The following is a 54,132-nucleotide window of genomic DNA, read 5'->3' on the forward strand; positions in this document are numbered from 1 at the left end:
ACTTCGTGTACTTTGTCATCGGCGTATCCTTTCGTGGGTCGTGCTTCTACACGACCGCTTCGGTTTTGAGTTCACCGAAAGGCTACGCTACTTTTTTGCCTATTTCCACACCTTTTGAAATTAACTCCCAAGAAACTTATTACCGTTGCCAACCTCATAGGATGCATTAGAGATCTTGTGCCATATGATTGGATTGAGATTGTCAAAGCCAATGTGGCGGCATTGAACACAGATATCTGCATGAAGTGGAACGACTACATGGCGACCGTTTTGTCTTCGTGACAGACAGACATCGCCCACAACACAGACCAACCGACCCCCGGGTACAAGAACGCGAAATACACCATGCCAGACCTTTTCGATCTCAGAAAGAAATATCTCGTAATCGTCAATGTGTCCGAGTTGGTCTGGGTGTTCGTTGTAACGCTTGAGGTTCCAATATGGGGGCGACGTAATGGCCAAATGGATAGATTCGTCAGGTATAGTTGACAAGTCTCTTGCATCCCCGAGAATCAGTCGGTGGTAAGTCTCAGCAGTGGCTGGAGGTAACTTACTGGGGCTAACGGAAGTCATAGCTGCTTGATCTTTCCTGTGTGCGCCGCAACATGGGCAAAAAGTGATTGAGCAAACGACTCAAACCGCAGGTCGGATGCCGGTTCCGAATATCTGCCTCTTCGACCCCCGCAGCATCTGCCATTAAAAAGGAAGCTACCGTATAGTGGCCTTCAAGAACTATGCGCCTGCAAAAGTGCTCGTACCTTTGTGCATACGAAGCGTCTTTGAACTCAGGGAAAACCGCGAAATGGGGTTCTGTAACTCGAACAGGTGTCCTGGACTTGGGACAGTCCTCTAATAAGAAAAAATACCCGAGCCAAGGCCGAGTGGCTGATCTGAAGGTACCCTCGCGGAATGCAGTCCATAGGTCAAGCGCAGAGCCCATTGCCTCTTCTGTTCTGTTATTGAAATTATTTCCGAAAGAAGGTCCTACCTGCGACTTCAACTCAACGGCCAGAACCAATTGGCCATTGTCAACGGCTAAGATGTCCCACTCCTTTGTCGGACGAAAATAACCTGGTAACTCGAGAGCCTTCTTCCGAAAAACGCTCTCTTTACTAAGGCCAGCTTCCAAAATTAAGTCTTCTACGAATTCAGAGAAGCCATCCATCTGGGCTCCTCCCGTGACCGCCGATCGAAACCCTTGGTCCTTTTGGCCCGACGCACCTTGCTTTTCCGCTTGGGCAGTCCTTGTTTGCCAGTAATGCGAAACCGCACCTGACAAGCGTTTGTCAACATCCTTCAGAATGGCCATTAAACAATAATAGTCATTGCACTAGGCCGTGTCATTAACTGTTTGCCTATACTGAATCACATATCTAAGTTCTCGTTCTTCGCTGGTCGGATTGTGATTATATTGCATTTCAAAAGACTAAGGCGTTGGTAGGCCGCTTGGAACACATCATGCAGCACTTCCTCTCCCGTTCTCAACTTTTTTCCCAGCTCGATCCCAAGGCGCTGGCCGAGGTGGCGGATGCGGCTGCCGTGCGCGAGACGTCACGCCAGGAGATGATCTTCTTTGAGGGGGAAATCGCCCATGCCTTCTACGTGGTTGGAAAGGGAAAGGTCAAGATCTTCAAGATGTCCCCCGATGGCAAAGAGCAAATTCTGATGATCGCCGGGCCAGGGGATTCGTTCGCCGAGGCGGCCTTGTTCGCGGGTGGGAAATACCCGGCCTCGGCGCAGGCGCTCGAGGATTCCACTCTGGCGGTAATCGCACGGGATAAGTTTGTGGCTCTCTTGGGGAGAAATCCGGACATTGCAGTCAATCTGATCGCCCGTCTCTCGGGGCTGCTTCGCAAGATGACCGCGCTGGTGGAGGAGTTGTCGCTCACCGATGTTACCACCCGGCTGGCGCATTATTTGATCGGTCTCGTGAGTCAGACCCCACCGCAAGCGGTGGGGTACCCTTCGGGAGCCAGACTGCCGGAAGGGCGTCGCGCTGAGCGGAGTCGAAGCGTGCCCGATGCGGGAACAGTGACAATCACGCTCTCGGAGAAAAAGGCAGTGATGGCGAGCCAGTTAGGGACAATCCCGGAGACGTTGTCACGGTCGTTCGCCAGGCTTACGCGCGAAAAAGTGATCGCGATCGACGGCCCGAAAATTGAGATACTGGACTTGGTCAGGCTAAAGGAGCTGGCGGGGGGAGAGTGAGATTACACTGACTGTTCGCCGATTCGCTTGCGGTATGTCAACAGGTCCGCATCGGTCAGTTCTGTTTCTTCGACCAACCTATAATGGCGTTCGTTTGAAACGCGTACCCCGTCTGGAGTCTCCTCAAACATGAACAAGGCAATGACGTCGCTTTTCATGAACTGAGCTGCGATCGGTTTGCAGATGAGTGAAGGGAACTTGGCACGACACATCGCGAGGTCCTGCTCAATCTGGACTACTCCAATTTTGTCTTTGCCACCTTTTCCCTGCACTGGGAAGGCATAGTGAACGCCCTGCTTGTCAACACCGACATAGAACTCATCCGTTTCCACCTGCCCCATTCCCGGAATAGCCGTACGCAGATGACTTTGGAGTGAGTAACAGACAACACCAGTGAAGACGTCAATCAAACGATTGTACCGGACCTTCGCGAGAAGACCTTGTTCATCGTTTAGTGCATACCTGGCTATAATGCCGGGGGTAGCGTCTGGTATTTTTGTCTCGGCGAGAAGTTCATTGGGTGCAATGTTAACAAGTTTGGTCAGAAAGAACTCATAGTGAGATCGACCGACTGATCGAATGGCCCAAGACATGTCCTCCGGCGCCCTTTTCCTGATGCTGTCCGGCAAACCGGCCCGATACCGGAAAGTGTATAGAATATCACCAAGGTTCTTGGGCAATTCGATCTTTAGGCTCTTGGCGATCTGAGCGATTTCGTCTCTTGAAAAGCGAACAACCGACAAGTCCTTTTCGAAGTGGTTGAAGAACAACCGCTCAATGATCTTTGTGTAACGATTCTTCTTTTCTGACATTTGGTGCTATCCCGGCCACGTAAGTATAAGTATCTCTTCACGCAACTCTGATTTGGACGCCGTAGCAGCCCTCATCCTAAAGAGTTCAATTGCTTCGACCTTATAGCCCAATCCTGTAGCTATCTCAGCCAAGAACTCACCGGTCCTTATCATCACTTGAAGGTACGATGCCTGATCGCCGACAACATATGCCAGTTTTGCACCCGGGCGCAACACCGTTCTTAGGTCGGCCAGGTGCCTCTTCATGCCGCCAAAATAGAGCTTAGTAACCCTGGGATAAAGTCTCTCGAAGCCCGATGTCTTACCCAACGAAATCCTTCGCCGCTCAATCTCGGTAGTGATTTGCTCGATTCTCTCATTACCGTTGATCAGAAGGTCATCATCGTCACCCTTATAAACTCCGCGCGTATTTGATCTGATCAGGTCCTTTTTCATCCCACGTAATTCATCGTTGCTTGATATCAACCCAAGAACAACAGACTCCAAGCGGGTCGTACGGGTATAGTCCTTCTCGTTGGGATAGGGCGGTGACGTTATGACTGCGTCAATGGTAGTGGGCGGAATCACAGAAGAGAGATTACGGGAATCACAACAAAGGACTTTTGTACGCGCGTGTCTACTGCCACTGAGACTAGCCAAATCTCTCGCCATCGTGCGGACCTCGGCCAACCACGTGGAGACGACGGGTACATCCGCTTTCACCTTGCCAAGTCCGACCTCCGGCCCAAAACGCAGATTACCAATTCCGCAAACCAGCGCCTTGGCCAGGGCAATTCTATAATGGTCCAGGAGATACGACTCTGAATGTCGCTCCATTGCCTCGCGGAGAATTAAGACTTTGTGCAATGGTACCGGGCTAATCGAGTTTTTGATAAGCAGCTTCATCTGCTCTTCGGGGAGGGTGCGCAATCTGCAGTGAGCAGGCGGTTTGGAATGAAGAACGCTGTCATCGATACCGGACGCGCGAATTGATCTCAGAGCTGCGCCGGCAACCCTCTCTGAATTCTCCTTCATTTCGTCAGCATTCACACGCCAATCGAGCTTTACCTTGGTCGCAAGACAGGCTATCGGGTTCACCTCAACCCCAATACTCATCACTCGATTCAGCCGGGCCTCAACGAGAGTAGTTCCGGTGCCACAAAAAGGATCCAAGACGGTGCTCTTGTGATCCAGATTGAACCGTCTGAGATAATCGCGGACGAGATGTGGCGGGAAAGACAGGACGAATCTGTACCAGTTATGAACCCTGCCGTCCGAGCAATCCACTTTGTTTGTCTCGCGTCCAGTGCGGACTGGGGTTGCACCAAACATATGCTCCTGAACAAGTCTTGCCATAATTGGATATACTCCCGCCAATGCGATTCTGTCAATAACATTTGCCGGGGCTGAGCCCGGCTGCACAAAGCGCTATCCTTGCAGCACCTTCCTCAAATGCTCGCCCGTGTACGACCCCTTGGTCTTCGCGACCTGCTCCGGCGTTCCCGTTGCGATAATGCGGCCGCCGTCATCTCCCCCTTCCGGACCGATATCAATAACCCAGTCAGCCGTCTTGATGACATCGAGATTGTGCTCGATCACCAGCACCGTGTTGCCGCGGCTGACCAGTTCGTTCAGCACGCCAAGAAGCATGCGGATATCTTCAAAATGGAGGCCGGTGGTCGGTTCATCGAGAATGTACAGTGTTTTGCCTGTGGCCAGCTTGGAAAGCTCCGCGGCCAGTTTGACACGCTGCGCTTCACCGCCCGAAAGCGTAGTAGCCTGTTGGCCGAGGTGGATGTATCCAAGGCCAACATTGGCGAGGGTGAAGAGTTTCTTCTTAAGGCGCGGGATATGCTCGAAGAAACTGAGCGATTCGTCGACCGTCATATCGAGCACATCGGCTATCGATTTCCCCTTGTAGGTAACTTCAAGCGTCTCGCGATTGTACCGTTTTCCCTTGCAGACCTCGCACGGGATATAGACGTCCGGGAGGAAATGCATCTCGATCTTGATGATACCGTCCCCCTCGCATGCTTCACAGCGCCCACCCCGGACATTAAACGAGAACCGACCCGGCTGATACCCGCGCGCTTTGGCCTCCGGCAGCGTGGCGAATAAATCCCGTATCAGCGTGAACAGGCCGGTGTAGGTGGCCGGATTAGACCGCGGCGTACGGCCGATTGGCGATTGATCGATATCAATCACCTTGTCAATCAGTTCCAGTCCCTCGATCCGCTCATACGGCAGTGCCGGTTCGCGGCTGTTGTAGAAATGGCGCGCGCAGATACGATAAAGTGTCTCATTGACCAAAGTCGATTTCCCGGAACCGGAGACGCCGGTCACGGCGATGAACACGCCCAGCGGAAACTCTACCTCGACGTTCTTCAGGTTATTGCCGGAGGCACCCAGCAACTGGATCTTGTCGCCGTTCCCGTCACGTCGTCGTTTTGGCGTGTCGATCTGTCGGGCTCCGGCCAAGTACTGACCGGTAATGGAGCGCCTGGTTTTTCGGATCTCCTCGGGCGTTCCGGAAGCGACTACTTCACCGCCGTGGATACCAGCGCCGGGGCCGAGATCTATAACATAGTCGGCGCTTTCAATCGTCTCGCGGTCATGTTCTACCACAAGCACGGTGTTGCCGATATCGCGCAACTCGATCAGGGTGTTCAGCAGCTTCTGGTTGTCGCGTTGATGCAGGCCGATAGAGGGTTCATCGAGAATGTACAGCACGCCGACCAATCGGGAGCCAATTTGAGTGGCCAGGCGGATTCTCTGGGCCTCGCCACCCGAAAGAGTGGCGGCCGCTCGGCTGAGCGTGAGATAGTCTAGGCCGACATCACAAAGGAATCCAAGCCGTTCCCGAATTTCCTTGAGAATCTGCCGTGCGATCAACTGCTGGCGTTTGGTAAGACTGACTTCGTCAAAGAACTTCCGCGCCCGCTTGATTGGCATGTCGCAGATGCTGTCGATTGTCTCGCGGTCGATTATCACCGCCAGCGCTTCGGGTCGGAGTCGCGCCCCTTTGCACGAGGGGCAGTTGGTGACCGTCATGTAGTTTTCGATCCACTGGCGGATATCATTGGAATCGGTCTGGCGGTACCGTCGCGCCAGATGCGGGATCACCCCTTCAAAGCGGGAGCGATACACGCCCGAGCCACGCCCTTTGCCGGAGAGATGCTCGTATTCAAACTGTACTTCCTCACGGCCGGAACCGTACAGAATTATCTGGCGGGTTTTCTCCGGCAACTGATTGAACGGCGTCGAAAACTTGAACTTGTAGTGGCTGGCCAACCCCTTCAGCATGTAGCGGTACCAATTGGACATGTCGGCACCGCCCCAGGGTTGGATGGCGCCGTCGTTGATGGAGAGATTCGGATTCGGAATCACCAGTTTGGGATCGATCTCCATCTTCTGACCCAGACCGTCGCACACTTTGCACGCGCCAAACGGCGAGTTGAATGAAAAGAGGCGCGGTGTGGGTTCCTCGTAGCTGATGTTGCAGTTGAGACAGGCAAACTGCTGCGAATAGAGCAGGTCCTGGTTCTTGATGTTAATCAGCACGGTTCCCTGAGCCATCTTCACGGCAGTTTCCACGGAATCGGCTAGGCGGCGTTTGGAGCTCGCTTTCACCACCAGCCGGTCGATCACCGCCTCAATCGTGTGCTTCTTGTTCTTTTCGAGCTTGATATCGGAGTCCGACTCCACCACCTCGCCATTGATGCGGAGTCGCACGAATCCCTCGCGGCGGGCTTCTTCGATAATCTCCCGATGTTCCCCCTTCTTGCCGCGCACGAGCGGCGCAAGCACCATGAGGCGAGCCCCTTCTTCGAACGACAGCACCGAATCGACAATCTGCTCGACCGTCTGCTGGGTGATCGGCTGGCCGCATTTGACACAGTGCGGCACACCGGCACGGGCAAAGAGCAGCCGGAGGTAATCGTAAATTTCGGTGACCGTGCCGACAGTCGATCTCGGGTTTTTGGCAGTCGAGCGCTGTTCGATTGAGATGGCCGGCGACAGCCCCTCGATAAAATCGACATCGGGCTTCTCCATCAACCCCAGGAACTGGCGGGCGTAGGCGGAGAGGGATTCCACGTAGCGGCGCTGACCCTCGGCATAAATGGTGTCGAACGCCAGGGAACTCTTGCCGGAGCCGGACAGGCCGGTGATGACCGTCAGGGTCTCGCGGGGGATTTTGACATCGATATTCTTCAGGTTATGTTCGCGGGCCCCTTTGACCCACAGGAACTCTTTGTTTTCTCTATAGCGATCGTGGTTGTTGGCCATCTTTTTTTCTCCGTTCGGGCAACCGGGTAATATACGCCAATCCGGTGCCGGAGCCAAGGCGGATTCTGCGATGGGAAATCACATTGTCGCCCACTCCGTCGGGTCACACTTGTCCGTCTTCGGCGTCCAAGCAGGACCCGACGGAACGGCGCAGAGAACGTCTGAGTCACTTTTCTGCATGGGCTGTCGGGTCACACTTGTCTGCCTTCGGGGTCCAAGGGGGACCTGACAGAACAGACAGCGGAAAGTCGGGGCCGCCTGTAACAACCACTCATTATCGAAGCAGGATGTAACGGCTCTAACATACGTAGCATAGAGCGCAATCACTTAGATCATGAATCGATGAACCTTGACAATATCGCTCCGCAAATACTTATTGACGGCCACGATGCACGATATGCACCAGGAGTTTTTCGATCGTCTGGCCGCTGAGTGGGATCTTACCTTCACGGCCGAGGACCTGGAGCGCCTTCAGCATGTGGTGAACAACATGCCGGTCCATAGGGGTATGCAGATCCTGGACCTGGGGTGCGGCACCGGTATCCTTTTCGATATGCTGCGGCGACTCGTTGGCACCAGGGGGAGTGTCACGGGGGTAGATTTTTCTATGGAAATGGCGCAAAAGGCGCACAGGAACTTCCCGTTCGCCAACGTGCATGTAGTGGATGCCGATGCCTCCGAACTCCCGTTCGGGGCAAACTTGTTCGACATGGCGGTAGCGTTCGCGGCTTTTCCCCATTTCGTGCACCAGCAACGGGCGCTCGATGAACTGCACCGGGTGTTGAAGCCAGGCGCACGCTTCTATATTCTCCATCTGCAATCGTCAAAGGAACTGGCGGCGATACATCATCGGGTAGGGGGCGCGGTGGCGAAGGACACACTGCCGTCCGCTGAGAACCTGCGCCAGATGTTTGCCTCGGGGCAGTTCTACGACATCCGTATCGAAGACCATCCCGGTCTGTTTCTGGCTTCGGCCACGAACGCCGAGTAGGGCACGGCAACTCTCGTGTCTGGTGCGGGCCGTCAATATCGCTTTATCGCCCACAGCGCCTTATATCTGGCGCTGGCCATCCTGTTACCGTTGGCATTTCACGCGCTCGGGATCGGCGGCAGGGTATTTCTGCCGATGCACCTGCCGGTACTTCTGGCCGGCTTTCTGGTTGGCCCCGGCAGCGGTGTTGTTGTGGGCCTGATTGCCCCCGGACTTTCCTTTTTGCTCACTGGAATGCCGCCAACCTATGCCGTGCCTCTTATGTCGCTCGAACTCCCCATGTACGGTCTGGTCGCCGGCATTACCTACCGCCGCCTGCATCTGAATATCTACATCGCACTCGTTCTGGCCATGATCGTGGGCCGCATCATGTTCGGATTAGGGTTGTTCGTGCTCGGGATGTTTATGGAACTTCCGTACAGCGCAGCGACCTTTTTTTCAACCGGTGGGGCGATTGTCACCGGCCTTCCGGGGATAGCCGTGCAACTGGTTCTGATACCAATTATCGTTGCGGGCTTAAATAGGCACCGGACTGTCGATTCGGTCCGGTGACGGCCATTCGTATTGGCGGGTTACTTGGTTTGGCAGTGGTTATCGGGTGGAAGGAGGACGAAGCTTCGCTCTTCCTCTACTGTCACCTGTTTGAAGACCGGGCATTTGAGGCAATTGCCGAACTTGACCGCGAAACTTCCCTGTACCTTGCCGCCGCAGAGAGTTCCGGTGACTGCCCAGCAGACGCGACCGGCGTTAGTGCCATGGTTGATACCGTCGTGAATCTTGCTGGTTGAGACCGGACAAATCCCCAGCTGGTCGGCATTTTCGCCGCCCGGCTCGCGGCCACAGTTCATCAACTGCCAACAGTTCTTGCTGAATTCCATGCAGGCTGCCCCTTTATATCAGTTCGACATCTCATCGGCTGTAGCTCCTCTATCGGCACAGAAGTCATCGACCATTAGCCTTGGGGGCAACAAGGAGGTGAATTGCACCAACCATCCAAACATCGTATGACGAGTGGTAGATTGACAGGGTAGCTCCAATCGTTAGATTAGCGATATGACAGACAGCTCCGTTTATACGCAGACCACGCAGATGCTGGCTTTGTGCAAGTTCGGCGGCGTCGGGCCGCGGCTTTTCGATGCCCTGTTCGGCCACTATGGGAGTCTGCCGGCAATTCTGGACGCGGACCGGCAGTCGCTTCTGTCAATACCGGGCATGACGGAGGCGTTGGCGGACAAGATCAAGCGGGCGAACGGTTCACTCGAACAGGCAGACCAATACGCCGGATTTCTCAAGGAGCGAGACATTGCGATCACCACGCGTCTCGACGATGCTTACTCTCATCACTTGTTCGAGCTCAACGACCCGCCCACCCTCCTCTATGTTCGCGGTCGCATGCCGGACACTGACCGGAAAAGTGTCACGCTGATGGGAGCCGAAGATGCCACCAATACCGGGCTGGAGATCACTTCCAGTCTGGCCAAGGCATTTGCCGTGGCAGGTGTCCAAGTAGTGTCATCGTTGACCGGCGGTGTCGACCTTTCGGCGCACCTGGGATGCAGGGCTGCCGCCGGCAATTCGTTCGCCGTACTGGCCACCGGATTCGACCATCTGGACCAATCCGCCCAGATGCCGCTGGCTGTCGATATCGCGCACGGCGGCGGCGTACTGAGCGAGTACTCGCCCGATTTCGTCACCAGTGAAACGGCGTTACAGGAGTCCAACCGGCTGCTGGTGGGACTTTCCCAGGCGGTGGTGGTGACAGAGTTGTACGGTGATTCTGCACGGGCGCTCGACCTGCTGGAATTCTGTCTGCAAATCGGTAAGCTGACTTTCATCCTCTCGGACAGTACCCGCGGCGTCGTGACCGACAATGCCGGATATGATCGCGCCGTCGAGTGTGGCGCGATCCCGCTGGACGGGATCGGTCGTGTCGATGATATCATCAAGTCGCTGGTCTGAGTCCGGCCATGAATGACCGGTACCTGACAATCAGCGATGAGATGACGGTCGAGACAAAGGTCAAGGCGTCTCGGTTCATCGGCCAAAGCTTCCTGGCGAATTCGGTGGCTGAAGCCACGGAGAAACTGGGCACCGTGAGGAAGCGGGAGTTCGCCGCCGGCCACCATTGCTTTGCCTATCGTATCGGAACTGAGGGGACAATTCCCTTCAAGTACTCGGATGATGGCGAACCAACCGGCACGGCCGGGAAGCCGATCTACGATGTTATCCTCGGCCACGAATTGACCAATGTCCTGTTGGTAGTAACCCGATATTTCGGCGGCACCAAGCTTGGTACCGGCGGGCTGACCCACGCCTATAGTGATACGGCTCGTCAGACTATCGAGCGGTCGGGCGTGAAGGAGAACTTCATTACTAACCTTTTTCGCATCGACCTTGAGTTCTCGCTGTACGACCGGTGGCGCACGCTGGCTGGTCGCCTTGGGGCTCGAGAGCGCGAGGCCCGATTCGATGAAGCGGTTCATCTGATTGCCGAAATCCGTCGGAGCAAAGCTGAGGAACTGAAACGAGCGGTCACCGAATTGACGGCCGGAAAGGCCAGGATTGAGCCGCTTGCCGAATAAGAAGCTTGATTGTCTCGGTCTGGGGATCATGCCCCTTGATGTTCTGTTGTCTGTACCGCATTATCCGAACGCGGGCGGCAAGATCGATGCTACCGACATCATCGTGCAGGGAGGTGGGCCGGTGGCGAACGCGTTGGTGGGATTGAGCCGACTGGGGATGAAGACAGCTATGATTGCTGCTGTCGGAAACGACTTTGCCGGTGCGCTCGGCCTTCAGGAACTGAAGAGAGAACGGGTCGACACGCGCTATATCGTCGTCAAAAAGGCCCCGTCGGCAGTGGCGACCGGGTTTGTGGAAAACGGGTCCGGGCGACGGACTATCGCGTTGCATCGCAAGATAGCAGTGTCACCACGCGATCTCAGGCTCTCCGCATATCCCGCTCCACGGATCATCCATCTCGATGGCCGCGATCTTGAATCGTGTGTAGCGCTGGCGCGCTGGGGTCGATGGCACGGAAGCATTATCTCATTTGATATTGGGTCCATGCGCAACGACATTTCGCCCATCCTGCCGCTGGTGGATCATCTGGTTGTAGCCGACGCGTTTGCCCTCCCCTTCACTGGTGCTCGGCATGCGGAGTCGGCCATCAGGAAACTGTCAAAGCGATGCTACGGCACTATCGTCATCACGCAGGGGACACACGGCACGGTTGGCCGCGAGGATGGCGTTGTGGTTCATCAACGGGCGTTCAAAGTGAAAAATGTGGACACCACCGGCGCTGGGGACAGTTTTCACGCAGGCTACTTGTACGGCTTGTTGAAGGAATGGTCTCTTTCCCGAAGGCTCCTGATTGCCGCGGCAACGGCAGCGCTGAAATGCACCAGACCCGGAGCCCGTACCGGCGCGCCGACTCTTCGCGAGGTGCAGACCTTTCTGAGAAAGCGACCGTCGACCTATGCTTGAGACGCTCGGAAACCTCGACACGACGCTATTTCATTTCATCAATGGCACTCTGGCCAATCCGGTGACCGACCTGGTGATGCCGGTGGTCACCAACGATTGGTTTCTTCGCGTCCTTTACGCGGTCGCAATGGTTCTCATTCTCTGGAAAGGGGACCGACGGCTGCGGTGGCTGGTGCTCTTTTCCGCGATCACCATAGCGTTCACCGACCAAATCAGCAGTGTCTGGCTCAAGCATCTGTTTGCCCGCCCCCGACCGTGCCACACGATCCTCGATATGCATCTGCTGGTGAATTGTGGTGCGGGATACTCCATGCCGTCGTCGCACGCCGCCAATGCGTTCGGTCAGGCGGCGCTGTTCGGGCTCAGCTATGGTCGCTGGCGGTGGCATCTCTTCGGATTTGCGGCAATCGTCGCCATAAGTCGGACATTCGTAGGGGTGCATTATCCGTTCGATATTCTTGTCGGCATGGTCGTCGGTAGCCTGGTGGGTGTCGCCGTCCTGTTTGCATACGAGCAGGCAATGCGGATGCTGCCACCGCGGGAGGTTTAGCTGTCATGGCGTACAGCATTGAAGTAGTCCAGCGTGATATTACGATGACCGACACCGAAACGATAGTCAATGCGGCGAACAATCAGTTCTGGATGGGCTCCGGCGTGGCGGGGGCGATCAAGCGCGCCGGGGGGGACATCATCGAGAAGGATGCAATGGCCAAGGGGCCGGTGATGCCTGGCGAGGCGGTCTATACGACTGCCGGCCGCCTGCCATTCAAGTATGTGATCCACGCCGCCGTCATGGGGCAGGCCCTTCGCACCTCTGACAAGCTGATCCGCCAGGCGACCGTGGCCAGCTTGAATATCGCGGAAGAATTGAAATTGAAATCGATCGCATTTCCCGCATTCGGGACCGGCGTTGGGGGTTTTCCTATGAAGGCATGCGCATTCCTGATGACCAGCGTGGTACGTGGGTATCGGGGACGGGCCAAATCGCTCGAACGGGTGCAGTTCTGCCTGTTCGATGAGTACGGGCTCAAACTGTTCTCAGAAGCGATGGCGGAGGAGTGATCCTCGCGCCGAGACGTGCTACCTCGCTACTCTTACCTTGAATTTCCCATCAACTGTCAGCGGCTCGCCGCGAGAGTTTTTGAAACGCCCGTCGATAGTGCCGAACAGATGATGAGACGATATCGAATCGACCACCAGCGTACCATAATCAGGCAGGAACAACTTGGCCTCTACCGGCTGATCATAGCGCCCGATCAACTGCACGAACGCGTTCCCTGAAAGCGGAATTGTTGAGGGTTTCGGCTCGACCGGGAGCTGCAAATAGACGCGATACAGCAGATACTCATCGTAGCTGATTGCGCTGTACTGGGGAGTCTTGCCGCGCTCGCCACGCGCCCCGAGGATCAACACGATACAGTTTCCCGGTCCGGCTGCGGTTTTTTCGTCGGAGGTCGGATCGATCAGCGCGTTCGCAATATACTCCGTTCCCTCCACTTTTATTTTCCGCCGAGACTCTTCGGCGGTCAGGAATAGTTCAAGTCGGTACCGGCTGGCACAGCCCGCCGCCACAACAGCAATCATCGCGATAGATACGGAACGGACGAACTGAAAACGATACATGGCACGAACCTCGCGTTGAGTATAGCTATCAACGTGCGGTAAGTCAAACCGGAGGAACCTTCTCCCCGGAGCGCCGGTTCAGAGCGGTAGCGCATCACTCGTCATGTGAAGAGGAAACCATGGAATTAGGTAACATACGGATCAGAGTCAATCCCAACGGCTCGGCGCGCGTCGAGTGTGCCAGGGCAGAGATCACCCTGCCCGATGGCTCGGTGGTTATCAAAGAAGGGACATTCTCGCTGTGCCGGTGCGGTAATTCGAACAACAAGCCGTTTTGTGACGGCACACATAAGACGTGCGGGTTTCAGGGATAAACAGATGACGGAGTGGCAGGTCTCACGCTCGGAAGCCTCGCGAAGGACTTGCCGCAACTTATATCATGTGAGGCATCCCATCATCCTACAGCATAACACCGCCACACGCGAAGCGGTAGAGCAGGCGATGCCTGCGCGAAGCGGTAGAACAGGCGATGCCCGTTAAAAGACGTCGGCGCTGAATCGATAGATCTCGGCCTGCCTGTCTTTGTAGCTGTGCTTCGGGAGACCCGCTTTCAGGCAAGTCTGTTCGAGCAAATGGGTCACATTCCAACCGTGCTCGGTCGCCACTTGCGGCAACAGCAGACCGGAGTGCATATCCAGTTTAATCATCAGGCCATCCCGGCCTATCAGAATCTCGCGGAAATTCCGTACTCGCTCCAGCGGTGACAGCACGGAGATCTCGTATTCGAGCCGTTTGAACTCGTCGGCAGTGAGCGGGTCAAACCGGGGATCATCGAATGCCGCCGCCACCGCCATCTCGGCTACCGTGCTGTACAGCGGTTGCTTGGTCCGAATCTGGCCGATACAGCCGCGAAGGTTACCATCGAGTGTCAGCGTGACAAACGCGCCTTTCCTGGCGCTCAATCTCTCGTTCGAGGGGGGTTGGTATTCCCGCTCCTCGAGTTTGGCGGCGATCGCATCGCGGGCGATCTGATGCAACAGATGTTTGTCATCCTCGCTGAAGCCTTCCGGCTGTACTGCCTTTGCCGCCGGTGAACCCAGCACGGTTGTGTGTCGCTCGCGGTTCTCCTTTATGATAGCGGCCGACAGATATCCGACCACTTCGTCAAAATCACCGGTGGTGGCGCCGGAGGTGGTGTAATCGAGGAACCGCACCTCGCGCCCGCCGAGCTTTTTAGCGGCCATCATGACCGAGGTAACCGGTCCGCCTCCGCAGGCTTCTCCTTTGCCGGATTCGAGCGTCTCCATCAGGAGGTCCGGGTCATATTTTTCGATTGCCGACTGGATGGCGAAATCGAGCCGTCGTGCCTGCTTCTCGGAATGGAAATGGGAGAGGTCGGTCGAAGCTACCAGCAGCGCGTTTGAACCCTTGAGAGCCGCGGCCAACGCTTCCCCCAGAGAGCGAATGGAATCTGTCTCCTGGTCCCCCATAACGATCGCCACCAGCTTGAACTTGCTGCCCAAGACGATCTGCAGAAACGGCAACTGTACTTCCAGCGCATGTTCGCCGCGCACCGAGCCCGAGGCATGCCCCATGTTGGAGAAATAGACGGATGACGGATTGATACCGGCGATCTTCTTGGCCATGTCGTGGTCGGTCTCGACCACGCCGATCGGTGTCTCGTAACCGTGACCGCCATAGACGGACGAGCCTTTGAAGAAAACCGTGTGCGACGGTGAGATGACCACCACCGTATCAAACTCCTCCCCTTCGAGGATCTTGTACGCCTTGGCTGCTACTTTTCCGGAGTACGGATATCCCGCGTGCGGTGCGATCAGCCCAAGCGGCCGACCGCCGACCGGGGTTTTGTCCACCTCGGCAAAAAATGAGGCAATGGTCTTGGTCAGTTCGACCGGGTTGGCGGGGTAGAACTTCCCGGCAACCGCGGGTTTGCGTATGTCAAGTTTCCTGTCATCCATCGAAGATTTGGCTCCGTCCTTCATTCATCGGCCACAAACTATGAACGCCTTAGGTTGGGGTCAAGTGCCCCGATTACGTGGGGCCGCAGGACTATAATTCAATCATCGTGACAAGAAAGGCCGCCAAGCACAGTCACCTGGCGGCACTCTATTCCAAATTCTTAGCTTCTCTGAACTCAGCCTTATGTCGCCGCCTGTTTTGATGGCGGTGTCGGTGTCTTTATCCCTTCCACAAAGGCCGACAACGCGCTTAGTATGCCGCTCGCCTCGTATGGCAGGAAAATCTTGTTGGCGGTGCCATCAGCCAGCTTGGGAAGCATCTCCAGATACTTGAGCGTGATCAGCTTGTCATCCGGCTTGGATTCGTGAATCGCGGAGAAGACATTGGTGATAGCTCCGGCCTCACCCTCAGCGACGGCGATCTGACGATACTTCTCGGCATCCGCTTTAAGCTTCACCGCCTGCGCATACCCCTCGGCTTCAAGGATCTGCGAGAGCTTTTTGCCTTCTGACTTGGTGATCTCCGCCTGCCGGATCGCCTCGGCGTCCAGGATGGCGGCCCGCTTGTCTCGTTCGGCCTTCATCTGGCGGCTCATGGCCTGGGTGATGTCGGTGGGCGGGTCGATCCGTTGCAGCTCGATCCGGTTAACCTTCACGCCCCACTTGTCGGTGGCGGTGTCCATCACATCGCGCAACTGCGCGTTGATCTTGTCACGCGACGAAAGACAGGCGTCAAGGTCGATCTCGCCGATGACGTTACGAAGATTGGTCTGCGCCAGCTTGGTGGCCGCGATGATATAATTCGAGATCTCGTAGCGCGATCGGGCCGGGTCGGTCACCTGGGCGTAAATAATCGCATCCACCTCAACATTGACGTTATCCTTAGTGATTACCAACTGCGGCGGCACCTCGATAACCACCTCACGCATATCGACCTTGATGACCGTGTCGAAGAACGGCAATATCATGTTGAGGCCGGGACCGATCGTGCGCTGGAATTTACCGAGACGTTCCACCAGACCGCGCTCGTACGGGCGGATGATCCGGATCGAGAGCATGACGATGATGAACGCGAATACCACCGCCGCGATCAGGAATATGACTACGGGATTGACACTCTGTTCCATGGGCTACCCCTTTCTATTGTGCTCGTGCAGAAATCTCTATGCCGTCATTGCGAGGTGGATTCGCCGGAGGCGAACCCGACTAAGCAATCTCTCCCTCCGAGTTACCATCACCCCATCCGCTCCACGTGCACTTTCGTGCCGGAGACGGAGACTATCTTCACCTTGGCATTCACCTCAATCGGTTCGGAGGCTTGCGCCACCCAAACCTCCCCCTCATAACGAATCTTGCCGCCGTTGTCCGGGTCGATGGGGGATGTGACCAGCGCCGTCCTGCCGATCATGGCATCGACATTGGACTCCCGTGGCGATGGCTTGGTAATCCTCCGCGCCAGTCGTCGCGACAGCGGCAGTAGCACCACTGTTACAATGACAAAGATGCCGATCTGCCAGTAATACTCTTCCGGTTTGTAGTAGGCGTACAGACCGGAGGCCAGCGCTCCGGCGGTGAAGCAGATGAAAAAGAAGCTGGGGGACAGCAGTTCGATGATCAGGAAGATCACCGCTCCCGCCATCCAGATCCAGAACATGGTCGTCATGACAACTCCCTGTTTACACCATGAGCAGTGCTGTTCTCATACGCAGTCCGCATCCGGCAGGATCGGCCCGGTAGCGGTTGATACGGCGTATGGGTCGTGATGTTACGACAATCGGTATCGATGAAAGTCGAAAAGGGGCTGTAAAGTCAACCAAAAAGGGAATCGTAGAAAGGCTGTCACAAAAGTCGCCAAAATCAGTTGCGTCAGGTCACAACCCCGACTTCGTCGGGGTCAGGACCTAACGCAACTCCACTAACTTGTGGGGCAGCTTCTGGATGTCTGCCGTCTCAGATTGAGAACCGCCAGCCACAGTAGAACGCGTTTCCTGCTTCCGGGTCCGGCGGACAACAGATGATCTCGGTCCTGATCCGCCCGTCGATAGTCCGTGCAAATCCGGCGTACTCGACCAGCCCGACCGATTTGCATGGAAACAGCGCCAGTCCCTTGCGGTGGCGCGCCGACTGCACCCGGCAGTCCACCATGTAGAACTCGAACGAACTGGGTGTTTCGTTGCGTATCTCCTGTGTATTCAACACCGCATAGAGTCGATAGCCGAGCGCCTTCTTGAGGCCCTCCAGCCCTGAATTTGATGGTATGTTATGAAGCGCCATGATCCGTTTGGCTTCGATAACGGTGAACTGCTCCCATGCCTCGGTGTCCAGCTCAATGGCTTTTTGCAGACCATATTGTTTCTCGACTGCCTGAAACCACAAGCCATCATGCGCCAGCCAGTTCTTGGCGAAATCCTCAAGCATCGCCTCGAGCGTCTCCCGCGACAATGCTCCAATCTTCTCTATCATATACTTCTCCCTATGACCTTGGCCGAATACGCGTGGCATCAATGTATGCATGCGCCAGCATCTTTACAATATGCCGGGCAATGTGTATTCTTATAGTATATACCGATGAAAGGAACAGATCAGCAACCTAACCGTTTGACAATTGACCCCGCCGGTGCGTCGTTCTAAGGAGAAGATAATGAGACGATTCCTGTTTGCCGCCATCATACTGTCACTTCAGCTCGTGGTAACGGATAGCGCTCGTGCCGGTCAACTTGTTACTGAGTTATCGCAACTTGTTTCAAAGACCGATGCCGACAGCCTGGTTCGCGTCTGGATTCTGCTGCCCCGTGCAGAGTCAAAGACGGATCTTCAAGCGATCGCAAAAGCGGCCGGACCGGACCGAGCCACACAACATCGGGTGCTCTTTGAGAGCCTCAAGAGTGAAGGGCTTGCCCGCCAGCAAACCCTAGCCGGACATTTGGAGCAGCTACAGGGGATCGGCAAGGCGGATAAAATCAAGCGCCACTGGATAACCGACGTTGTCGAGGCAGAGGTAGCCGCCGGAGAATTGAACGCGTTGGCTGACCGCGATGATGTCGCGTCGATCATCCCTGAGCCGCAGGTATCGCTCATTCGACCGGTCGAAACCGGCTCCAGTGCGGCATTCTCGCCCGAAGGGAATTACATACCGAACCACATCACCCACATCCGTGCTGATGTAGCCTGGGGCATGGGGTACACCGGCGCCGGGCGGGTGATCTGTTCGTTTGACAACGGTGTTGACGGGAACCACATCGCACTTAGAAACACCTGGAAAGGGCTCGACGGTGACTCATCTGCCGCCTGGTTCGACCCGGTCGCCAAACAGAAAGCGCCGCATGCATTCGGTCTTTCAGCGTTGCTGCCTGGATCGCTTGTGCAGCATGGCACGCATACCATGGGGATTTTGGTCGGGCGAAGCGACAGTGTCTGGTGTGGTGTGGCACCGAATGCCAAGTGGATTTCTGCGGCGGTGATCGATGTTATCGGCGCATCGATCCTCGATGGTTTCGAATGGGCAGTTGACCCGGATGGAAATCCGAACACAGTGGAGGATGTCCCCGATGTTATCAGTCATAGCTGGGGGTTTTCGGATGCTGATCTGGCCTGTTTTGATGTTTTCTTCGATGCCATCGACAATATCGAGGCACTTGGCATAGTCAATATCTTTGCGGCGGGTAACGACGGCTTATCGGGGCCTGGCACTATTAACAACCCCGGGAACGGTGCGAATGCCGTGAATGATTCGCTGTATGCTTTCGCCGTCGGCGCGCTCGACAGCTCGACTGCCTCGCCTGTGCGGTACTCTATTTCGTCACAGGGGCCTTCGACGTGTCAGGGCGCCACAAAACCCAATGTCATGGCGCCGGGCCTCGGGGTCTATTCGACCTATCCGTCGGGCACCTACAATTATTTGTCAGGTACATCGATGGCCACTCCGCAGGTAGCCGGACTGGTGGCGCTGCTTCGCCAGAAGAATCCCAACGCCACAGTCACTGAGATCAAGCAGGCGATTCTCAAGAGCACTCGTCGGCTAGATACCTGGCAGCCGCTTCCAAACAACCAATATGGCTGGGGCGAGATTGACTGCGCCGCAGCCCTTGATTCGCTTTCCTCCACGTCAGCCCAGACGAAGGTGCGGCTGTACGATTTCACTCACGCAGTCATCGCACCCGGCGACACGGTTGAAGGGACTGTAGTTCTCCAGAATCTGGGCGTTCAAGCGTTGAACGTCTCTGCTGCAATCACGGGGTCAGATCCATCATTGACCGTGTTGAACGGAAGTGCGGCGTTTGGAACAATCCCTGCTGGTGACACGGTTCGCTCAGCAAATATCATCAGAGTCGTGGTATCGGATACAGTCACCACTGGATCGGTGCTATCACTGCCGCTCACAATCTCGGGCAGCAACTTCGCGGACGTTGCAAGTCAATTGAGTTTTCTGGTGGGGTCGCGGGGTTTCAAGTCATTCGTCACTCATTCGACCGGGCGAATTCAGTTTACGGTCTCAAACTATGGCGTGTACGGAATGGGTGCGGGTTCGATTTTTCCCGCCGGTGGACAGGGGTTTCAGTTCGATGGTGCTGACAACGACCTGTGGGAAGGTGGAATCCTTGCGGCGTACAACAATCCGACAAAGGGTTCCGCTGCGGTGCATGATATTCTGTTTGAACCGAAGATGGATTATGTCGTTGCCCCCGGCGGCAATCTGCAGTTCCAGCAGCCGGGTTCAAAAGCTCCCCAGCAGAGCTACGCCGCGTTTGTCGATGACAACGCGCCATCACCTCTCGGCCTGAATGTGGTTCAGGAGACGTACAGCTTTGATGCCCCGGACAACACGTTCATCATTGTCAGATATATCCTGAGGAACGTCTCCGTGACGACCCTCACCGATCTCGCATTTGGGCTCTTTCTGGACTGGGATATTACGAATTTCGTGAGGAACTCCGGCAAATACGAAGCGGCCGACTCGATTCTGTGGATGGCTTACAACGGGGGGACAGTTAGTTCTCCTCTGTACTCCAGTTTGCGTGGACTGGCTCATCTCGACGGGCCGCTCTACACGGCGGTCACTCGGAGATCGACGATTGTTTACTCTCCCTGGCTTTTGCCGCCGACTGCCGATGGTTTCACCAGCGCCGAGCGACGGTCTGCTTTGTATGCTGGCCTTACAGACTCCGTTAAATACCGTGATTCCTTGCTCGACCTTTTTCAACTCATGTCGGCCGGGCCGCTCAATCTTGCGCCCGGCGGTGTTGACACAGTAGCGTTTGCAGTCATCGCTGGCGACTCTCTTGTTCACATTCGCGATGCCGCCACGCGGGCGAGGGATAAATATCGGAATGTGATCACCGATGTGGAACCACCATCGGATGGCACAGTGCCGTCGTCATTCACGCTGTATCAAAACTACCCGAACCCGTTCAATCCGAGTACGAAAATCTCTTTCGTGCTTCCTCGCGAAAGCGATTACACGCTGCGCATTTACAATTTGCTTGGACAGGTGGTCGATCGGATCGATGGCCACGCCCGCGGCGGTCGGGTGGAGATAGTCTGGGATGCCAAGGATCGGGCGACGGGTCTGTATCTCTATCGTATAGAGGCGGGAAGCTACTCCGCCAGCCGGAAGATGCTGCTCTTGAAATGAACGCTACGCAACAAACGGAATGACCTTCAGGCCGAATGACTGGCGCAGTCGTTCGGCCTCTTTCGTTGTGCGGCAGAACAGGATCAGGTCATCAGGAGCAATTTGTTTTAGCGTGAAGTCGCCACGATGCCGGTACTCTTTTTCCCGACGCCAGTCGGTCTTTCGGCCGCGTGTCTGTTGTAGCCATAGTTTGGTGTCCGCACCGCTCTTTCTTTCAACTCGCTCGACATACTGCACCGGCTCGATACCGGCTCTGAGAGCAACGTCACGACGGATACCCACGCCATACGGCTCAAATGACATCTGGCGATACCGCGCACGCCATCGCATCAAAGGCAGCAGTTCTTCCGGTGGGGCGTTTGAGAACGAGACACAGGGCAGATTCGCAGGCATGTGACGTGTGGACCCGCGTATGAATCCGGTCACGACAATATGCTTGAGGGTCTCGATTGCGCTTCGTGGATACTCTTCCGAGTTGGCAATGTCACGGTAATAATCGAATGGTCGTTCGTCGGGCCAGTGGGTGTGGCAGCAGCGAGTCCAGTGCGTGACATACCTGTCAGCAATGGAGCGTACGGTTGGATTCAGTTCGTCGGGGGAGATTCGGTACGCTATGGGATTCTCTCGAAACGAATAGGGAACCTCGAAATCCCGACAAACCTCTTTCCCCAGAGCAGCAGCTTTCTCCAGCAGCTTCGCCATGTCGCCATCTGGAGAGATTGAGATGGGCACAATCAGGTCGGCTGCATCCACAACTGCTTTGTCGCGGTTGTTCATGCGAAGCGCCTTAGCGCGTGGTGTGTTGACGTCGCATAGTACGTCAAGCACTGTCAGATCGGATTGGAGGTCGAACCGACTGATGACAGAAGTGGACAGCGAATTGACGTCCGTGTTGTGCCCGTCGATGATCAGCCGCAGCGGTACTTGGTGGATCGATCCCAGTGTGGTCAGCAGTTCCCATGTCTGCATGTCCGCCGAGCTGACCAGCCGGTAGCTGTTCTCTTTAACCCATCGGACCGCCAGCGCCGATTGCCGCACCCACGGACTGTTCCCTGTCGGACAGAGCGGCTGGCGGGAAAGCAGGATGGCGACATTTCTCTCCACGTCGGCAATAGGTCGCCAATATCGCCGGATGTGTCAAGGGTAATTACCACGGCACCGTGGTCAGGCGCGGTCCCGTTTGCGAGCCGGGACCAGAAGGACGGGTATATCGGTCAGGTGCCGGACCTTGTTGGCCACGCTCCCCAGGACCAGATCGCCGAAGAATTTGTGACCATGAGTGGACATGGCGATCAGATCACAGCCGATTGAATTCGCCAGCTCAACGATCTTCTCGGCCGGTTCCCCTTGAAGCAGCACCGCCTCCACGTTGAATCCCTCGGAGGCAAGCTCCAGGCGAACCCGCTCAAGGCACTCCCGGTCATCGCACATTTCTTCGGAATCCTGCAGGTTGAGCTGCTCCTGGTTACGCGCCACGAAACCGTCGGCGACATGCGTGAGCGTCACCGCCGCGCCGGTCAGCTTGAGGAGCGGCCGGATATGCGTCAGGACGGCAACGTCGGTGGCCGAATTCTCGAGCGTGATGAGGATGCGTTTATACATGGCGGTCGTTACCCCGTGATCCATCCGTAAACTGTCTGTCCCAATAAATACGCATTGAGACCGACAATAATCAAGGCCGTAATCCAGGCCAGCGTGCGGATCGGCAGGCCGTTGACAAACCGCCCCATCTTGCGCCTGTCCGAGGTAAACAGGACCAGCGGGATCACGGCAAACGCCAGTTGCAGTGACAGAATCACCTGGCTCAGAATCAGCAGTTCGCCAACGCCACGCTCGCCGTATATCCCGGCGACTATTGCTGCCGGCACGATTGCCACCAGACGGGTTATCAGGCGGCGAAGCCATGGCCGAAGGCGGATATTGAGAAACCCTTCCATCACGATCTGCCCGGCCATGGTGCCGGTGAGGGTGGAGTTCTGGCCGGAACACAAGAGCGCCACCGCGAACAGAGTGCTGGCCAGCGAGGCTCCCAGCACCGGGGTCAGCAGCTTGTAGGCATCGGAGATATCCGCCACGCTTTCGTGCTCGGTGCCGTGAAACGCCGCCGAGCTTACTATCAGGATTGCAGCATTGATGAAGAAAGCCGTCAAGAGGGCTGCCGTGGAATCAATTGCCGCGAATTTGATCGCCATCTTGCGGCCGGTGTCATTGCGTTCATATGCCCGGGTCTGCACTATACTTGAATGAAGATACAGATTGTGCGGCATGACCGTGGCGCCGAGTATCCCGATAGCGATATAGAGCATCATTGGGTTCTTCAGAATCTGGCTGGTCGGAATAAAACCGCTCACCATGCCGGCCACCGACGGCTGCGAGACAATCAGTTCGTAGGCGAAACAGAGGCCAATCATCACAATCAGGCTGGTGACGACAATCTCGATCACGCGGAATCCTCGGTGCTGCAGGAGCAGCACAACCATGACATCGAATGCAGTTATCAATACCCCGACCACCAGCGGAATACCGAACAGAAGGTTAAGGGCGATGGCCGAGCCGATCACTTCGGCCAGGTCGCAGGCCGCGATTGCGATTTCGCACAATACCCACAACGCAAACGACACCGGGCGGCTGTAATGGTCGCGGCAGGCCTGCGCCAGATCCCGACCTGCCACGATCCCCAATTTAAGTGAGAGGTATTGCAGAAGGATCGCCATGAAGTTGGAAATCAGAATGACGTACAGAAGTGCATAGCCGAACCGTGCTCCGCCGGCCAGATCTGTCGCCCAGTTTCCCGGGTCCATGTATCCGACCGAGATCAACAGCCCCGGCCCGGCAAAGGCCAGGAATTTGCGCCAGAATCCAGCCGTGCTCGGCACCAACACTGACGCGTGGACTTCCGGCAGCGACGGGGTAACAACATCGCGCCGCCAGGCAGCCGCTTGCTGAGTTACTTTTCTTCCAAAGAGTCCCATAGATAACATTGCTCTCAGTTCGTTAGGAGCGCCATCCCTCCGTCCGATACTGCGAGAGTCGACGGAAACCGGCGTATGACCGGACCCCGGCTTTCCAAAACGCCGTCACCCGCGCTTGTTCCTCGCTCTCCATAGTCAGAAAGTGTTCCAAAAACTCATGCAGCCGTCGTGCCGCGACGGCCGAGACGCCATGCTCCACCTGGCACACATCGCGTTCCGCCTGCGAACGGTTCAGCCCCAGTATGACGGTAAAGAACTGCAGCAGGTCATCATGGCGATGAACGATGTCGCCGGCGATCCGGCGGCCACTCGGCGACAGGGACACAGCTTGCCGCTGCACATGTCGCAGCAGTCCCAGTGCGGTGAGACGGTTGATCGTCCTCGTGACCGTAGGCAGGCGGGTCCCCAGCTCGGCGGCGATATCGCTCACCCGGACCTGCCCGTGTCCCTTCCGTTCCTCCAGACGGTAGACCGTCTCGATATAATCCTGTTGTGCGGCCGTTAACGTGGTCAAATGCACTCCAAATTACCTTAGGGTAATTCGCCGCCGTGGTCGTGTCAATAGTTGTTTTTGAAGCTATCCAGGGGCCGGCAGACCCGCTGACCTCCGTGATCACTTTACCGGTTTTCGTCAGAATACTCGGCCCGGCAGCCTCAGACTTGACACCTGCCGCCTCCGGACCCATCATTGCGTCGCCGCGCGCGAGCCATGTGTACCGTATAATACTTGAACCAGGCTGTTGAGGAGTGTTGTGAGGTACAGCAAGTTGCACGGATGGCCGGCCGACCGGTCGCAGGCATATGCCATGCAGGCCGAACTGATGTCGCGGGTCGTGTTGACCAACAACACCGAACCGCCGAGACGGGTGGCGGCCTGCGACACCGCCTACGGTATCAACGGTGAACTGCTGTATGCGGCGGCCGTAGTAATGAGTTTCCCCGATCTTGAAGAGATCGAGCGGAGCTACTTCGTCGCCAAAGTCGAATTCCCATACATTCCCGGTCTGCGCTATTTCCGCGAGGGGCCTGCCGTCACCGGTGCGCTCCTGAAGCTCGAGAGTGATCCCGATGTCATCATGCTCAACGGTCACGGCATTGCGCATCCCAAACGTTGCGGTCTGGCCTCGCATATCGGCATCGCATTCGATCTCCCGTCGATCGGATGCGCGAGGCAGTTACTCGTTGGCAAACATTATCCGGTGGGCCAGAAAAGCGGCAATCTCCAGTCTATTCGGCTGTATGGTCAGGATGTCGGTTATGCATACCGGAGCAAGGACAATGTCAAACCGATATTCATTTCGCCCGGTTACAAGTGCGATCTTGACTATGCCCGAGAACTGGTGGTGAAATGCCTCCGGGGATTTCGATTGCCGGAACCGCTCCGGCTGGCTCACCGGCTGGCCAACAGATCCCGCCAGCACGCCGAACGAGAACAGAGTGGACCAGAGCCGCCTGAGAGTATATAATTGGGAAGATATGCGTAAGGCCGGCACACCAGGATTGTCGATTCCGGATGACCCACTCATTCTCTCACGGGCGAAAGCGCTCTATCGCACGCAGGTCGGTTGGCGGCGCCATCTGCACAAGTATCCCGAACTGTCAAACCAGGAATTTCAGACCACGCAATTCGTCAAACAGCAGCTCGCCAAAGCGGGCCTGCGCGTTCTGCCTCTCAAACTCCCGACCGGCGTGCTGGCCGAGATTAGCGGCTCGCGGCCGGGCCCTACGGTGGCGATCCGGAGCGATCTCGATGCCCTGCCCATAGTCGAACAAAGCGGCCTTCCGTTTCACTCAGTTCGTCCTGGTGTGATGCATGCCTGCGGCCACGACGTACATATGACTACTGTGCTGGGCGTGGCCACGATTCTCGCTTCGTTGAAAAAGCAGTTTCGCGGCAAAGTGCGTTTCATTTTCCAACCGGCCGAGGAAGTTCCGCCTGGCGGCGCCCGCCCCATGATTGCCAACGGCGCTCTCAAAGGGGTTGACATGATCCTCGGCCTCCACGTGGACCCGCATCTGCCGACCGGCAGGATCGGATTATTGGATGGAGCCATGATGGCCTCGGTGTTTGATTTCGATCTGATTATCAAAGGTAAGGGGGGGCACGCGGCGCGGCCGCACTTGGCGGTCGATGCTATCTCCGTCGCGGCGGAACTGCTTGAGTCGATCCAGAAGGTTGTTTCCCGTGAAACCGACCCGATGGACCCGGTGGTCGTGAGTTTTGGACAGATCAAGGGTGGGACAGCGCGCAACGTGGTGGCCGGGGAAGTACGTCTGGCGGGAACCGCGCGGGCGTTGTCGGAACGAGCCTACAAGAGAATCCCGTCGCTGCTGAAGCGGACAGTCGACGGTATCTGTCGTGCACGCGGGGCCGATTTCCAGCTGGTGCCGCTGGCGGCGTATCCGGTACTCCGCAACCACCCCGCGGTCAATCGTCTGCTTGCACGAACTTGCGACTCGCTGTTCGGTCCGGGAAGGATCGCCAAAGTTGAACCGGTATTGGGAGGCGAGGATTTCGCCTGCTACCTTGAGAAAGTCCCGGGCGCCATGCTCTGGCTGGGGGTGATGAACAAGCGCATAAAGGCAGATAAGCCGTGGCATTCGCCGCAGTTCATCGCCGATGAAGAGGCTATCCGCTACGGTACGGCAGTGTTGGCGGGCGCGTCGCTCCGTTTCCTCAGAGACGGTTTGTCGTGAAACGCGCCGGCCATATCACCGCGCTGGCGGCCCTCACTTTGTTTATTACGGCGTTGCCCCTGCGTGCCTTCCGCCCGGAAGGCCAGGCTTTGATCTACGCCAATTTCAGCTTCATCAACTACATCGCCACTTCGCAGAAACATGTCTATTTCGCCACTACCGGCGGGATAGTTGTCTATAACAAGATCGAACTTCGCTGGGAAACGCCGTTGACCGGTGCAGGTGGTATCGACAGTGACAACGCCGACCGAATCTGGGTGGACCGATTCGACCAGCATCTGTACGCCCAGACCCAGGGGGGGCTGTGGGAATATGACTTCGTATTCAAACGATGGTCCTCGCTGCCGGAGCTACCGTCGATCGACTCCGATGATAAGCACGTGGCTCCACCGCCGACTATGTTCGCACCGTTCGGTTACAACTATGTCGGTACCGGAAACCTGGTGGATCCGCACGGCCGGACATTTCGCATCACCGATATGGTCGACGATGGCGCCGGCAATCTCTGGATCGGTACCTGGGCGCTGGGGGCGGCGACCGCCGATGCCGCTGGTCTGGTGATCGCACTGCTGCCGTACGGCCTTTTGCAGAATCCGGCCTATGCGCTGCTCGATGAGGATTCGCTGCTCTGGGTGGCGGGCCCGATGCTGGGGAGTCCGCGTACCGGCGTGACCGGGTTCGACCGCGCCAATAATCGCTTTCTCTGGGTCGAGTCCGGTGCCGGAGTTGATTTCCCGGCGGTCGACGTTAACTGCCTGGCGGGTGATAAGGCCAATCTGTACCTTGGCACTGTCGGCGGTCTTTTGGTGATGGACCGTGCGACCCTTCGCGTGTCGTCACGAGTGGACAAACGGCGCGGCCTGACCGACCAGAATATCCTCAGCATGGCTACGGTGGGAGATTCGATCTTCCTGGGGACATCCAACGGCCTCTTGCTGTTGTATCACGGTCTCGATTCGGTCGTCTATATCGGGCAGCGGGAATTCTACAACCGCATCATCTATGACCTGTTGCCGGTGGACAATGCCCTCTGGATCGGCTCCGGCGTGGGCGCATATCGATTCTTCCTCGACGACAACCGGCTCCAGAAATTCCAGGACCCGGATCAGGTACTGTTCAATCGGGTGTTCGATATCGATCGCGCCGGACGTGACCTCTGGCTGGCTTCTGATGGCGGCATGGTCCGTATCGATCTGGACAGCGGCGGCACCGAGCCGTTTCGAACGCTCAGTCGCAAACTCGACAGCCGGGCGTTGGCCGCGAGCGACCAGATGGTGGCTGCGGCATCGGACTTCGGTGTGACTGTCACGTTTTTCAATGACGGCAAACCGTACCAGCGGGAGTTCGGAGTGGAAGATGGGTTGCCGTCCCGATATGTTTATGCGCTCCTCCTCGATGGCGACTACCTGTGGATCGGGACTGATCGTGGGCTCTGCCATTTCTGGTGGAACAACCCGCGCCGAATCGACTGATCGCCTGGCCCCGCTTACAATATTCGGTTGATTCCTCACATATCATTCTGTACCATGATTCTAAGCACGTGTCCGGCATAGGCATGCGGCGGAACTGGCAATGAAATGGCTGATCGACAATTTCTGGCTCAAACTCGTGGCGCTGGCTATGGGGCTTCTTATCTGGCTCCATGTCGCCACGGAAAAAATGTACAATTACGAGCTGCGGCTGCCGGTCACCAAGGTCGATCTCAAGGAGAATCACACCTTGGCTTCGCCGCCTCCCGATTCGGTGACTGTGACCGTCTCCGCCAAAGGAAAGCAACTGCTCCGTCTTAATTGGCGACAGCAGGGAGTACGTATCAGTGCCACCAAGTATGCCTCCGGTCATTACACCATCCCGCTTGGCACCGACAACACCTACCTGGTAAATCCCACCAAGAATGTTCTCCTTGATGAAATCATCGCGCCCGCGACAGTCGATCTCGACATTGACGTGGAATCGAAGATCGATGTTCTGGTGACCCCGGACCTGGCCGCCACTGCCGATGATGGGTTCGCGGTGAGCCGTCGGATCGATGCTATCCCGCCGCGCGTGAGTCTCTATGGCCCGAAATCGCAACTGCGCGGAATCGCCACCGTGTTCACGGAGCGGAAAGAGCTGAGCGGCCTTCGCAGCAGTGTGACGGTAAGAGTGCCGCTGGTCGCACCCAAGGGGATCGGCATGCGGCTGGTGCCGGATTCAACCACGCTCAATATCGATGTTGTCCCGGTCAAAACGCGCGTGTACGAGCGGCTGCCGATTGTGGTGTACAACGCTCCGCCCAATCAGCCGGTGACCACCTATCCCAGTTTCATCCGCGTGGAGCTTACCGGTCCGCCGGAAGATATCGACCTGCTCAACCGTAACGCGCTCACGGTCTCGGCCGATTACCGCATGATGAACCGCACGTCAGTCGCGCCTCTGAAAATCGATTGCCCGGCCAATTTCCGCGTCAAGAAGTCATCGGCGGATTCTGTCAAGATTCTTATCGGCAACCATGCTGACTCTGGGAATTGAAACCTCGTGCGATGAGACCTCGGCGGCCGTAGTCGAGGATGGTCGCAGGACGCTCTCGAATATCATCCTTTCACAGGCGATTCACACCAAATTCGGCGGGGTGGTGCCCGAAGTAGCCAGCCGCGAGCATATCAAGACGATTATTCCCATTTACGAGCAGGCGCTCTCTGAGGCCGGTGTTACCCTTGATGACATAGCGCTCATTGCCGCCACGCAGGGGCCCGGTCTGGTGGGACCACTGCTCGTGGGACTCACGTTTGCCAAGGGGTTGGCGTTTGCACGCTCGCTGCCGTTCGTACCAGTGAACCACATGGAAGGGCATTTGGCAGCCAACATTCTGGAGCATCATGAACTGGACACGCACCATCTCACCCTGGTTGTCTCCGGCGGCCACACCATGCTGGTCGAGGTGAAATCGTTCGGCGAGTATGAAATTCTCGGTCGCACGCGGGATGATGCCGCCGGTGAGGCGTTCGACAAAGTGGCCAAGGTAATGGGGCTGGGGTATCCAGGCGGAGCGGAACTCGACAAGCTGGCGCAGTCGGGAGACCGCAACTACTATCGCTTTCCGCGCTCAGTGCTCAAAGACAACTACCAGTTTTCGTATTCGGGCCTCAAGACGGCGGTGGCTTTGTATATCCAGAAGCTCGACAAGGATGAATTCGAACTGCACAAGGCGGATATTGCTGCGTCGTTCCAGGAAGCGGCGGTCGATGTGCTGGTGGACAAGACGGTGAAGGCGGCGCAGGACAAGAACATCCGGGATGTCACGATCTCCGGTGGCGTGGCGGCCAACAGCCGCTTGCGGTCGCTGATGAAAGAGCGGCTGGACCGAATCGGCCGCCGACTGTTCTTCCCGTCGCTCTCACTTTGCACTGACAATGCCGCGATGATTGCCGCGGCGGGATATTTTCGCTTCAAGAAATTCGGCCCGGGGGAGCTGATCGCTGACGCCGTGCCGTATTTGAGGTTGGAGTAGGGGGGCAGCAGACATCATGCTCCGAGTCGTGTAGAGACACACGTGACAGATTCCTCGTCGGTCCGCCAAGGGCGTGGCGACTATTTCCAAACCGGGGCGTCGTTGACATCACTTAGATGAGCCCCAAAATGCTTCACGAATACTCCTTTTACATCTATACGTCGTTTGCCAGTTTGAAATTGCAGTACTTTACTGCACCCTGAATATCTGGAAAGAGGGTCCCGGCGTTTATGTTCATGAGATCAAGGCAGTGCAAGCACTTAATGCGGTCATCTGACGGAATTAGATGTTTGATCATTACTAAGTCATTGCTTTTCCAATTCTCCTTTATGACTTGTTCGAGTGTGTGCCCCAAGTTCCACGTGAGTGAAACAGCACGTTGTGCCACTAACCTTGGATTGGCATGGGCGAGCGGCTGCACTACTCGTAATACGCGCTGAAGATTTCTGATGTCGTCCATTACAATCGGTGATATAGCCTCCGACAAGTCACTGACCAACTTCTTGAATTTGTCAGTGTGGACAGACATATTCTTCACGGCTCCAACATGGAATAGCTGGTAGACGCATCGGGGTCTATCAAGCGGTTCCTGGTCTGCTTCCTCCAAAGCGAAATACAACGCCACGAAGGGTGACAAGGTCCAATCGAGTAAGACCGTATCCAGTCCAAAGTGCTGACCGAGTGCCCATAGACCATCTTCATCCTGGTGTGCAAACTCCTCTATTCCTCCCCTACCCCTTATTGCATACCGAAATGCCTCCAGGTGATCGCGCGCTGTTGAGTGAACATCAGAGATCCCTCGCTGTCGTGCAGTTCGGACTATCCTTGGAAGCAAATCCCAGTCCTGTCGTTGGCCCCTATACAGTTCTTCAGTCCCCTTGGCACTATTGATAACCCAGTCGACGAATCCATGCCATGAATCATGTTTTAGCGTTCGAATGACTCTGTCCGCCTGCTTCTCATACGAATCATCCATATTGCACTCTCACACAACCTACTCTACTTATCAGTGCTGACCAAAGTGCCCCAATGAGAATAATGGTCTGACCTAATTCTTCACCGGCAGCACATGTACCGCCTTCACGATCAGCTCGACTTCATCCCCCACCTTCAACCCCAACTCCTCCACCGATTCGGTCGTCAGTACCGAGGCCATAGTGACCGGGCCGGTGACGTTGAATTTCACCAGCGACATGATATCGCCGTTTTTCACCGAGGTCACTTTCCCGGCGATTCTGTTGCGCGCGCCGTATTTCATGACTTGAGTCCTTCTTCTTGTCATCCATGTCGGGTTTCTCGGTCGGAACGCCCTCGGAACTCGACCTACTTTTCGTTTCAGTCATTGCGAGACGCTGCGTTTCGCGGCGGCGAAGCAATCTCGTCTTCGTTGGTCCGTTGAGTCCACCAGTCGAGATTGCTTCGGCGAAGCGCCTCGCAATGACTCGGGTACTACTTAATACTATAAAACGCCTCTCTACCCGCGTACACCGCATTCGCGCCGAGCTGCTCTTCAATACGAAGCAACTGGTTATACTTGCAGATACGGTCCGTGCGGCACATCGAGCCGGTCTTGATCTGCCCGGCATTGGTGGCAACGACAACGTCGGCAATAGTGCTGTCCTCGGTCTCGCCTGAGCGGTGCGACACCACCGCCGTGAAATTCGCCTTCTGTGCCATCTGGATAGCATCCAGCGTCTCGGTCAACGTCCCGATCTGGTTCAGCTTTATCAGGATTGAGTTCGTCGAGCGATTCTCAATACCGCGCGCCAGCCGTTTCGGATTGGTGACATAGAGATCGTCACCGACCAGTTGCACCTTGCTTCCGAGTCGCTTGGTCAATTCCTGCCAGCCGTCCCAGTCATCCTCGGATAAGCCATCTTCGATAGAGATGATCGGGTACTTCTTGCAGAGCCCGGCATAGTAGTCTATCATTTTGGAACTGGAGAACTTTTTCCCCTCAGCTTTCAGTACATAATTCTTCGTCTTGGCGTCATAAAACTCAGTTGAGGCCGGGTCGAGCGCCAGCAGGATGTCTTTGCCGGCTTTGTAGCCGGAGTTTTCGACCGCCTGCATGATTACCTGCAGCGCTTCCTCGTTGGATTTCAGATCCGGTGCAAAGCCACCTTCATCGCCGACCGCCGTGTTCATCCCCTTTTTCTTGAGCACCTGCTTGAGATGGCCGAACACTTCCGCTCCCATCTGAAGCGCCTGGGCGAAACTCCTTGCCCCGACCGGCATGATCATGAACTCCTGCAGATCGACATTGTTGTCGGCGTGTTTGCCGCCGTTGAGGATGTTCATCATCGGCACCGGGAGGGTCTTGGCGTTGCAGCCGCCGATATATTCGTACAGGAACCGCCCCCGGCTCTCCGCCGCCGCCTTCGCCGTGGCGAGTGACACACCAAGCAGCGCGTTCGCCCCCAGTTTCCCCTTGTTCTCTGTTCCATCCATCGCTATCAGGTAGCGGTCGACCGCCAATTGGTCGTACGGGTCGATACTGTCCGCGATCAGCCGTGGGCCGATCTTCTCATTCACGTTGGCGACCGCTTTCAGCACGGACTTGCCGAAATAGACCTTGGCATTGCCATCCCGAAGTTCCACCGCCTCGTGTGCTCCGGTCGATGCCCCCGATGGCACCGCCGCCCGCCCGAGCGTGCCGTCGCTTAAAGAAACATCAACTTCAATAGTGGGATTGCCTCGGCTGTCGAGAATCTGACGGGCATGAATGTACGAAAAGTCGGACATGATAGTATCCTTTCAATCCTGTATGATCTTTGCTGTCAAACATATTTGCAGGTGAAAATCGCGGCAAGATTTATCTTCGCGCGCGACCGAAGAAGCGCACGATGTCCCGCTATGCTCAAGTATGAGCCTCATCTATCGCGGCCCTTGACACGCGGACCAAACAGGTCCTAATTTCAATGCATGGACCAGTTTTTCCTCTGTGCCGCCTGCGGCGAAGAAAACGAGCTGTTTATCGACCCTACAAAAGGGGATAAGCAGGAATTCGTGCAGGACTGCCGGGTCTGCTGCCGGCCAAATGTTGTCAAAGCCCGTTTCAATTACTACTCTAACGAGTACGATCTTGAGGTATATCAGGAGGATGTCGGGTAATGCCGGTGCGTTCCGACTGGCTTGTCCGTCTATTGGGATTGCTGGCCGTTATGGTCGGCGCTGCGGCGTTGTTCGCGTTTGATTTTGTCAAACAGCAGTTGCTGTTTCTGAGCGCCGACGGAGTAGTCGAACCGCACAGCTTTCTCCAATTGCAGATTCTCCTCGTATCCGCCGGAATTGTTGGAGTATATCTGTTCTTTCACCATCGACTGACGCCGCATCTTCAAGGTTCTGCATCTCGCTTGAGCACTGTGGGGACGTCGCAGTTCTTAATCTGGACTTTGGGCCTGGCAGCATTATTTCGCACGTTGGTTGTCATGTTCCTGCCGGTGGTTCTGTGGGCGGATAGTCTCGGCTATCATGATTACGCCGTAACCTGGGCGAGGGTGGGTAGCTATATGGAAAACGGCCTTCCCACCGCCGTATGGCCGCCGGCATGGCCGTGGCTGCTGTCGCGTCTATATCTCCTGTTTGGCGAACTGACTATTCTTGGAGCAATCGTCAACGCTTTACTGGGACTCGGTACCTGTCTGCTGAGCTATCTGACTGTGCGCCGTCTTTTCAATGAGCGCGCCGCTCGCGTCACGCTTGTTTTGATGGCCATATTCCCGAGCCAGGTTCTCTTTCTTGACCTGCTCGTTTCCGAGTATCTATTCACGTTTCTGCTGTGGCTCGGAATGTATGTCCTCATCCGTGTTGATAACTCCAGACTGAACCGATTCTGGTTTCTTGTTGGTGGTGGAATTGTGCTTGGTCTTGCCATGCTGACCCGAAGCCTGATCCAGTTGTTGCCGCTGGTTTTTGTCCCATATTGGTGGATGCGCAATGAATCACTCCGGTCAATAGCCGGCCGAGTGGCGTTAGTCGTGGTCGGCATGGCTCTTGTAGTTACGCCCTGGATAATTCGCAATTATCATCACGTGGGGGTCGCAGCGGTTTCTTCCAATGGCGGCATCAACTTCTATATAGGCAATAATCCGAGATCGGGAATAGGCTGGCTTGAGGTGGACACTACCGTTTTCCTCTTAGGGAATCCCGCAAAAGAGGCCGGCAATAACGAACTCGGGTACCGGCTTGGCTGGCAGTATATCGCCGGTCATCCGGCGGCTTTTGTGAAGCGCGGGATCCTGAAAGTCGCATATACGTTTGCGTCGGACATTGATGCTATAGTCAGCCACCTCATAGTTGCCGCGAAAGCGCAACGCACCGATTTTTATGTCGTGGCCGCCGTCGTCATGCAGTCGGTTTATCTAATCGCTCTGCTGTGGGCAGCGCTTGGAATCTGGCACTATTATCGTCAGGGTTCATACCGGCTGCATCCGGGCGGCGTTCTGTTGGTGTTGGTTGTTTTGTACTGGATGGCTGTCCATTTCGTATTCTTCGGGTGCGGCCGCTTTCATTTCCCTCTTATCCCGATTATTGCCGCTTTCGCCTCGCTGTATCTCGCCACGGATCGGTCGGGTTCCCGAGAGGTCAATTGAATGCGGAGTTCCGGCATCCGCTTCTGTCCTTTTCACCACGATAGGCATAACGAATGCTTGAAGTTTATCGTGGAGATAGTATATTAACTCATCGATGAAATCTGTCGAAATTATTCCGTGAGACGTTGAGAACAGGACATTGTGATTATGAAATATCTCATTACGGGCGGGGCAGGGTTTATCGGCTCCAATATCGCCAGGAAACTGCTCGAGGACGGCCACCGGGTTCGGGTGCTGGACAACTTCTCGTCCGGCAAAGAAGATAACCTGGCCGAGATCATCAACGATATCGAACTGGTCGAAGGTGACATCCGGGATTTCTGGACCGTTCTTCGGGCAGTAGCCGGCATCGACTATGTTCTTCACCAGGCGGCATTACCGTCGGTCCCTCGGTCGGTGGCCAATCCGCTGACCTCGAACGCCGTCAATATCGATGGCACCCTGAATGTACTCGAGGCTTCACGTAACGCCGGCGTCAAGAAGTTCGTGATGGCGTCGTCATCGTCGATCTACGGTGAGTCCGAGGAACTGCCCAAACACGAAAAGATGGTCCCCAGTCCGTTGTCGCCGTATGCCATCACCAAACTCACGAACGAATATTACTTGAAAGTGTACTGGGAGCTGTATCGGTTCCCAACCGTCTCGCTGCGCTATTTCAACATCTTTGGCCCGCGTCAGGACCCCAAAAGCGAATACGCGCCGGTGATTCCCCGGTTCATCTCGTTCCTGTTGGACAAGAAATCGCCGACGGTGTTCGGCGACGGTGAGCAGTCGCGCGATTTTACCTTTATCGACAACTGCGTGCAGGCGAATATCCTCGCTGCTACGAACGAGCACTTGGTCGGGGATTCATTCAATGTTGCCTGCGGCGGGCAGTTCACACTGAACCAGCTGCTTGATCAGCTCAGACAAATCATCGGAGTGACGACCAAAGCCAATTACGATCCGCCGAGAGCGGGAGATATCAAGCACTCATTTGCGTCGATCGATAAGCTGCGGCGGTTCGGCTACAATCCGACCGTTAGTTTTGAAGAAGGGCTGAAGCGGACGGTTACGTTCTTTGCCGACAAAGCAGGCAAGAAAGTGCCTGTGAAGTGAGGCGACATCGGCCTGTGCCGTCAGGCGTCCCCGCCTGACGGCTTCGGATTCTACGAGGTGTCGAGCGGGGACGCCCGACACCTCGTACAACAGTGCCTGGGTGGCGCACGGCTTGCTGTGCGAGAGTATTGTCGTTGAACTGAAAGTCAAATTTCATGGTGCTGAAGTCCCACAGTAAGCTGTGGGGCACCCATTCTGTTCACTCCCTCATCCGCCCTTCGGCCACCTTCTCCCCAAAGGGGAGAAGGATTCAGGATATAGCGATTCCTCTATTCGTTCCGGCAGTTCTTGCGCGACCGAGACGCTCTCTGCTCTCACTGTTATAGGTGACGCTTGGTTGTCGAGGGAGCGTGTGAACTGCCGGTCCTTGCCAACTTCTGGCATGTCGGTCAGGTCACACGGGCCGGTGTGGCAATCTGGCGTGAGTCTTTGTTTGTTCAGGAACCGCAGTGTTCGATAGTGAGCACAATGATACATCGGCCCGCAAGACCTGACCGAACGGCGAAAAATTCCTCTCCCTCTGGGAGAGGATGTCACGAAGTGACAGGTGAGGGGATGCCGCTCTTCCGTTTCAAACTGTCTCGACCGAGACCAAATCTCACGATGCTCAACTAAACCCGCTTCCGCAGTCGCCTGAGCCGCACGACGGCGCCGCCGTACCCGATCCGGAGCTTATCGAGGAAGCAAACATTGAGAGCAGCTTGCGTGCGTCGCTCGACTGACAGACAGGGCAGGAGACTGTCTCGTCCTCATGGCGAACCAGTTCCTCGAACTTCCGGCCGCATTCATTACACGCATATTCGTACATCGGCATAGTTCATTCTCCTAATCGGACATCGACATGATCGCCCCGATCATGACCCCGGCGCTTGTAGTCAACCAGGGGCTGCACATGATCTGTCACGTCGACCCCATCGCCATATAGACCATCGAAAACCCAAACCCGGCGACACCGCCAGTGATGGCGAAGAGGGCGATCCGTCTCAGTTTGTTGTGCGTACTCTTCTTCTGCATTCCCGTCCGTTCTATATCCTTAGCCATAACAGACTCATCCGAAGGATCGTTCCCACCGACAGGCGCGCTCTAAACCGCTGCCTTCATTACTTTGATAAGGGTCGCCTCAACCTCGGCCGCCAGAGACTCAAGCCCCGCCTTGGGCATCATCTGGCCGATCATGGTCGGGCGCCCCAGACTCACCACGGTTTTGGTCCCCTCCGTGTACACAGTGATTCGGCATGGCATGAACAGCGCGACATCCATCTCCTTTTTGAGCGCCTCGTGGGCGAACTTGGAGTTGCAGACCTCCACGATTTTGAGCGGGTCCCGCTGGAACCCTTTCTCCGCCAGTGTCGCCTGGACATCGTGGATATGCAGAATCCGAAAATTATGTTCCGGCACCAACTTCTCGATGGCCGCCAACACGGAGTCCATCGTTTTATCAGTCTTCAGCGTGTAGGCAAATGTCTCATTCATACGTATCGCTACCTTTCTTCCTATTAGACTCGAGCTCCAACGAAACGATTCGGACTATTCCAGAATCACTTCAACTGCCGTAGTGACCTTCGTTTCGCACTTGACGGTCTGGCTTACCGAGCAGTACTTCTCCATCGACAGTTCCACCGCCTGAGTGACTTTCTGCGAATCGAGGTTCTTCCCTCGCGCCCGGTACTTGATCTCAACCGTATGATACGGTTTGGGATATGTATCCGGCTGGTGACCGACCACTTCGATCTCAAGAGCGGTGAGTTCTTGGCGTTGTTTCTGCAGGATCCCCACCACATCGACTCCCGTGCATCCGGCTATGGCATACAACAGCAGCTCGGTCGGCTTGTAGCCGGACTCCTGCCCGCCGGATTCCTTCGCTGTGTCCGTCACGATAGTGTGACCGAACACAGATTTCCCCTCAAACCGTTTGCCACCGGTCCAGCTCATCCTGGCTGTTACCATCTATGCTCCGTTCCTGAAACGTCGTTGTGCCTTCCACACTTAGATACAAACTACTTCAAAAACGATTCAAGGCAAGCGACGGTTGTTGACCATGTCTGATGGTTTCCCTAATTTGGAGCGATCAACTATCTGTACGACCTGCTGAGGAGACCGCATGCCGACCGACCAGCATTATATCGAGATCATCCAACCAAATCGGGCCTCGTTTGTTCAGGATGCCACGCCGGCCGAAGCTGATCTGGTTGAGGAGCATTTTGAATATCTGAAAGGACTCATGCCGCAGGAAAACTGATCATGGCGGGAAGGACCGATGACGCCGAGTTCGGTATGGTGATTCTAAGAGCAACTTCGCTGGAAGAAGCCCGAGCCATGGCATCGGCTGACCCGGCCGTCCGAGCAGGAGTCTTCCTGCTCAAAGAAGTGAAGTTCTTTCGCGTGGCACTCTGGAACGCAACTGCCTGAAGCGGACTTCGCCATTTCGATGTAGCACCAAAATGAAACCGGTGTCGGTCACTGAAATCCGACACCGGTTGTGTTATCGTATGGATGAGACCATCAGCCTATTGGCATGGCGCCAACTGGATCGTCCCGCCTTGATTGAAAATAAGATAACTCACCAGGAGAGTGAGATCCTGGATATCGACTGTGCCGTTCGCTGAACCATCAACGTTCGCCTCATCCAGGCAGACCCCTCCACTGCCCCCAGGACCGAACAAGTACGAAATCAGTGCCTGAAGGTCTCCAATGTCTACGACGTCGTTGGGGGAGCCGTCGATATTTCCTGTCTTTCCCACGCACCCTAAGCAGAGCGGCGCCTGCCAGGCGCCATACCGGGTCCAGGTCTTGCCTCCATAGGTGACATTCATTTCCTGCCCGGCGCTGGGACGAGAGAAGTCGCCCCCCGCGGCATTCGTGAAACCGGGGTTCACGGTATTGAAACTACTGTGAGCGTCGTGCGCCGCGCGACCAGCCCACGCACCTGAAGTTCGGTTCCTCCACGCAGTCCAGCCCTGCTGCAGGGCATCGAAGACGAACGTGTTCTCGCAGTTCCAGTACAGGTTGCTGTCGATCACGAAATTAGTGTCGTTGTCGCTGAAGTAGTGAAACTGCGGGTCACCGGAGGCGTCGTTGTCATAGAAAATGTTGTATTTGCAGAAGTTTGGCAGGCTGTCAAAATCCCCCTGGTAGGCTCCGGTAACAACACCACCCGCCGACGGAAAACCGTAAATAGTATTGTTGCACACGAAATGATGTCCGGGATATCGATCCGTGTATCGTTCGAACCAGATTGCCTTCCGACAATTGATGAAGACATTACCGTAACAACTGTCGTACTGATTGTTGCCGAGGTTCTGGTAGCCGGCATGCAGCGCGTTCGCAACCGTGCTGAATCTCAGAACATTCCCCTTGGAATGTCCGCCGGCCCCTCGATTCTTCCAGTCGACTGCCCCGCCGAGTGCATCGGCATAGCAGCTTTCGACCGTGAAGTGACTGTAGCCATACGTAGTAATAAGGTTGCAGCGTTCGGCACCATTGGGGAATGGCTCACTTATCAGGCCGCCATAACAGGATCGAATACGGCAGTACTTGCCATCGAACGCATACGTGCAATCGAGACTCCCCCCACAATCCGAAATTGAGGAACCATCCTGTGTCCCCACGATGCCGGCATTTGAGTACAGATTGGTGCCAATGCGCGTGATTCGACAATGATCGATAAAGACCGAATCCACTTTGGCATAGGCCAGATGCACCCCCGCATAGAAGCTCCAGCGTATGTCAAAACCGAAGAAGGTGACATAATTGGAATTACTTCGTCCGGTGAACTCGATCGTCGACCGTCGCGACGCATAGATAGTGTGGTTGGTTGGGTTCACTCCGTCGGTGCACCACACATAGATCCGATTGGTCAGCAGATCGTGGCAATAGCTTCCGGGCCCCACAATGCTCATGTCGGCAGGCGTCGTGCACGCCCGCAACATCGTCGTGTCCTGGCCGCCGATACTCGACTGTTGACCCGAAAACGCTTCCCACTCCGGCAAGTTTGCCGTCGTGTAGTAAATTCCCCCTGAGAAATTGGTCCAGGTGGTTCCACGAGGGAACACGGTGGCTGCCGACAGCGTGCATGCTTTGGCGGCCATCAGGCCTGGATCGCTGATCGCGTTACTCCGACCGTCCCCGCACACGTAGCAGGTACGATCCCGGCTGTTCAGATTAGCCGGTGGTGTAATGACCCCGTTGTAGGTGCCAGGTCCGAAAAAAACTGTATCCCCACCCTGCAAACGGGAATTGACCCAACTGATCCCGTTGCCGGCATTGGCCCACGTTGACCCTGCGCGTGTGCCTGCGCCATTAGGGGTTACATAATACGTGGCGCCGTAAGTACTGGCGCCAAGCAGACCCGCGACCATGAGAAGAATGCGCTTCATCCCTTGCTCCTTTAGAGATAGGTGATTCTCTCACGGCAGTAATACTGCAGTAACTAAGTTAGACCAGTGAGGTAGGTCGCATCGAGTATAGGAATCCTTTTCCCATCATGCAACAGCAAAATGGTTCAGATTCCGTCAGAATTACGAGGCTCATTATTGGTACACCAGGGCCGTGGTTTGGACCAAATGAACCCAGCGCGTGTATAATTCCTTAGAGAAGTCTCTTTGGTGATCGGTTGATCCTTCTCTATTTGGGTTCATCACAGCCCGTGGGATGTAAGTCAGTGTCCCACGGGCTGTCTTTTTCAGATTCGAGGGGACAGACTTGCGGATGCCTTTATGAGGTACACGCAATGTCGGATCTCGACTAAATCCCTCACGACTGGAGCCCCACCCCAAAGCAGATCAGCTGGCACCGAAACCTAAGTCATGTCATAACCTATTGATGTTCAATCTATTAAGTGGACTAACAGAGAAATTGTGTTTCGAAGTTGACAAATATGGAACTTAATGGCACGATTAGCCGTTTAGTTTAACAGAACAGTTAGTTATGAACGACGAATCAAAGACAAACGTGCCTCCCGGTGAGTCGGCTGAAACCGGCACGATGGAGCGAATCCTCTTAGCCGCCCGGACAGAGTTCGCACAGCACGGCTTGGCCGGCGCCAGAGTAGATCGCATTGCCGAATCAGCCCATGTGAATAAGGCGATGCTCTATTACCATTTTCATTCTAAAGATGATCTCTATCTCGGAGTAATCCGAGATTACTTCAGCCATGTCGCCGAGCGACTCCGCCAACAGACTGATCCCCAACCAGACGTCGAACAATTTCTCCTGGCGGTTGCGGAAAGCCACCGCCATCTGGTTACCACCATGCCTGATTTTCTGCCCATCTTCTTACGTGAGTTGGCTGAACCTCGCGAGGAAGTGCTCGAGTGTATTGTCCAGGCAATCGTTGGTTCACGTGTCCCCTCGATGGGTCGGGAGCGTTTTCGCTCGGAGATGGAGAGCGGCAAGATTCGTCCGCTGGACATGCGACAGGCCATCATCTCGTTCATAGCCATGAGCCTCGGATACTATCTCATGTCGCCGGTAGCTGACCGGATTTGGAGCATAACTGATCGCGAGCGCTTTCTTGCCGAGCGGCCGCGCGCGATCGTTGACATATTCCTCAACGGAGTGAGACCACGTCGATGAGAACATATCTTCTGTTGTTTGGAGCCGTGATGTTGCTGGCGACTGCTACCGCCGGGCGGGACCTGAACTTGAGTCAGGCGCTGTCATTGGCCCGGGAGCATTCCTACAGCCTCAAGAATGCCGACGCTGTCCACAAAGCGGCGCTGTCGTCGCTTTCCGCCGCGAGAGCTGAACGGTTCCCCACGCTTTCCGCCAGCGCCATGGCCAATTATGTGGATTATGTCGCTCGGTTCGATATCTCCCTGCCCCCTCCGTCGCCGAGCATATCGCGCGAGGTGGGCACACACGAAACATATCAGACCGATCTTCGTCTGAACCTCCCACTCTTCACCGGGGGCCGTATCAGCGGCAACATCTCCCTTGCAGTGGCGACCGCCGAACTAGACGAAGCGCTGGTAAGCGCCGGGGAGGACCAGCTGGCCTACATGACGCGGCTGGAGTATTTCACGCTCAATCGAGCCGATGCCGTGGTCGAGGTGGCTAAAGCGTCGTTCACGCGGGCCGAGACGATAGCGAAAGACGTCAACTCCCTGTACCAGGCGGGCGCGGCCGATTCGGTGGCGCTGCTTGAGGCCGACCTGGCTGTTACCCGCGCCACGTTCGCCCTCCAGCAGGCCGAGATCGCGCGCCGGTCATCGGAGTTACGACTGCTGACATATCTTGGCCTCGATGCCACCGAACAACTGAGCCTCACCGACTCTTTGCCGACCCCCCAGGACAGCGTTGGCGATGCGACAGTGAGTTCGAATAAACCTGAATTGATTGTCGCCGACGCTACGGTCAGGGCCGGGCAATCGCGGCTGCGCTTGTCGCGCACCGACTATTTCCCCACCATAACCGCGTTCGGCGGTTATTCGTACGGCAAACCGAATCTGGACCGGTTCAACAATACCTGGAATGACTACTTCACCGTGGGGGCAACGCTGAGCTGGTCTTTCAACTTGGGTCGCAAGACTGCCGCGAATTCGCGGGCGGCCAACTTCGGTCTTGAAGCGGCCCGCATGAACCGCGAGCAGGTAGCGGAGAATCTTGACAAAGAGGCGAGCCTGGCGCGCGAGCAGGTGAAACTGGCCTATCGGCGCTACCAGAGCGCGCGCGAGGAGTTCCGCATCGCCTCGGACAACTATCGCCTGGCCAGCGCGCAGCATCGCGACGGCACCCTGTCTTCCAACCGCCTGGTGACCATTGAATCAGACCTGACCGCGGCAGAGTCGTCGCTAAGTACCGCAAAGATAGACTACCAGATCGCACTGAGTGCATTCTACTACACCACCGGTTCGGAGAATCTGAGGAAAGGGAATTGAGATGAGATACATGGTTTTGCTTCTGGCCGAACTGGCCTCGGTGTTGGCGCTCGGCTGCGGCGGCGACAAAAACACGCCGAGTGGCTCGGGGTTTATCGAGGCAACCGATGCGGTCGTGTCGGCGGAAGTGGCCGGACGGGTAACCGCGCTCCTGGTCGATGAAGGGGATGACGTTCATGCCGGAGACACCCTTGTCAGAATAGACTCCAGCCGCCTGGAACTTCAGCTTGCCTCCACGCAGGCCACACGCGAGGCGACGGTTGCGAATCTCCAGGCTGCCCGCCTTCAAGTGGACAAGTCCCGCGAGCAGGAGAAATATACCCGCAATGAGCGGGACCGCGTAAGCCGCCTGCTAGCCTCCGGGTCCTCCACACAAAAGCAGCTGGATCAATTGGAGTATGAGTTCACCCAGGCGACCATCGCACGAAAAGCGGCCGAAGCCAACGTCGTGGTCATCGAATCACAGATCGCCAAGTCTGATGCCGACATCGACCAGCTCAAGCGACAGCTTTTGGACTGCTATCCGACCGCTCCACTCTCTGGCACGGTGGTGGAGAAGTATATCGAGGACGGCGAACTACTCAACCCAGGCAAAGCGATCGTCAAGATCGCCAGACTGGACACGGTCTGGGTGAAAGTGTACCTGAACGCCACTGATTTCGCAAGCGTCAAGATCGGCGACAAAGCCACAGTCAGCACCGAATCCGGCGGTACGTCGTACGACGGCACCGTGATCTGGACCTCCGCAGAAGCGGAGTTCACCCCCAAGAATGTGCAGACCGAGAAGTCCCGGTCCGACCTGGTGTACGCAGTCAAAGTGCGGATGGCCAATACCGATGGCCGCCTCAAGATCGGCATGCCGGTTTTCGTGACTATGGTGCGCTGATGAGTTACCTCAGTGTCGACAAACTCTCGCGGTCGTACGGCAAGATACAGGCGGTGCGGGAGTTCTCGCTCGAAGTGCAGCGGGGCCAGATCATGGCGCTGGTCGGTCCCGACGGCGCCGGCAAGACCACGCTCATTCGCGTGCTGTGCCACCTGCTCGATCCTGACAGCGGGACGGTCACACTCGAGGGGCGCGACCTGCTGGCTAATTTCGAGTCGTTCAAATCACACCTGGGGTATATGCCGCAGACATTCTCGCTGTATCTCGACTTGAGCGTGGAAGAGAACCTGAGTTTTTACGCCGGAATCTATGGTGTTGTCGGCGAGGCATATCGGAAGAAACGCGATTACCTGTACACGTTTTCCAATCTGGCGCCGTTCGCCGACCGTCGCGCTGGCCAATTGTCCGGTGGCATGAAGCAGAAACTGGCGCTTTCATGTGCGCTGGTGCATGACCCGGAGATTCTGATACTTGACGAGCCCACGACTGGTGTCGATCCCTTGTCACGGAGGCAATTCTGGGAAATCCTCCTCGAGCTCAAGCGCCAGGGTGCGACCATTATCGTTTCGACTCCCTACATGGATGAAGTGGCGCGGGCCGATCGCGCCATCTTTATGTTCGACGGCCGCAAGCTGTCTGAGGGGACACCCTCCGAACTGGCGGCGCAGTTCTCCGGACTCATCTATTTCCTCGATGCCATCCCGACCACCGGGCTCGTTGCCAAGCTCAACAGCATTGAGGGTCTGTCGGCGCGGCGTTTCGGCGCGGGGTTGCACCTGTACATCGGCAAGGAGGACAGGATCGAGCGGTTCGGAAATCCGTTAGCCCTTGCGGGCATCGATGTCGTTCAACTGAAGCCGATAACACCCGGTCTGGAGGACAGGTTCATCCAACTGATGGAGTCGCACGGATGAGCAGACCCATTGTCGAGATAGAGAATCTGACCCGACGATTCGGGTCCTTCACGGCGGTGGACAACATTTCGCTGACCGTAGAGGACGGCGAGATATTCGGTTTTCTCGGCGCCAACGGCGCCGGCAAGACCACGGCCATCCGGATGCTATGCGGCCTGTTGCTGCCGACATCTGGCACCGGTCGCGTGGCCGGGTACGACATTCTGAAGGAGTCGGAGGACATCAAGAGGACTATCGGCTACATGTCTCAGAAATTCTCGCTTTACCCGGACCTTACCGGCCGCGAGAATCTGAGTTTCTATGGAAGCGCCTACGATCTGGATAATGGGACGATGAAACGGCGAATCGCCGAGCTGACCGAGACCCTCGAGCTGTCGGAGTTCATCAATCGTGTCACCAGGTCACTCCCGGTGGGGTGGCGACAGCGCCTGGCGCTCGCCGCGGCGATCCTGCACCGGCCGAAAGTGCTGTTCCTCGATGAGCCGACCGGCGGTGTGGACCCGGTGTTCCGCCGCAAATTCTGGGGTATCCTTTACGAGCTTGCCGAGCAGGGGGTCACGATCTTTGTCACCACCCATTATATGGACGAGGCGGAATACTGCGGGCGGGTGTCCATCATGCACGCAGGAAAGATCATCGAGATCGGCAAACCGTTCGAGCTGGCCGCCCGCCACGGTGCGCACAACCTGGAGGATCTGTTCATAGACCTGATCAGCCCGAGAGGAGCGGTCCGTGCGTAAGATCAAGTTCATCGCCCAAAAAGAGCTGTATCATATCCTCCGGGATTTCCGCTCACTCATCATCATTTTCGTCATGCCGGTGATGATGACGTTCCTGTACGGGTACGCGATCAACATGGATATCGAGCATATCCCGCTTACCATTGTCGATCGTGACCATACGCCCGAATCGCGCGCGCTTGTCGAGCGGTTTTATCGTTCGAACTATTTCTACAGGCCCTCGCACGAGATACATCTGGATGACCCGGAGGAGATGCTTCGGGCTACGCGCGCCGCCGGCATACTGGTTATCCGCCCCGGGTTTGCCCGGGCTCTCGAAACGCACGAGGAGTACACGATCGGGCTGATCATCGATGGCTCCGAGACCTCGCAGGCCGCAGCCGTCCAGGCGTATGCGAACGCCCTGGTCAATCAGTATCTTCGCGACCGGCTCCCGCCGGGGAGTACCATGCCGGGAGTAACCATTTCGCAGCAGGTGCTCTACAACCCCGATCTGCAGTCATCGCACTTCTTCGTGCCGGGGATAGTGGCGATCATCCTGCTCATGATCTCGGCGCTCTTGACCTCGATCACCATCGCCCGAGAGAAAGAGATGGGAACGATGGAGCAGTTGCTGACCGCGCCGGTGAGTCCCACTCAGATACTGGTTGGAAAGCTGATCCCGTACATCATCATTGCGTTTCTCGACGGTCTGCTGGTGCTGGCGTTTGCCAAACTGCTGTTCGGTGTGCCGTTCGTAGGTTCGTTTGTCCTGTTGCTGGCGTTCGAGTTGATTTACGTAACGACGGCGCTGTCCATCGGCATCCTTATTTCGACGCTCGTTCCGACCCAGCAGCTGGCCATGCAGTTCGCGCTGCTGGCTACCATGCTGCCGACAATTATGTTGTCCGGATTCATCTTTGCCGTGAAGAACTTCCCGATCCCGCTGCAGATACTGAGCCGGATAGTCCCGGCCACCTACTTCCTGAAGATGATTCGCGGGATCATGCTCAAGGGGTCAGGTTTCACTGTGCTCGCCCCTCAGGCCGGATTCCTGCTCTTGTTGATGGTGCTGTTTCTGGTGTTGGCCGTAAAGCGATTCAAAACGAGGATCGGTTGATATGTGGCGGCCGTTTCTTGGCGTAATGAAGAAGGAGTTCATCCAGGGACTCCGTGACCGTAATAATCTCCGCATGCTCTTTGTCATGCCGGTGGTCCAGCTCATAGTCATGGGCTATGCGGTCAATACCGATGTCAAACAGCTTTGGCTCGACGTTTACGACTCCAACCAGACAGCGTACTCCCGCCAGTTGGTAGAATCACTGCGCAGTGCCGGCTACTTCATTCCGTCCGATCGACAGATCGATGCCGACCGAGTGCCGCTGTGGCAACTGGAAGAACGGTTTCGCGAAGGAAAGGCGGAGATGGCGCTGGTGATCCCGCGCGATTTCTCCGAAAAACTGCAGACCGGTCAACCGGTGACCGTGGGTTGGATCTCCGACGGAACCGATGCCAACGCGGCCCGGATCGGCGCCGGGTATGCCGGTCAGATCGTCCGAACGTTTTCCGGTGATATCACCGGGCTGAAGCCGAATATCGAGGTGGGGGGGCGATATCTGTACAATCCCGAAGCGGAGTCCGTCAATTTCATGGTGCCCGGCATCGCGGCTACGCTGCTGACCATGCTGACCCTGATGATGACCGCGATGGCGATCGTGCGGGAGCGGGAGATGGGGACACTGGAGCAGGTTCTGGTTACGCCGATGAGCACCATTACCCTCATGCTGGGGAAGATCACCGCGCTCGCGATCATTTCCATGGTGGTGATGGGAATGACACTGAATCTGGGGGTGCTGTGGTTCAAGGTGCCGTTTGTTGGCTCGGCCCTCCTTCTGGTAGCACTCTCGCTGCTTTACCTGCTGACCACGCTCGGACTGGGGATGTTTGTATCTACCGTCACACAGACACAGCAACAGGCGATGTTCCTGGCCTGGTTCTTCTCCATATTCACAATGTTGACCTCCGGGTACTTCACGCCCATCGCCAACATGCCGGACTGGATGCAGGGGGTGACATTGGTCAACCCGATGCGGTACTACATCGAAATCGTTCGCGGCATCATGATGAAAGGGGCTACCGCTGTTGACCTCATCTCCGATATCATTCCGCTGGCGATATTCGGTGTGGTGATATTCGGGTTTTCGGCGTTGCGTTTCCATAAACGAACAGCGTAACATACTGTCATATGCGTACCCTGATTTCCGGCTCCGGTGGGCTGATCGGGATGGCCCTCATGGCTTCGCTCAAGCAGCGGGGCTATGAGATCGTCCGGTTGGTGCGGCGCGCCTCCGCCGAGGGGGACATTCTCTGGAGCCCCGAGCAGAATCTTCTCAGACTCAAACCGGAGGATCACTTTGATATCGTCGTGCATCTGGCGGGCGAAAACATCGGCGCCGGGCGATGGACAGCCGGCCGGAAGGAGCGAATTCTCCAAAGCCGTGTCAAAGGCACGCAACTCCTGGCCGAATCTCTGACACGACTGGAGCGGACACCCGCCGTGTTCATCAGTGCGTCGGCGGTGGGCTATTATGGACATCGCGGCGATGACATCATGCGCGAAGAGAACGGACCCGGAAGCGGTTTCTTATCGGAAGTCTGTAAAGCATGGGAAACTGCCGCTGACCCTGTAAAGAAACATGGCATCCGAACAGTCTGCCTTCGATTTGGTATGGTACTGTCTCCCCATGGTGGTGCGCTCGCTCGCATGCTCCTGCCATTCAAACTGGGGCTGGGGGGGAAGTTCGGCGATGGGTGTCAGTACATGAGCTGGATCGCGATCGACGATCTGGTCGCGGTGATCCATCACGTTATTTATGACGCATCAGTATCCGGTCCGGTCAACGTTGTTTCACCAAATCCAGTCACGAATGCAGAGTTCACCAAGACGCTTGCGTCTGTGCTGCACCGACCAGCGATTTTCAATGTCCCTGCCCGGGCACTCCGCCTGATTCTCGGAGAAATGGCGAACGCGCTTCTGCTGGACAGCACCCGCGTCGAGCCGGCGAAACTGCTGGCGACCGGATTTGAGTTCAAGTACTCCGATCTGCGTCCGGCGCTGGAGTATTTGTTGCTCCAAACACCATAGCGTCCGAAACGCCATCCCATCGGTGTATCCCAGCCAACGGCTGGGGTCCCAGTTACACCGTTTCCCCGCACGGTTAATTGCCGCAGTGACGGAAAGGGAAATAGCACTTGCAAGGTCGGCGAACGGTTCGAGGTTCTATAGACGAAACTGCGAACCCACCTGAGGCAGGTGGGGTACACCGCGTGTTGCGCCTGTCGCCTCTTCTATCTATATTGTCCTCATGAACGACGTCATACAAACGTTTGTCGCCTCGAAGAAAATTGCCGTCGTCGGCGCCTCCCCAAACAAGCGAAGTTTCGCCAACGCCGCTTATTGCGAGTTAAAGCAAAAGGGATATGAGGTAACTCCGGTTAACCCCAACCATTCTGAGGTAGATGGGGACCGGTGTGCGAGTCGTCTGAACGAGTTGCCACCGGGCGTCGAGTCAGCCCTATTCGTCCTGACGCCTACCCAGGCTGAGTCGGAGGTCATTGACGCCGCCGCCACCGGCATCAAACGAATCTGGTTTCAGCAAGGGGGAAAATACGATGCAGCAATACGAAAAGCTCACGAGCTTGGTATCGAAACCGTCAGCGGAAAATGCATCCTGATGTACGCCGCCCCCGTGAAAGGCGTACATGCGTTTCATAGGTGGCTGTCCAAACTGTTCGGCAGATACTGAACTGCCCAGTTCCCAACTTGTGTACATTTCGATAACCCCCATTGTGGTCACGAATTTATGTCACATTCTAATGGCGATGTTTTCTCATGTGTCATCAATGACACATGAGTCATAGGGCCTTACATTCTTGACTCTTATTTCATAAATACAACGGCATGTTCAATTTCCCTGTTCAAGTATCACATTGCGTTACTGCGAATTATGGGAATTTAATGTCTGGTATAATCGCGTCTTCCGATCAATGTGGTTAAGTAGTGACGTAAGAATGCTGATTGGTACCGATATTTAGTAGTAGGAGCCAATAAACAAAGTGGACACGGATTTTGGTCCATCGTAAGGAGGTGTGGCCGTGCAATTGGAACGCCTGATCCAAGACCTTCTGGACCCTATGGCCATCCCTTGGGTAATCCTCGGTTTGATCTTAGGATATTTCCTTCGGGACTACAGAAGGATCAAAGAAGAAATAGACGAACTGAAACGAAAACGTAAGGACCGAAAGTAGAGCGGTGGATTGGTCGTTCTGTATTTACGGTGAGGCCGACTCACGACACCAGCTATGTGCCGTATGCACACCGTGATTAGAGCACTTGACCCAAGTTAGGGCCTTCAAGTGTCCATAGTTCCTACCTCGGAATACTCTCCCCCGTCATCGCTTCGATCTCGTCAAGCAGCGACTTCTCGAGTTCGGATTCATCCATCCGCTTGACAATTTCCCCCTTCTTGATGAGAATCCCCTTGCCGGCGCCGCCTGCAATCCCCACATCGGCCGCGGCAGCTTCACCAGGGCCGTTCACCGCACATCCCATCACTGCGACTTTCAATGGCGCTTTGATATGACGAGTCTTGGCTGAGATCGACTCCGCCAGCGGTATCATATCAATCTGGCACCGCCCGCAGGTGGGACAGGCGATTACCTCCACCCCTTCGTTCTTGAGTGCACATGCCTGAAGAATCTGTCTCGCCACGCGCGGCTCATGGATCGGGTCCGCCGCTAATGACACGCGGATTGTGTCGCCGATACCAGTCATCAGAATCGCCCCAATCCCCACCGATGACTTGATCGTGCCTGTCTCCAAAATCCCTGATTCAGTAATGCCGACATGCAGCGGATAGTCACATTTTTGTGCGAGCATGTGATACGCCCAGAACGCCGTCTGCGTGTTAGTCGACTTGACCGAGATCACGATATCCGTGAAACTCATGTCTTCCAGGATCGCCGCCTCGCGCAGTGCCGCTTCCACGAACGCGCGCGGATCATCGTGGCCGTACTGCTCCAGGAGGTCTTTCGGCAAAGATCCGGAGTTGACGCCGATACGGATCGGTACACCGGCGTCCTTGGCCGCTTTGGTAACTTCGCGCACTTTCCACTCAGCCCCGATATTGCCCGGATTTATCCGAATCTTGTCGAAACCGGCTTCAATAGCATCCAGCGCCAGTTTGTACTGGAAATGAATGTCCGCCACGATAGGTTTTGTGACCTGCTTCCGTATTGCTTTAAGGCAGTCACCCGCCTGGTGATTGAGCACCGAGATGCGAACGATATCGCAGCCGGCATCGAACAATTGATTGATCTGTGCCACCGTCGCTGCCACATCGCGCGTGTCGGCGGTGGTCATGGATTGAATGGCGATCGGGAACCCGCCGCCAATCAGCACGTCGCCGATTTTCACCGCGCGGCTTTTCCGCCGCTGGACAGGGTAGTTTAGTTCCATCGTTTAGGGATTGACTTCGTCGTTCCGGGCCATAAGTTAGAACTTCTACGGCAATCGGCAACGGAAAGTTGGCAGAATCTTGATCTGGCTGAAGCGTCTCGCACCGCTGGTGGTCATTGCGGCTATCTGGTTCGGCTATAAGCAGTTCCAAAGCGGCAAGCAGGCGCGGCTCGAAACCGCCATGCGCCAAAAAGCGACCATTGTAGCCCATCTTTGGTACGCCTCGGCTCGGTATCGCGCCAACCCGGCCCGATATGAAACATTCCGCGACTCCCTGCTTGACGCCAATAATCTCTCTAAAGAGGACCTGTTCGCATTCACTCAGCAATTTCAGAACGATCCGGAGGCAAACGTTGTGATGATGAATCTGGTGAGCGCCGCGGTTGATTCACTCTATCCGCACGAGGATACGCTGTGGCGTGCGTCGTCCAGGGAAGCCATCAAGAAACCGGCACTGGATACTCTGTTGAACGACTCGGCCAGACTTAAATCTGTTGACACCGCTCGTTGAGAATCACTTTTCCTATTCTACCTCGAACGCGTTCGGGAAATGCTCCAGTTTGTCCCCCTCGAAGGTGATGACATCGAATCGAAGATCACACCCCTCGATTTGCTTCTCGACAATATATTGGCTCGCGGCAGCAATCAACTTTTTCATCTTGGCCCTGGTCACCCATTCCGCCGGGTGCCCAAACCCACCACCGCGCGATGATTTTACCTCTATAAAGGTGACGATGTCACCCTGGCGGGCGATCAGGTCGATCTCCTTATGACCGGCTTGCCAGTTTCGTTCGAGAATCTCGTATCCTTGCTGAATATAAAAATCGGCGGCGCGGGATTCGTAGTTTCGTCCCCGGCCGACATTGCCATGCGGGCGAACAACCTTGCGCTTAGAAGAGGGCATACCCTTTCAGATACCGGGCAACCGGCTTGAAACTCTTTCGGTGGATATCGCACGGACCGTACTCGTCGAGTTCTTTCAAATGAAGTGGTGTCGGGTACCCCTTGTGAGTGGAAAAAGAAAACGAGGGATACAGCTCCTGATAATGATCCATAATCCGGTCGCGCGTAACCTTGGCAATTATCGAGGCGGCCGCAATGGCTTTGCACCGGCCATCACCACCCACAACGGCCAGTTGCGGCTGCGGCAGGTTCGGAATCGGGAACGTGCCATCCACCAGAATGAACTCGGGCGATTGTTTCAACTCCGCCACTGCCTTGCGCATGGCCATGAGCGACGCGCGGAGAATATTCACTTTATCTATCGTCTCGTGATCCATAATGCCGATCGCACAAGGTAAATCACGACCGACAATCTCCTCGAACAACTCGTCCCGCTGCGAGGGCGTCAGCTTTTTGGAGTCATCCAGCCCCTCGATCTCACATCCCTTTGGAAGTATCACTGCCGCCGCTACCACAGGCCCTGCCAACGGGCCGCGCCCAACCTCATCTACACCGCAAATCGCACCACACCCTTTCTGATAGAGCGATTGCTCAATATCAGACAGGTCCGGAAACTTCCACTCGGGCTGTCGTATCAACTCCACGCGAACACCTCGATTCTTCATACCGCCCGGCGCTTTCCGAATCAACTACAATCTGCCCAATCAGAGTATCGACCAACAAAAGGGCTTTTGTTAGGGGAGACAGTGGGCTATTCTCCGGTTCGACATTATGCGTAAGCACGAGAAACGCAAGAAGGGGCAAGCCTTGCCCCGCCAGTTCGAATTCACGGTTATCACCGGCACCTTGAAGGGACGAACGATCGTGTCGCCGGATCTCGGCGTCACCCGCCCGCCCCTTAGTCGCCTTCGCAAGGCGATATTCGATTTCCTCATGCCGTATCTCGAAGACGCCCACTATCTCGACCTGTACAGCGGCACCGGTTCGTATCTGTTCGAGGCGGTTTCGCGCGGTGTTGGCTCAGCGACTGGTATTGAAATCGAGCAGGCGCTGGTGCAGTCCATCAACGATCAGGCAAGCAGATTCGGGGTTGATGCTCGTCTCGTCTGTTTGTGCGAGGATGTATTTGTCGCCATCCCGCGGCTAACGGCTCAAGGGAAACAGTATGACATCATCATGATAGCCCCCCCGCAGTACCAAGGGTTGATTGACAAGACCTTAAACGCGTTGAGACAATCGCCTCTTCTGTCCCCAAATGGCATCATTCTCTGCCAACACGACAAAAGCGAGACCGACAAAATCGATTTCTCTGCCTGGTCGATTCTCCAACAGCGCGCCTATGGGAACACGGTGTTTACGGTGCTTGCGGCCCGATAGCACCTATTGTGCCCCCCCGTCGTTTTTCATTATATTCCGGCATCAAATGGGAATGTAATTCTGCACATATCGGAGATACCTATGGACACAGTCGAGCAATTCCACGCCAAACTCAACGAAGCTGTCACCTATATCCGCACCCAAACCCAGATGAAGCCGAAAATCGGGATCATCCTCGGTACCGGGCTGGGGTCGCTGGTCGATGGTATCCAGATGACCGGCACCGTATCGTACGACAAAATCCCGCATTTCCCGGTCTCAACTGTCGAGTCGCACGCCGGACGGCTCCTGTTCGGCAAACTGCGCGGCAAGGACGTTGTCTGCATGCAGGGGCGATTTCACTATTATGAGGGGTACAGCTTTCAGCAGATCGCTTTCCCTGTCCGCGTGATGAAAGCGCTCGGGACGGAAACGCTGATAGTCTCCAACGCCGCCGGCGGCCTGAACCCGAATTTCAAGCCGGGGGATATCATGCTCATCAAGGATCATATCAATTTCTTCCCCGGTAATCCGCTGATCGGCCCCAACGACAACAACTGGGGGGACCGGTTCCCGGACATGTACGAGACCTATACGTTCGCGCTTCAGGCGCTGGCCAGGGAAGTTGCGCTCGAACAGAAACTCCGGCTACAGGAGGGAGTCTATCTTGGTCTTACCGGCCCTTGCCTTGAGACCGCGGCGGAGTATCGCTTTTTCCGGACAATCGGCGCCGATGCGGTGGGGATGTCGACAGTCCCGGAGGTGCTCACCGCGCATCACCAGCGCAACCGTGTACTTGGCTTCTCCATTATCACCGATATGGGCCTTGCCGACAACATGCACCCCTGTTCGCTCGACGATGTCATCGGCACCGCCGGCCGCACGGAACCGAAACTCCGGGACTTGATTGCAGGGTGCGTAGAGATGATGTAGGCCGTAACTCCATTAGGTGAGTCATTGTGAGGAGACCTCGCCATAGGCGAGGTCGACGTGACAATCTGCCGCTTGCGGTGAAATGAAAACTCGCGAGTAGTCCTGAATCGCTAGTGTAGTGTTTCATAATTGTATTGACATTTGATTTGAACTTTGATATTTTGGCCGGCGATGAATATCGCCGAGCCAATCGCGCTGTCTTCTGAGGAGCAACGGGTGATCGATGCCTGGGTGCG

The 54,132-nt window shown here is 56.0% G+C and carries 57 protein-coding genes and 1 pseudogene; 32 read left to right on the plus strand and 26 right to left on the minus strand.

Annotation, left to right across the window (positions count from 1 at the left end):
* Window positions 1–126: 126 nt before the first annotated feature.
* Together AB1644_12700 and AB1644_12705 are read right to left on the minus strand one after the other, a co-directional pair.
* Window positions 127–573: pseudogene (locus tag AB1644_12700) on the minus strand (DNA methyltransferase).
* A complete protein-coding gene (locus tag AB1644_12705; GenBank protein ID MEW6051905.1) occupies window positions 560–1,309 on the minus strand; it encodes a PaeR7I family type II restriction endonuclease in 750 nt (249 codons plus the stop codon). Before AB1644_12705 ends, AB1644_12700 begins: the two are co-directional and overlap by 14 nt.
* A gap of 149 nt (window positions 1,310–1,458) precedes the next feature.
* On the opposite strand from AB1644_12705, the gene AB1644_12710 reads away from it, so the two are divergent.
* A complete protein-coding gene (locus AB1644_12710) occupies window positions 1,459–2,208 on the plus strand; it encodes a Crp/Fnr family transcriptional regulator (protein ID MEW6051906.1) in 750 nt (249 codons plus the stop codon).
* A gap of 2 nt (window positions 2,209–2,210) precedes the next feature.
* Here the strand turns inward: AB1644_12710 and AB1644_12715 are convergent, their stop codons facing one another.
* The 3 genes from AB1644_12715 to uvrA form a co-directional block, all read right to left on the minus strand.
* Complete coding sequence (locus AB1644_12715; protein MEW6051907.1) at window positions 2,211–3,020, minus strand: endonuclease; 810 nt, start codon at window positions 3,018–3,020, stop codon at window positions 2,211–2,213.
* A 6-nt stretch (window positions 3,021–3,026) separates the two neighbouring features.
* Window positions 3,027–4,355 (minus strand): DNA methyltransferase, encoded by a 1,329-nt coding sequence (locus tag AB1644_12720; GenBank protein ID MEW6051908.1) that lies wholly within the window; start codon window positions 4,353–4,355, stop codon window positions 3,027–3,029.
* 72 nt (window positions 4,356–4,427) lie between these two features.
* A complete protein-coding gene (gene uvrA, locus AB1644_12725; protein MEW6051909.1) occupies window positions 4,428–7,286 on the minus strand; it encodes an excinuclease ABC subunit UvrA in 2,859 nt (952 codons plus the stop codon).
* Between the two features lie 349 nt (window positions 7,287–7,635).
* On the opposite strand from uvrA, the gene AB1644_12730 reads away from it, so the two are divergent.
* Both AB1644_12730 and AB1644_12735 read left to right on the plus strand, forming a co-directional pair.
* A complete protein-coding gene (locus AB1644_12730) occupies window positions 7,636–8,277 on the plus strand; it encodes a methyltransferase domain-containing protein (protein ID MEW6051910.1) in 642 nt (213 codons plus the stop codon).
* A 15-nt stretch (window positions 8,278–8,292) separates the two neighbouring features.
* The gene (locus tag AB1644_12735) at window positions 8,293–8,829 is read left to right on the plus strand and encodes an ECF transporter S component (GenBank protein ID MEW6051911.1); all 537 of its coding nucleotides are present in this window, start codon (window positions 8,293–8,295) and stop codon (window positions 8,827–8,829) included.
* 20 nt (window positions 8,830–8,849) lie between these two features.
* Here the strand turns inward: AB1644_12735 and AB1644_12740 are convergent, their stop codons facing one another.
* Window positions 8,850–9,155, minus strand: a complete 306-nt coding sequence (locus AB1644_12740; protein MEW6051912.1) for a two-CW domain-containing protein — start codon at window positions 9,153–9,155, stop codon at window positions 8,850–8,852.
* Between the two features lie 175 nt (window positions 9,156–9,330).
* On the opposite strand from AB1644_12740, the gene AB1644_12745 reads away from it, so the two are divergent.
* The 5 genes from AB1644_12745 to AB1644_12765 are packed head-to-tail and all read left to right on the plus strand — an operon-like array spanning window position 9,331 to window position 12,825.
* Window positions 9,331–10,236, plus strand: a complete 906-nt coding sequence (locus AB1644_12745) for a DNA-processing protein DprA (protein MEW6051913.1) — start codon at window positions 9,331–9,333, stop codon at window positions 10,234–10,236.
* Between the two features lie 8 nt (window positions 10,237–10,244).
* Window positions 10,245–10,859, plus strand: a complete 615-nt coding sequence (locus tag AB1644_12750; protein ID MEW6051914.1) for a YigZ family protein — start codon at window positions 10,245–10,247, stop codon at window positions 10,857–10,859.
* Window positions 10,849–11,763 (plus strand): PfkB family carbohydrate kinase, encoded by a 915-nt coding sequence (locus AB1644_12755; protein ID MEW6051915.1) that lies wholly within the window; start codon window positions 10,849–10,851, stop codon window positions 11,761–11,763. The genes AB1644_12750 and AB1644_12755 overlap by 11 nt, the downstream gene beginning before the upstream one ends.
* On the plus strand, window positions 11,756–12,313 hold the full coding sequence (locus AB1644_12760) for a phosphatase PAP2 family protein (GenBank protein MEW6051916.1): 558 nt from the start codon (window positions 11,756–11,758) through the stop codon (window positions 12,311–12,313). Before AB1644_12755 ends, AB1644_12760 begins: the two co-directional genes overlap by 8 nt.
* 5 nt (window positions 12,314–12,318) lie before the next feature.
* Complete coding sequence (locus tag AB1644_12765; GenBank protein MEW6051917.1) at window positions 12,319–12,825, plus strand: macro domain-containing protein; 507 nt, start codon at window positions 12,319–12,321, stop codon at window positions 12,823–12,825.
* An 18-nt stretch (window positions 12,826–12,843) separates the two neighbouring features.
* On the opposite strand, the gene AB1644_12770 is transcribed toward AB1644_12765, so the two are convergent.
* Window positions 12,844–13,386 (minus strand): hypothetical protein, encoded by a 543-nt coding sequence (locus tag AB1644_12770; GenBank protein MEW6051918.1) that lies wholly within the window; start codon window positions 13,384–13,386, stop codon window positions 12,844–12,846.
* A gap of 119 nt (window positions 13,387–13,505) precedes the next feature.
* Between AB1644_12770 and AB1644_12775 the strand changes: the two genes are divergently transcribed.
* Complete coding sequence (locus tag AB1644_12775) at window positions 13,506–13,700, plus strand: CDGSH iron-sulfur domain-containing protein (protein ID MEW6051919.1); 195 nt, start codon at window positions 13,506–13,508, stop codon at window positions 13,698–13,700.
* Between the two features lie 162 nt (window positions 13,701–13,862).
* Here the strand turns inward: AB1644_12775 and amrB are convergent, their stop codons facing one another.
* The 4 genes from amrB to AB1644_12795 form a co-directional block, all read right to left on the minus strand.
* Window positions 13,863–15,305 carry an AmmeMemoRadiSam system protein B gene (gene amrB, locus AB1644_12780; GenBank protein MEW6051920.1) on the minus strand — a complete coding sequence of 481 codons (1,443 nt, stop codon included), beginning with the start codon at window positions 15,303–15,305 and terminating at the stop codon, window positions 13,863–13,865.
* Window positions 15,306–15,487: 182 nt separating this feature from the next.
* Window positions 15,488–16,432, minus strand: a complete 945-nt coding sequence (locus AB1644_12785) for an SPFH domain-containing protein (GenBank protein MEW6051921.1) — start codon at window positions 16,430–16,432, stop codon at window positions 15,488–15,490.
* Window positions 16,433–16,539: 107 nt separating this feature from the next.
* On the minus strand, window positions 16,540–16,968 hold the full coding sequence (locus AB1644_12790; protein MEW6051922.1) for an NfeD family protein: 429 nt from the start codon (window positions 16,966–16,968) through the stop codon (window positions 16,540–16,542).
* A 287-nt stretch (window positions 16,969–17,255) separates the two neighbouring features.
* Window positions 17,256–17,768 (minus strand): DUF6125 family protein, encoded by a 513-nt coding sequence (locus AB1644_12795; GenBank protein MEW6051923.1) that lies wholly within the window; start codon window positions 17,766–17,768, stop codon window positions 17,256–17,258.
* Between the two features lie 178 nt (window positions 17,769–17,946).
* Between AB1644_12795 and AB1644_12800 the strand changes: the two genes are divergently transcribed.
* Window positions 17,947–20,937, plus strand: a complete 2,991-nt coding sequence (locus tag AB1644_12800) for a S8 family serine peptidase (protein ID MEW6051924.1) — start codon at window positions 17,947–17,949, stop codon at window positions 20,935–20,937.
* A 3-nt stretch (window positions 20,938–20,940) separates the two neighbouring features.
* Here AB1644_12800 and AB1644_12805 read toward each other — a convergent pair whose 3' ends face one another.
* The 4 genes from AB1644_12805 to AB1644_12820 are packed head-to-tail and all read right to left on the minus strand — an operon-like array spanning window position 20,941 to window position 24,423.
* Window positions 20,941–22,041, minus strand: coding sequence for a hypothetical protein (locus tag AB1644_12805; protein MEW6051925.1), 1,101 nt, complete (start codon window positions 22,039–22,041; stop codon window positions 20,941–20,943).
* 60 nt (window positions 22,042–22,101) lie between these two features.
* The gene (locus tag AB1644_12810) at window positions 22,102–22,539 is read right to left on the minus strand and encodes a universal stress protein (GenBank protein MEW6051926.1); all 438 of its coding nucleotides are present in this window, start codon (window positions 22,537–22,539) and stop codon (window positions 22,102–22,104) included.
* Between the two features lie 8 nt (window positions 22,540–22,547).
* Window positions 22,548–23,909, minus strand: coding sequence for an Nramp family divalent metal transporter (locus AB1644_12815; GenBank protein ID MEW6051927.1), 1,362 nt, complete (start codon window positions 23,907–23,909; stop codon window positions 22,548–22,550).
* 22 nt (window positions 23,910–23,931) lie between these two features.
* The gene (locus tag AB1644_12820) at window positions 23,932–24,423 is read right to left on the minus strand and encodes a metal-dependent transcriptional regulator (GenBank protein MEW6051928.1); all 492 of its coding nucleotides are present in this window, start codon (window positions 24,421–24,423) and stop codon (window positions 23,932–23,934) included.
* A gap of 238 nt (window positions 24,424–24,661) precedes the next feature.
* On the opposite strand from AB1644_12820, the gene AB1644_12825 reads away from it, so the two are divergent.
* The 5 genes from AB1644_12825 to tsaD all read left to right on the plus strand — a co-directional run bounded on the left by AB1644_12825 (window position 24,662) and on the right by tsaD (window position 30,096).
* Window positions 24,662–25,375 carry an endonuclease V gene (locus AB1644_12825; protein ID MEW6051929.1) on the plus strand — a complete coding sequence of 238 codons (714 nt, stop codon included), beginning with the start codon at window positions 24,662–24,664 and terminating at the stop codon, window positions 25,373–25,375.
* A 10-nt stretch (window positions 25,376–25,385) separates the two neighbouring features.
* Window positions 25,386–26,606 carry a M20 family metallopeptidase gene (locus AB1644_12830; GenBank protein ID MEW6051930.1) on the plus strand — a complete coding sequence of 407 codons (1,221 nt, stop codon included), beginning with the start codon at window positions 25,386–25,388 and terminating at the stop codon, window positions 26,604–26,606.
* Window positions 26,603–28,078, plus strand: a complete 1,476-nt coding sequence (locus AB1644_12835) for a two-component regulator propeller domain-containing protein (GenBank protein ID MEW6051931.1) — start codon at window positions 26,603–26,605, stop codon at window positions 28,076–28,078. Before AB1644_12830 ends, AB1644_12835 begins: the two co-directional genes overlap by 4 nt.
* Before the next feature lie 100 nt (window positions 28,079–28,178).
* Entirely contained in the window at window positions 28,179–29,117 is a 939-nt protein-coding gene (locus AB1644_12840; protein ID MEW6051932.1) for a YbbR-like domain-containing protein, read from the plus strand.
* Window positions 29,098–30,096 (plus strand): tRNA (adenosine(37)-N6)-threonylcarbamoyltransferase complex transferase subunit TsaD, encoded by a 999-nt coding sequence (gene tsaD / locus AB1644_12845; protein ID MEW6051933.1) that lies wholly within the window; start codon window positions 29,098–29,100, stop codon window positions 30,094–30,096. The genes AB1644_12840 and tsaD overlap by 20 nt, the downstream gene beginning before the upstream one ends.
* A gap of 154 nt (window positions 30,097–30,250) precedes the next feature.
* On the opposite strand, the gene AB1644_12850 is transcribed toward tsaD, so the two are convergent.
* The 3 genes from AB1644_12850 to eno all read right to left on the minus strand — a co-directional run bounded on the left by AB1644_12850 (window position 30,251) and on the right by eno (window position 32,841).
* Window positions 30,251–31,072, minus strand: coding sequence for an FRG domain-containing protein (locus AB1644_12850; protein MEW6051934.1), 822 nt, complete (start codon window positions 31,070–31,072; stop codon window positions 30,251–30,253).
* A 72-nt stretch (window positions 31,073–31,144) separates the two neighbouring features.
* Window positions 31,145–31,354 carry a TOBE domain-containing protein gene (locus tag AB1644_12855; GenBank protein ID MEW6051935.1) on the minus strand — a complete coding sequence of 70 codons (210 nt, stop codon included), beginning with the start codon at window positions 31,352–31,354 and terminating at the stop codon, window positions 31,145–31,147.
* A gap of 191 nt (window positions 31,355–31,545) precedes the next feature.
* The gene (gene eno / locus AB1644_12860; protein ID MEW6051936.1) at window positions 31,546–32,841 is read right to left on the minus strand and encodes a phosphopyruvate hydratase; all 1,296 of its coding nucleotides are present in this window, start codon (window positions 32,839–32,841) and stop codon (window positions 31,546–31,548) included.
* A 180-nt stretch (window positions 32,842–33,021) separates the two neighbouring features.
* Between eno and AB1644_12865 the strand changes: the two genes are divergently transcribed.
* The 3 genes from AB1644_12865 to AB1644_12875 all read left to right on the plus strand — a co-directional run bounded on the left by AB1644_12865 (window position 33,022) and on the right by AB1644_12875 (window position 35,789).
* On the plus strand, window positions 33,022–33,210 hold the full coding sequence (locus AB1644_12865; protein ID MEW6051937.1) for a CPXCG motif-containing cysteine-rich protein: 189 nt from the start codon (window positions 33,022–33,024) through the stop codon (window positions 33,208–33,210).
* Window positions 33,210–34,691 (plus strand): glycosyltransferase family 39 protein, encoded by a 1,482-nt coding sequence (locus tag AB1644_12870; protein MEW6051938.1) that lies wholly within the window; start codon window positions 33,210–33,212, stop codon window positions 34,689–34,691. Before AB1644_12865 ends, AB1644_12870 begins: the two co-directional genes overlap by 1 nt.
* Window positions 34,692–34,838: 147 nt before the next feature.
* Window positions 34,839–35,789: an SDR family oxidoreductase gene (locus AB1644_12875; protein ID MEW6051939.1), complete on the plus strand. Its 951-nt coding sequence runs from the start codon at window positions 34,839–34,841 to the stop codon at window positions 35,787–35,789.
* A gap of 607 nt (window positions 35,790–36,396) precedes the next feature.
* Here AB1644_12875 and AB1644_12880 read toward each other — a convergent pair.
* The 4 genes from AB1644_12880 to AB1644_12895 all read right to left on the minus strand — a co-directional run bounded on the left by AB1644_12880 (window position 36,397) and on the right by AB1644_12895 (window position 37,736).
* Window positions 36,397–36,603: a zinc ribbon domain-containing protein gene (locus tag AB1644_12880; protein ID MEW6051940.1), complete on the minus strand. Its 207-nt coding sequence runs from the start codon at window positions 36,601–36,603 to the stop codon at window positions 36,397–36,399.
* An 86-nt stretch (window positions 36,604–36,689) separates the two neighbouring features.
* Complete coding sequence (locus AB1644_12885) at window positions 36,690–36,830, minus strand: hypothetical protein (protein MEW6051941.1); 141 nt, start codon at window positions 36,828–36,830, stop codon at window positions 36,690–36,692.
* A gap of 42 nt (window positions 36,831–36,872) precedes the next feature.
* Window positions 36,873–37,262 (minus strand): DUF302 domain-containing protein, encoded by a 390-nt coding sequence (locus AB1644_12890; protein ID MEW6051942.1) that lies wholly within the window; start codon window positions 37,260–37,262, stop codon window positions 36,873–36,875.
* A 54-nt stretch (window positions 37,263–37,316) separates the two neighbouring features.
* On the minus strand, window positions 37,317–37,736 hold the full coding sequence (locus tag AB1644_12895; GenBank protein ID MEW6051943.1) for an OsmC family protein: 420 nt from the start codon (window positions 37,734–37,736) through the stop codon (window positions 37,317–37,319).
* Window positions 37,737–37,890: 154 nt separating this feature from the next.
* On the opposite strand from AB1644_12895, the gene AB1644_12900 reads away from it, so the two are divergent.
* Together AB1644_12900 and AB1644_12905 are read left to right on the plus strand one after the other, a co-directional pair.
* A complete protein-coding gene (locus tag AB1644_12900) occupies window positions 37,891–38,028 on the plus strand; it encodes a hypothetical protein (GenBank protein ID MEW6051944.1) in 138 nt (45 codons plus the stop codon).
* A gap of 2 nt (window positions 38,029–38,030) precedes the next feature.
* On the plus strand, window positions 38,031–38,198 hold the full coding sequence (locus tag AB1644_12905; GenBank protein ID MEW6051945.1) for a YciI family protein: 168 nt from the start codon (window positions 38,031–38,033) through the stop codon (window positions 38,196–38,198).
* A gap of 98 nt (window positions 38,199–38,296) precedes the next feature.
* Here the strand turns inward: AB1644_12905 and AB1644_12910 are convergent, their stop codons facing one another.
* On the minus strand, window positions 38,297–40,165 hold the full coding sequence (locus AB1644_12910) for a hypothetical protein (protein MEW6051946.1): 1,869 nt from the start codon (window positions 40,163–40,165) through the stop codon (window positions 38,297–38,299).
* Window positions 40,166–40,715: 550 nt separating this feature from the next.
* Here AB1644_12910 and AB1644_12915 point away from each other — a divergent pair.
* The 9 genes from AB1644_12915 (at window position 40,716) to AB1644_12955 (ending at window position 48,992) form a co-directional block, all read left to right on the plus strand.
* Window positions 40,716–41,363, plus strand: coding sequence for a TetR/AcrR family transcriptional regulator (locus AB1644_12915; GenBank protein MEW6051947.1), 648 nt, complete (start codon window positions 40,716–40,718; stop codon window positions 41,361–41,363).
* Window positions 41,360–42,667: a TolC family protein gene (locus AB1644_12920; GenBank protein ID MEW6051948.1), complete on the plus strand. Its 1,308-nt coding sequence runs from the start codon at window positions 41,360–41,362 to the stop codon at window positions 42,665–42,667. The genes AB1644_12915 and AB1644_12920 overlap by 4 nt, the downstream gene beginning before the upstream one ends.
* 1 nt (window position 42,668) lies before the next feature.
* Window positions 42,669–43,553 carry an efflux RND transporter periplasmic adaptor subunit gene (locus AB1644_12925; GenBank protein MEW6051949.1) on the plus strand — a complete coding sequence of 295 codons (885 nt, stop codon included), beginning with the start codon at window positions 42,669–42,671 and terminating at the stop codon, window positions 43,551–43,553.
* Window positions 43,553–44,467 (plus strand): ABC transporter ATP-binding protein, encoded by a 915-nt coding sequence (locus AB1644_12930; protein ID MEW6051950.1) that lies wholly within the window; start codon window positions 43,553–43,555, stop codon window positions 44,465–44,467. Before AB1644_12925 ends, AB1644_12930 begins: the two co-directional genes overlap by 1 nt.
* Complete coding sequence (locus tag AB1644_12935) at window positions 44,464–45,207, plus strand: ABC transporter ATP-binding protein (protein ID MEW6051951.1); 744 nt, start codon at window positions 44,464–44,466, stop codon at window positions 45,205–45,207. Before AB1644_12930 ends, AB1644_12935 begins: the two co-directional genes overlap by 4 nt.
* Window positions 45,200–46,306: an ABC transporter permease gene (locus AB1644_12940; protein ID MEW6051952.1), complete on the plus strand. Its 1,107-nt coding sequence runs from the start codon at window positions 45,200–45,202 to the stop codon at window positions 46,304–46,306. The genes AB1644_12935 and AB1644_12940 overlap by 8 nt, the downstream gene beginning before the upstream one ends.
* Before the next feature lies 1 nt (window position 46,307).
* Entirely contained in the window at window positions 46,308–47,420 is a 1,113-nt protein-coding gene (locus AB1644_12945) for an ABC transporter permease (GenBank protein MEW6051953.1), read from the plus strand.
* A gap of 11 nt (window positions 47,421–47,431) precedes the next feature.
* Complete coding sequence (locus AB1644_12950) at window positions 47,432–48,331, plus strand: TIGR01777 family oxidoreductase (GenBank protein ID MEW6051954.1); 900 nt, start codon at window positions 47,432–47,434, stop codon at window positions 48,329–48,331.
* A 220-nt stretch (window positions 48,332–48,551) separates the two neighbouring features.
* Window positions 48,552–48,992, plus strand: coding sequence for a CoA-binding protein (locus AB1644_12955; protein MEW6051955.1), 441 nt, complete (start codon window positions 48,552–48,554; stop codon window positions 48,990–48,992).
* A 623-nt stretch (window positions 48,993–49,615) separates the two neighbouring features.
* Here the strand turns inward: AB1644_12955 and ispG are convergent.
* The gene (gene ispG, locus AB1644_12960) at window positions 49,616–50,704 is read right to left on the minus strand and encodes a flavodoxin-dependent (E)-4-hydroxy-3-methylbut-2-enyl-diphosphate synthase (protein MEW6051956.1); all 1,089 of its coding nucleotides are present in this window, start codon (window positions 50,702–50,704) and stop codon (window positions 49,616–49,618) included.
* 79 nt (window positions 50,705–50,783) lie between these two features.
* Here ispG and AB1644_12965 point away from each other — a divergent pair, with 79 nt between their 5' ends.
* Window positions 50,784–51,215: a hypothetical protein gene (locus AB1644_12965; GenBank protein ID MEW6051957.1), complete on the plus strand. Its 432-nt coding sequence runs from the start codon at window positions 50,784–50,786 to the stop codon at window positions 51,213–51,215.
* 12 nt (window positions 51,216–51,227) lie between these two features.
* Here the strand turns inward: AB1644_12965 and AB1644_12970 are convergent, their stop codons facing one another.
* Window positions 51,228–51,608, minus strand: a complete 381-nt coding sequence (locus tag AB1644_12970) for a YraN family protein (protein ID MEW6051958.1) — start codon at window positions 51,606–51,608, stop codon at window positions 51,228–51,230.
* Complete coding sequence (locus AB1644_12975) at window positions 51,595–52,272, minus strand: ribonuclease HII (GenBank protein MEW6051959.1); 678 nt, start codon at window positions 52,270–52,272, stop codon at window positions 51,595–51,597. The genes AB1644_12970 and AB1644_12975 overlap by 14 nt, the downstream gene beginning before the upstream one ends.
* Before the next feature lie 106 nt (window positions 52,273–52,378).
* Here AB1644_12975 and AB1644_12980 point away from each other — a divergent pair, with 106 nt between their 5' ends.
* Both AB1644_12980 and AB1644_12985 read left to right on the plus strand, forming a co-directional pair.
* Complete coding sequence (locus AB1644_12980; GenBank protein MEW6051960.1) at window positions 52,379–52,984, plus strand: RsmD family RNA methyltransferase; 606 nt, start codon at window positions 52,379–52,381, stop codon at window positions 52,982–52,984.
* Window positions 52,985–53,065: 81 nt separating this feature from the next.
* A complete protein-coding gene (locus tag AB1644_12985; protein ID MEW6051961.1) occupies window positions 53,066–53,896 on the plus strand; it encodes a purine-nucleoside phosphorylase in 831 nt (276 codons plus the stop codon).
* Window positions 53,897–54,132: the final 236 nt, after the last annotated feature.

This window comes from Candidatus Zixiibacteriota bacterium (assembly GCA_040753875.1).
Classification (GTDB): Bacteria; Zixibacteria; MSB-5A5; order GN15; family FEB-12; genus DATKJY01.

What these genes read in the sequence shown, in the direction of transcription:
- AB1644_12945 (MEW6051953.1), top strand. Translation starts at nt 46,308, where the DNA reads ATGTGGCGGCCGTTTCTTGGCGTAATGAAGAAGGAGTTCATCCAGGGA.
- AB1644_12890 (MEW6051942.1), bottom strand. Translation starts at nt 37,262, where the DNA reads ATGAATGAGACATTTGCCTACACGCTGAAGACTGATAAAACGATGGAC.
- AB1644_12850 (MEW6051934.1), bottom strand. Translation starts at nt 31,072, where the DNA reads ATGGATGATTCGTATGAGAAGCAGGCGGACAGAGTCATTCGAACGCTA.
- AB1644_12810 (MEW6051926.1), bottom strand. Translation starts at nt 22,539, where the DNA reads ATGTATAAACGCATCCTCATCACGCTCGAGAATTCGGCCACCGACGTT.
- AB1644_12900 (MEW6051944.1), top strand. Translation starts at nt 37,891, where the DNA reads ATGCCGACCGACCAGCATTATATCGAGATCATCCAACCAAATCGGGCC.
- AB1644_12985 (MEW6051961.1), top strand. Translation starts at nt 53,066, where the DNA reads ATGGACACAGTCGAGCAATTCCACGCCAAACTCAACGAAGCTGTCACC.
- AB1644_12865 (MEW6051937.1), top strand. Translation starts at nt 33,022, where the DNA reads ATGGACCAGTTTTTCCTCTGTGCCGCCTGCGGCGAAGAAAACGAGCTG.
- AB1644_12970 (MEW6051958.1), bottom strand. Translation starts at nt 51,608, where the DNA reads ATGCCCTCTTCTAAGCGCAAGGTTGTTCGCCCGCATGGCAATGTCGGC.
- AB1644_12975 (MEW6051959.1), bottom strand. Translation starts at nt 52,272, where the DNA reads ATGAAGAATCGAGGTGTTCGCGTGGAGTTGATACGACAGCCCGAGTGG.
- AB1644_12980 (MEW6051960.1), top strand. Translation starts at nt 52,379, where the DNA reads ATGCGTAAGCACGAGAAACGCAAGAAGGGGCAAGCCTTGCCCCGCCAG.
- AB1644_12925 (MEW6051949.1), top strand. Translation starts at nt 42,669, where the DNA reads ATGAGATACATGGTTTTGCTTCTGGCCGAACTGGCCTCGGTGTTGGCG.
- AB1644_12930 (MEW6051950.1), top strand. Translation starts at nt 43,553, where the DNA reads ATGAGTTACCTCAGTGTCGACAAACTCTCGCGGTCGTACGGCAAGATA.
- AB1644_12795 (MEW6051923.1), bottom strand. Translation starts at nt 17,768, where the DNA reads ATGATAGAGAAGATTGGAGCATTGTCGCGGGAGACGCTCGAGGCGATG.
- AB1644_12875 (MEW6051939.1), top strand. Translation starts at nt 34,839, where the DNA reads ATGAAATATCTCATTACGGGCGGGGCAGGGTTTATCGGCTCCAATATC.
- AB1644_12775 (MEW6051919.1), top strand. Translation starts at nt 13,506, where the DNA reads ATGGAATTAGGTAACATACGGATCAGAGTCAATCCCAACGGCTCGGCG.
- AB1644_12855 (MEW6051935.1), bottom strand. Translation starts at nt 31,354, where the DNA reads ATGAAATACGGCGCGCGCAACAGAATCGCCGGGAAAGTGACCTCGGTG.
- AB1644_12710 (MEW6051906.1), top strand. Translation starts at nt 1,459, where the DNA reads ATGCAGCACTTCCTCTCCCGTTCTCAACTTTTTTCCCAGCTCGATCCC.
- eno (MEW6051936.1), bottom strand. Translation starts at nt 32,841, where the DNA reads ATGTCCGACTTTTCGTACATTCATGCCCGTCAGATTCTCGACAGCCGA.
- AB1644_12765 (MEW6051917.1), top strand. Translation starts at nt 12,319, where the DNA reads ATGGCGTACAGCATTGAAGTAGTCCAGCGTGATATTACGATGACCGAC.
- tsaD (MEW6051933.1), top strand. Translation starts at nt 29,098, where the DNA reads ATGCTGACTCTGGGAATTGAAACCTCGTGCGATGAGACCTCGGCGGCC.
- AB1644_12830 (MEW6051930.1), top strand. Translation starts at nt 25,386, where the DNA reads ATGCGTAAGGCCGGCACACCAGGATTGTCGATTCCGGATGACCCACTC.
- AB1644_12955 (MEW6051955.1), top strand. Translation starts at nt 48,552, where the DNA reads ATGAACGACGTCATACAAACGTTTGTCGCCTCGAAGAAAATTGCCGTC.
- AB1644_12760 (MEW6051916.1), top strand. Translation starts at nt 11,756, where the DNA reads ATGCTTGAGACGCTCGGAAACCTCGACACGACGCTATTTCATTTCATC.
- AB1644_12800 (MEW6051924.1), top strand. Translation starts at nt 17,947, where the DNA reads ATGAGACGATTCCTGTTTGCCGCCATCATACTGTCACTTCAGCTCGTG.
- AB1644_12840 (MEW6051932.1), top strand. Translation starts at nt 28,179, where the DNA reads ATGAAATGGCTGATCGACAATTTCTGGCTCAAACTCGTGGCGCTGGCT.
- AB1644_12880 (MEW6051940.1), bottom strand. Translation starts at nt 36,603, where the DNA reads ATGCCGATGTACGAATATGCGTGTAATGAATGCGGCCGGAAGTTCGAG.
- AB1644_12920 (MEW6051948.1), top strand. Translation starts at nt 41,360, where the DNA reads ATGAGAACATATCTTCTGTTGTTTGGAGCCGTGATGTTGCTGGCGACT.
- AB1644_12815 (MEW6051927.1), bottom strand. Translation starts at nt 23,909, where the DNA reads ATGGGACTCTTTGGAAGAAAAGTAACTCAGCAAGCGGCTGCCTGGCGG.
- AB1644_12770 (MEW6051918.1), bottom strand. Translation starts at nt 13,386, where the DNA reads ATGTATCGTTTTCAGTTCGTCCGTTCCGTATCTATCGCGATGATTGCT.
- AB1644_12935 (MEW6051951.1), top strand. Translation starts at nt 44,464, where the DNA reads ATGAGCAGACCCATTGTCGAGATAGAGAATCTGACCCGACGATTCGGG.
- AB1644_12915 (MEW6051947.1), top strand. Translation starts at nt 40,716, where the DNA reads ATGAACGACGAATCAAAGACAAACGTGCCTCCCGGTGAGTCGGCTGAA.
- AB1644_12715 (MEW6051907.1), bottom strand. Translation starts at nt 3,020, where the DNA reads ATGTCAGAAAAGAAGAATCGTTACACAAAGATCATTGAGCGGTTGTTC.
- uvrA (MEW6051909.1), bottom strand. Translation starts at nt 7,286, where the DNA reads ATGGCCAACAACCACGATCGCTATAGAGAAAACAAAGAGTTCCTGTGG.
- AB1644_12720 (MEW6051908.1), bottom strand. Translation starts at nt 4,355, where the DNA reads ATGGCAAGACTTGTTCAGGAGCATATGTTTGGTGCAACCCCAGTCCGC.
- AB1644_12790 (MEW6051922.1), bottom strand. Translation starts at nt 16,968, where the DNA reads ATGACGACCATGTTCTGGATCTGGATGGCGGGAGCGGTGATCTTCCTG.
- AB1644_12785 (MEW6051921.1), bottom strand. Translation starts at nt 16,432, where the DNA reads ATGGAACAGAGTGTCAATCCCGTAGTCATATTCCTGATCGCGGCGGTG.
- AB1644_12885 (MEW6051941.1), bottom strand. Translation starts at nt 36,830, where the DNA reads ATGGCTAAGGATATAGAACGGACGGGAATGCAGAAGAAGAGTACGCAC.
- amrB (MEW6051920.1), bottom strand. Translation starts at nt 15,305, where the DNA reads ATGGATGACAGGAAACTTGACATACGCAAACCCGCGGTTGCCGGGAAG.
- AB1644_12905 (MEW6051945.1), top strand. Translation starts at nt 38,031, where the DNA reads ATGGCGGGAAGGACCGATGACGCCGAGTTCGGTATGGTGATTCTAAGA.
- AB1644_12910 (MEW6051946.1), bottom strand. Translation starts at nt 40,165, where the DNA reads ATGAAGCGCATTCTTCTCATGGTCGCGGGTCTGCTTGGCGCCAGTACT.
- AB1644_12950 (MEW6051954.1), top strand. Translation starts at nt 47,432, where the DNA reads ATGCGTACCCTGATTTCCGGCTCCGGTGGGCTGATCGGGATGGCCCTC.
- AB1644_12745 (MEW6051913.1), top strand. Translation starts at nt 9,331, where the DNA reads ATGACAGACAGCTCCGTTTATACGCAGACCACGCAGATGCTGGCTTTG.
- AB1644_12740 (MEW6051912.1), bottom strand. Translation starts at nt 9,155, where the DNA reads ATGGAATTCAGCAAGAACTGTTGGCAGTTGATGAACTGTGGCCGCGAG.
- AB1644_12870 (MEW6051938.1), top strand. Translation starts at nt 33,210, where the DNA reads ATGCCGGTGCGTTCCGACTGGCTTGTCCGTCTATTGGGATTGCTGGCC.
- AB1644_12895 (MEW6051943.1), bottom strand. Translation starts at nt 37,736, where the DNA reads ATGGTAACAGCCAGGATGAGCTGGACCGGTGGCAAACGGTTTGAGGGG.
- ispG (MEW6051956.1), bottom strand. Translation starts at nt 50,704, where the DNA reads ATGGAACTAAACTACCCTGTCCAGCGGCGGAAAAGCCGCGCGGTGAAA.
- AB1644_12750 (MEW6051914.1), top strand. Translation starts at nt 10,245, where the DNA reads ATGAATGACCGGTACCTGACAATCAGCGATGAGATGACGGTCGAGACA.
- AB1644_12705 (MEW6051905.1), bottom strand. Translation starts at nt 1,309, where the DNA reads ATGGCCATTCTGAAGGATGTTGACAAACGCTTGTCAGGTGCGGTTTCG.